At 58.1% G+C, this 57,164-nt stretch carries 55 protein-coding genes (2 of these 55 cut by a window edge); 31 read left to right on the top strand and 24 right to left on the bottom strand.

What is annotated here, in order from left to right; all coding sequences use genetic code 11:
• Both cysK and AC0L8N_RS11920 read left to right on the top strand, forming a co-directional pair.
• A protein-coding gene (gene cysK, locus AC0L8N_RS11915) for a cysteine synthase A (RefSeq protein ID WP_473667912.1) crosses the window boundary here: on the top strand, positions 1-4 show its final stretch. The gene continues 953 nt to the left of window position 1, outside the view; 4 of the gene's 957 nt are visible here — the last part of the coding sequence; the start codon falls outside the window, past its left edge; its stop codon occupies positions 2-4.
• A 204-nt stretch (positions 5-208) separates the two neighbouring features.
• The gene (locus AC0L8N_RS11920; RefSeq protein WP_473667913.1) at positions 209-2,425 is read left to right on the top strand and encodes a putative bifunctional diguanylate cyclase/phosphodiesterase; all 2,217 of its coding nucleotides are present in this window, start codon (positions 209-211) and stop codon (positions 2,423-2,425) included.
• A 14-nt stretch (positions 2,426-2,439) separates the two neighbouring features.
• Here the strand turns inward: AC0L8N_RS11920 and AC0L8N_RS11925 are convergent, their stop codons facing one another.
• Positions 2,440-2,910, bottom strand: a complete 471-nt coding sequence (locus tag AC0L8N_RS11925) for a flavodoxin family protein (protein WP_473667914.1) — start codon at positions 2,908-2,910, stop codon at positions 2,440-2,442.
• A 168-nt stretch (positions 2,911-3,078) separates the two neighbouring features.
• Between AC0L8N_RS11925 and glnE the strand changes: the two genes are divergently transcribed.
• The 4 genes from glnE to waaF all read left to right on the top strand — a co-directional run bounded on the left by glnE (position 3,079) and on the right by waaF (position 8,277).
• Positions 3,079-5,973, top strand: coding sequence for a bifunctional [glutamate--ammonia ligase]-adenylyl-L-tyrosine phosphorylase/[glutamate--ammonia-ligase] adenylyltransferase (gene glnE, locus AC0L8N_RS11930; RefSeq protein WP_473667915.1), 2,895 nt, complete (start codon positions 3,079-3,081; stop codon positions 5,971-5,973).
• Between the two features lie 80 nt (positions 5,974-6,053).
• Positions 6,054-6,269: a zinc-finger domain-containing protein gene (locus AC0L8N_RS11935; protein WP_473667916.1), complete on the top strand. Its 216-nt coding sequence runs from the start codon at positions 6,054-6,056 to the stop codon at positions 6,267-6,269.
• Positions 6,270-6,318: 49 nt separating this feature from the next.
• Positions 6,319-7,263: an ADP-glyceromanno-heptose 6-epimerase gene (rfaD, locus tag AC0L8N_RS11940; RefSeq protein ID WP_473667917.1), complete on the top strand. Its 945-nt coding sequence runs from the start codon at positions 6,319-6,321 to the stop codon at positions 7,261-7,263.
• Positions 7,264-7,275: 12 nt separating this feature from the next.
• The gene (gene waaF / locus AC0L8N_RS11945; RefSeq protein WP_473667918.1) at positions 7,276-8,277 is read left to right on the top strand and encodes a lipopolysaccharide heptosyltransferase II; all 1,002 of its coding nucleotides are present in this window, start codon (positions 7,276-7,278) and stop codon (positions 8,275-8,277) included.
• A gap of 388 nt (positions 8,278-8,665) precedes the next feature.
• On the opposite strand, the gene AC0L8N_RS11950 is transcribed toward waaF, so the two are convergent.
• Complete coding sequence (locus tag AC0L8N_RS11950; protein ID WP_473667919.1) at positions 8,666-9,730, bottom strand: glycosyltransferase family 9 protein; 1,065 nt, start codon at positions 9,728-9,730, stop codon at positions 8,666-8,668.
• A 29-nt stretch (positions 9,731-9,759) separates the two neighbouring features.
• Between AC0L8N_RS11950 and AC0L8N_RS11955 the strand changes: the two genes are divergently transcribed.
• The gene (locus tag AC0L8N_RS11955) at positions 9,760-10,491 is read left to right on the top strand and encodes a 3-deoxy-D-manno-octulosonic acid kinase (RefSeq protein ID WP_473667920.1); all 732 of its coding nucleotides are present in this window, start codon (positions 9,760-9,762) and stop codon (positions 10,489-10,491) included.
• On the opposite strand, the gene AC0L8N_RS11960 is transcribed toward AC0L8N_RS11955, so the two are convergent.
• The gene (locus AC0L8N_RS11960) at positions 10,464-11,465 is read right to left on the bottom strand and encodes an LpxL/LpxP family acyltransferase (RefSeq protein WP_473670137.1); all 1,002 of its coding nucleotides are present in this window, start codon (positions 11,463-11,465) and stop codon (positions 10,464-10,466) included. The two genes, AC0L8N_RS11955 and AC0L8N_RS11960, sit on opposite strands and share 28 nt — an antisense overlap.
• A gap of 23 nt (positions 11,466-11,488) precedes the next feature.
• Complete coding sequence (locus AC0L8N_RS11965) at positions 11,489-12,838, bottom strand: succinylglutamate desuccinylase/aspartoacylase family protein (protein ID WP_473667921.1); 1,350 nt, start codon at positions 12,836-12,838, stop codon at positions 11,489-11,491.
• Between the two features lie 242 nt (positions 12,839-13,080).
• On the opposite strand from AC0L8N_RS11965, the gene AC0L8N_RS11970 reads away from it, so the two are divergent.
• The 8 genes from AC0L8N_RS11970 to htpG all read left to right on the top strand — a co-directional run bounded on the left by AC0L8N_RS11970 (position 13,081) and on the right by htpG (position 20,785).
• Positions 13,081-14,952 carry a LysM peptidoglycan-binding domain-containing protein gene (locus AC0L8N_RS11970; RefSeq protein ID WP_473667922.1) on the top strand — a complete coding sequence of 624 codons (1,872 nt, stop codon included), beginning with the start codon at positions 13,081-13,083 and terminating at the stop codon, positions 14,950-14,952.
• 10 nt (positions 14,953-14,962) lie between these two features.
• Positions 14,963-15,355, top strand: a complete 393-nt coding sequence (locus tag AC0L8N_RS11975; RefSeq protein WP_473667923.1) for a hypothetical protein — start codon at positions 14,963-14,965, stop codon at positions 15,353-15,355.
• A gap of 63 nt (positions 15,356-15,418) precedes the next feature.
• Positions 15,419-15,931 (top strand): L,D-transpeptidase family protein, encoded by a 513-nt coding sequence (locus AC0L8N_RS11980; protein ID WP_473667924.1) that lies wholly within the window; start codon positions 15,419-15,421, stop codon positions 15,929-15,931.
• A 176-nt stretch (positions 15,932-16,107) separates the two neighbouring features.
• A complete protein-coding gene (gene ppnN, locus AC0L8N_RS11985; protein WP_473670139.1) occupies positions 16,108-17,487 on the top strand; it encodes a nucleotide 5'-monophosphate nucleosidase PpnN in 1,380 nt (459 codons plus the stop codon).
• 186 nt (positions 17,488-17,673) lie between these two features.
• The gene (locus tag AC0L8N_RS11990; protein ID WP_473667925.1) at positions 17,674-17,934 is read left to right on the top strand and encodes a hypothetical protein; all 261 of its coding nucleotides are present in this window, start codon (positions 17,674-17,676) and stop codon (positions 17,932-17,934) included.
• A 361-nt stretch (positions 17,935-18,295) separates the two neighbouring features.
• Positions 18,296-18,472: a hypothetical protein gene (locus AC0L8N_RS11995; protein WP_473667926.1), complete on the top strand. Its 177-nt coding sequence runs from the start codon at positions 18,296-18,298 to the stop codon at positions 18,470-18,472.
• A 63-nt stretch (positions 18,473-18,535) separates the two neighbouring features.
• Positions 18,536-18,784 (top strand): hypothetical protein, encoded by a 249-nt coding sequence (locus AC0L8N_RS12000; RefSeq protein WP_473667927.1) that lies wholly within the window; start codon positions 18,536-18,538, stop codon positions 18,782-18,784.
• A gap of 117 nt (positions 18,785-18,901) precedes the next feature.
• Positions 18,902-20,785 carry a molecular chaperone HtpG gene (gene htpG, locus AC0L8N_RS12005; RefSeq protein WP_473667928.1) on the top strand — a complete coding sequence of 628 codons (1,884 nt, stop codon included), beginning with the start codon at positions 18,902-18,904 and terminating at the stop codon, positions 20,783-20,785.
• 3 nt (positions 20,786-20,788) lie between these two features.
• On the opposite strand, the gene AC0L8N_RS12010 is transcribed toward htpG, so the two are convergent.
• Positions 20,789-22,273: a glycine betaine ABC transporter substrate-binding protein gene (locus tag AC0L8N_RS12010; protein ID WP_473667929.1), complete on the bottom strand. Its 1,485-nt coding sequence runs from the start codon at positions 22,271-22,273 to the stop codon at positions 20,789-20,791.
• Positions 22,273-23,031, bottom strand: a complete 759-nt coding sequence (locus AC0L8N_RS12015; protein WP_473667930.1) for an ABC transporter ATP-binding protein — start codon at positions 23,029-23,031, stop codon at positions 22,273-22,275. Before AC0L8N_RS12015 ends, AC0L8N_RS12010 begins: the two co-directional genes overlap by 1 nt.
• 107 nt (positions 23,032-23,138) lie before the next feature.
• Here AC0L8N_RS12015 and msrB point away from each other — a divergent pair, with 107 nt between their 5' ends.
• A complete protein-coding gene (gene msrB, locus AC0L8N_RS12020; protein WP_473667931.1) occupies positions 23,139-23,540 on the top strand; it encodes a peptide-methionine (R)-S-oxide reductase MsrB in 402 nt (133 codons plus the stop codon).
• A gap of 29 nt (positions 23,541-23,569) precedes the next feature.
• A complete protein-coding gene (locus AC0L8N_RS12025) occupies positions 23,570-24,052 on the top strand; it encodes an FKBP-type peptidyl-prolyl cis-trans isomerase (RefSeq protein WP_473667932.1) in 483 nt (160 codons plus the stop codon).
• 6 nt (positions 24,053-24,058) lie between these two features.
• Here AC0L8N_RS12025 and AC0L8N_RS12030 read toward each other — a convergent pair whose 3' ends face one another.
• The gene (locus tag AC0L8N_RS12030; protein WP_473667933.1) at positions 24,059-24,892 is read right to left on the bottom strand and encodes an OmpA family protein; all 834 of its coding nucleotides are present in this window, start codon (positions 24,890-24,892) and stop codon (positions 24,059-24,061) included.
• Positions 24,889-25,806 carry a hypothetical protein gene (locus AC0L8N_RS12035; RefSeq protein ID WP_473667934.1) on the bottom strand — a complete coding sequence of 306 codons (918 nt, stop codon included), beginning with the start codon at positions 25,804-25,806 and terminating at the stop codon, positions 24,889-24,891. Before AC0L8N_RS12035 ends, AC0L8N_RS12030 begins: the two co-directional genes overlap by 4 nt.
• A 276-nt stretch (positions 25,807-26,082) precedes the next feature.
• On the opposite strand from AC0L8N_RS12035, the gene AC0L8N_RS12040 reads away from it, so the two are divergent.
• On the top strand, positions 26,083-27,921 hold the full coding sequence (locus AC0L8N_RS12040; RefSeq protein WP_473667935.1) for a cation:proton antiporter: 1,839 nt from the start codon (positions 26,083-26,085) through the stop codon (positions 27,919-27,921).
• Entirely contained in the window at positions 27,899-28,540 is a 642-nt protein-coding gene (locus tag AC0L8N_RS12045) for an alpha/beta hydrolase (RefSeq protein WP_473667936.1), read from the top strand. Before AC0L8N_RS12040 ends, AC0L8N_RS12045 begins: the two co-directional genes overlap by 23 nt.
• Positions 28,541-28,775: 235 nt before the next feature.
• Here the strand turns inward: AC0L8N_RS12045 and AC0L8N_RS12050 are convergent, their stop codons facing one another.
• The 6 genes from AC0L8N_RS12050 to AC0L8N_RS12075 all read right to left on the bottom strand — a co-directional run bounded on the left by AC0L8N_RS12050 (position 28,776) and on the right by AC0L8N_RS12075 (position 32,237).
• Entirely contained in the window at positions 28,776-29,114 is a 339-nt protein-coding gene (locus tag AC0L8N_RS12050) for an HU family DNA-binding protein (RefSeq protein WP_068612737.1), read from the bottom strand.
• Between the two features lie 153 nt (positions 29,115-29,267).
• Positions 29,268-29,741, bottom strand: coding sequence for a DUF4426 domain-containing protein (locus tag AC0L8N_RS12055; RefSeq protein WP_473667937.1), 474 nt, complete (start codon positions 29,739-29,741; stop codon positions 29,268-29,270).
• Positions 29,742-29,851: 110 nt separating this feature from the next.
• Positions 29,852-30,127 (bottom strand): DUF167 domain-containing protein, encoded by a 276-nt coding sequence (locus AC0L8N_RS12060; protein ID WP_473667938.1) that lies wholly within the window; start codon positions 30,125-30,127, stop codon positions 29,852-29,854.
• A 4-nt stretch (positions 30,128-30,131) separates the two neighbouring features.
• Positions 30,132-30,680 (bottom strand): YggT family protein, encoded by a 549-nt coding sequence (locus AC0L8N_RS12065; protein WP_473667939.1) that lies wholly within the window; start codon positions 30,678-30,680, stop codon positions 30,132-30,134.
• Positions 30,677-31,522, bottom strand: coding sequence for a pyrroline-5-carboxylate reductase (gene proC, locus AC0L8N_RS12070; protein ID WP_473667940.1), 846 nt, complete (start codon positions 31,520-31,522; stop codon positions 30,677-30,679). Before proC ends, AC0L8N_RS12065 begins: the two co-directional genes overlap by 4 nt.
• Positions 31,523-31,550: 28 nt before the next feature.
• Positions 31,551-32,237, bottom strand: coding sequence for a YggS family pyridoxal phosphate-dependent enzyme (locus AC0L8N_RS12075; RefSeq protein ID WP_473667941.1), 687 nt, complete (start codon positions 32,235-32,237; stop codon positions 31,551-31,553).
• A gap of 87 nt (positions 32,238-32,324) precedes the next feature.
• On the opposite strand from AC0L8N_RS12075, the gene AC0L8N_RS12080 reads away from it, so the two are divergent.
• Genes AC0L8N_RS12080 through AC0L8N_RS12090 form a run of 3 tightly spaced genes read left to right on the top strand, consistent with a single transcriptional unit; the run spans position 32,325 to position 35,655 of the window.
• Positions 32,325-33,365: a type IV pilus twitching motility protein PilT gene (locus AC0L8N_RS12080; protein ID WP_473667942.1), complete on the top strand. Its 1,041-nt coding sequence runs from the start codon at positions 32,325-32,327 to the stop codon at positions 33,363-33,365.
• Positions 33,366-33,405: 40 nt separating this feature from the next.
• Complete coding sequence (locus AC0L8N_RS12085) at positions 33,406-34,563, top strand: PilT/PilU family type 4a pilus ATPase (protein WP_473667943.1); 1,158 nt, start codon at positions 33,406-33,408, stop codon at positions 34,561-34,563.
• A gap of 36 nt (positions 34,564-34,599) precedes the next feature.
• A complete protein-coding gene (locus tag AC0L8N_RS12090) occupies positions 34,600-35,655 on the top strand; it encodes a PilT/PilU family type 4a pilus ATPase (protein ID WP_473667944.1) in 1,056 nt (351 codons plus the stop codon).
• A gap of 28 nt (positions 35,656-35,683) precedes the next feature.
• On the opposite strand, the gene AC0L8N_RS12095 is transcribed toward AC0L8N_RS12090, so the two are convergent.
• From AC0L8N_RS12095 to gshB, 7 genes are read right to left on the bottom strand one after another with little or no spacing between them, the layout of a single operon-like run.
• A complete protein-coding gene (locus AC0L8N_RS12095) occupies positions 35,684-36,568 on the bottom strand; it encodes a dihydroorotate dehydrogenase electron transfer subunit (protein ID WP_473667945.1) in 885 nt (294 codons plus the stop codon).
• A complete protein-coding gene (locus AC0L8N_RS12100; RefSeq protein ID WP_473667946.1) occupies positions 36,565-37,563 on the bottom strand; it encodes an aspartate carbamoyltransferase catalytic subunit in 999 nt (332 codons plus the stop codon). Before AC0L8N_RS12100 ends, AC0L8N_RS12095 begins: the two co-directional genes overlap by 4 nt.
• 43 nt (positions 37,564-37,606) lie before the next feature.
• On the bottom strand, positions 37,607-38,056 hold the full coding sequence (gene ruvX, locus AC0L8N_RS12105; protein ID WP_473667947.1) for a Holliday junction resolvase RuvX: 450 nt from the start codon (positions 38,054-38,056) through the stop codon (positions 37,607-37,609).
• Positions 38,040-38,603 (bottom strand): YqgE/AlgH family protein, encoded by a 564-nt coding sequence (locus AC0L8N_RS12110; protein ID WP_473667948.1) that lies wholly within the window; start codon positions 38,601-38,603, stop codon positions 38,040-38,042. Before AC0L8N_RS12110 ends, ruvX begins: the two co-directional genes overlap by 17 nt.
• Before the next feature lie 42 nt (positions 38,604-38,645).
• Positions 38,646-39,563, bottom strand: coding sequence for a cell envelope integrity TolA family protein (locus AC0L8N_RS12115; RefSeq protein WP_473667949.1), 918 nt, complete (start codon positions 39,561-39,563; stop codon positions 38,646-38,648).
• 44 nt (positions 39,564-39,607) lie between these two features.
• Entirely contained in the window at positions 39,608-40,675 is a 1,068-nt protein-coding gene (locus AC0L8N_RS12120; protein ID WP_473667950.1) for an FAD:protein FMN transferase, read from the bottom strand.
• Positions 40,650-41,597: a glutathione synthase gene (gene gshB, locus AC0L8N_RS12125; RefSeq protein ID WP_473670141.1), complete on the bottom strand. Its 948-nt coding sequence runs from the start codon at positions 41,595-41,597 to the stop codon at positions 40,650-40,652. Before gshB ends, AC0L8N_RS12120 begins: the two co-directional genes overlap by 26 nt.
• A gap of 427 nt (positions 41,598-42,024) precedes the next feature.
• On the opposite strand from gshB, the gene pilG reads away from it, so the two are divergent.
• Genes pilG through AC0L8N_RS12155 form a run of 6 tightly spaced genes read left to right on the top strand, consistent with a single transcriptional unit; the run spans position 42,025 to position 51,616 of the window.
• Positions 42,025-42,417, top strand: a complete 393-nt coding sequence (gene pilG / locus AC0L8N_RS12130) for a twitching motility response regulator PilG (RefSeq protein WP_068612782.1) — start codon at positions 42,025-42,027, stop codon at positions 42,415-42,417.
• A 29-nt stretch (positions 42,418-42,446) separates the two neighbouring features.
• The gene (locus AC0L8N_RS12135) at positions 42,447-42,812 is read left to right on the top strand and encodes a response regulator transcription factor (protein WP_473667951.1); all 366 of its coding nucleotides are present in this window, start codon (positions 42,447-42,449) and stop codon (positions 42,810-42,812) included.
• A complete protein-coding gene (locus AC0L8N_RS12140; RefSeq protein ID WP_473667952.1) occupies positions 42,813-43,376 on the top strand; it encodes a chemotaxis protein CheW in 564 nt (187 codons plus the stop codon).
• A 21-nt stretch (positions 43,377-43,397) separates the two neighbouring features.
• Positions 43,398-45,398, top strand: a complete 2,001-nt coding sequence (locus AC0L8N_RS12145; RefSeq protein ID WP_473667953.1) for a methyl-accepting chemotaxis protein — start codon at positions 43,398-43,400, stop codon at positions 45,396-45,398.
• An 18-nt stretch (positions 45,399-45,416) separates the two neighbouring features.
• Positions 45,417-51,149: a hybrid sensor histidine kinase/response regulator gene (locus AC0L8N_RS12150; RefSeq protein WP_473667954.1), complete on the top strand. Its 5,733-nt coding sequence runs from the start codon at positions 45,417-45,419 to the stop codon at positions 51,147-51,149.
• Entirely contained in the window at positions 51,146-51,616 is a 471-nt protein-coding gene (locus AC0L8N_RS12155; protein ID WP_473667955.1) for a chemotaxis protein CheW, read from the top strand. The genes AC0L8N_RS12150 and AC0L8N_RS12155 overlap by 4 nt, the downstream gene beginning before the upstream one ends.
• A 12-nt stretch (positions 51,617-51,628) precedes the next feature.
• On the opposite strand, the gene AC0L8N_RS12160 is transcribed toward AC0L8N_RS12155, so the two are convergent.
• The gene (locus AC0L8N_RS12160; protein WP_473667956.1) at positions 51,629-52,363 is read right to left on the bottom strand and encodes a 16S rRNA (uracil(1498)-N(3))-methyltransferase; all 735 of its coding nucleotides are present in this window, start codon (positions 52,361-52,363) and stop codon (positions 51,629-51,631) included.
• A gap of 108 nt (positions 52,364-52,471) precedes the next feature.
• Here AC0L8N_RS12160 and ampD point away from each other — a divergent pair, with 108 nt between their 5' ends.
• From ampD to AC0L8N_RS12175, 3 genes are read left to right on the top strand one after another with little or no spacing between them, the layout of a single operon-like run.
• The gene (gene ampD / locus AC0L8N_RS12165) at positions 52,472-53,059 is read left to right on the top strand and encodes a 1,6-anhydro-N-acetylmuramyl-L-alanine amidase AmpD (protein WP_473667957.1); all 588 of its coding nucleotides are present in this window, start codon (positions 52,472-52,474) and stop codon (positions 53,057-53,059) included.
• The gene (gene ampE, locus AC0L8N_RS12170; protein ID WP_473667958.1) at positions 53,056-53,988 is read left to right on the top strand and encodes a regulatory signaling modulator protein AmpE; all 933 of its coding nucleotides are present in this window, start codon (positions 53,056-53,058) and stop codon (positions 53,986-53,988) included. Before ampD ends, ampE begins: the two co-directional genes overlap by 4 nt.
• 5 nt (positions 53,989-53,993) lie before the next feature.
• Positions 53,994-54,857, top strand: a complete 864-nt coding sequence (locus AC0L8N_RS12175) for a helical backbone metal receptor (protein ID WP_473667959.1) — start codon at positions 53,994-53,996, stop codon at positions 54,855-54,857.
• A 112-nt stretch (positions 54,858-54,969) separates the two neighbouring features.
• Here the strand turns inward: AC0L8N_RS12175 and AC0L8N_RS12180 are convergent, their stop codons facing one another.
• Both AC0L8N_RS12180 and AC0L8N_RS12185 read right to left on the bottom strand, forming a co-directional pair.
• On the bottom strand, positions 54,970-55,518 hold the full coding sequence (locus AC0L8N_RS12180) for a cob(I)yrinic acid a,c-diamide adenosyltransferase (RefSeq protein ID WP_473667960.1): 549 nt from the start codon (positions 55,516-55,518) through the stop codon (positions 54,970-54,972).
• Between the two features lie 5 nt (positions 55,519-55,523).
• A protein-coding gene (locus AC0L8N_RS12185; RefSeq protein ID WP_473667961.1) for a TonB-dependent receptor domain-containing protein crosses the window boundary here: on the bottom strand, positions 55,524-57,164 show its 3' portion. 117 nt of this gene lie beyond the right edge of the window; only the last 1,641 of its 1,758 coding nucleotides appear in the window; its start codon lies beyond the right edge, outside the window — the gene reads right to left on this strand; the stop codon is at positions 55,524-55,526.

Genomic DNA, 57,164 nt, shown 5'->3' on the forward strand with positions numbered 1-57,164 from the left:
CTAAGTAGGTCCGGTCAGCCGTGAGCGCTCACGGCTGACCGATTGGCCGTGCACAGGCCACATTATCGGCTAAAACCCCTTAAGAACGCGTGAAATTGAAGTTTGCCTGAGACGCTGGTCACAGCGGCTCGGTCATCGTGCATGGCAATATTTGTCGAATTCGCGCTGGCCGCTCCGGTCGGTTAGCGACTTCGGAGCGCCAACGACAATGACCGCAGAAGTGCACCGTATCGCCAATCGGCGGAGCATAGGCAATGTAAAGGGCCTGTTGCACTCATTGGTGCCGCGCGCTACCTGCTTCGCGTTCTACAGCGTATCCCGTACCTGCACCTGGAGCAGCGACGGTGCAGACGACTACGAGCTGGATAACTTTGTAACGGATCTGCCAGAGGAAATACTGCACGGGCGTGAGCCGGACAGCACCTTCTTGCGCCGTACATTGGCATCCGGTCGAACCATTCTGCTATTGACAGTGTCTGGCGAAGGGGCCGATGCGCTCGGCGTGCTGATCGCGGTCTTCTCGCGAAATGCCGGCAAATCATCGTGGTTCAATCCGAATTTGATACGCGAGATCCTGCTGCCGGTCGTCGATGTTATTCGTGAGAATTTGTACCTTGGGACCCGCCTGAGTATCTCGGAGCAGCGTGCCACGGCTGTCGAGAAAGAGCTCAGACTCGTCTATACGCTGGATGAGAAGGTACACGGAACGTCGCGCAGCCACAGCGGCCTCGCACAGTTGGTCGGTCAAAGCGGTCGTTACCTGGGTGTCGCGTACAGTGTCCTGTTGTTACCTGCCAAGCGCATTCGAATCAGTGCTACGCATTCAAGCTGGAAGCACGTAAATCGCAAGTCGTTGGATAAATACCTTATCGACGTGCTGTTTCCCAAACTGGTAGGTGAGGACGAGCCGGTCGTGTTCGCCGTGCCGCCATCGTCGAATCATGAGAGCCCGGCGGACCAGGGTTTTCAGGTAATGCTGAGTCCATTGCATGACGCCGCTGGCAATGTCGAAGGTGCGGTTGCGCAACTCGGTCGCGTCAACGGTGAATCGTTCACCCCGGATAGCAAGCGGTTTATGTCGCACGTGGTGCGTAAGGTCGAGCATCTGATCAGGCAGTCGTTTGATGTTATGACTGGCCTGATGAATCGCTCGGGTTTCGAGGCGCAGATTCATGAGTCCATGAGCCAGCTTGAGACATCGAAGGATGTGCACCAGATGGTCTACTTCGATCTGGACAATCTGCAGCTGGTCAACGATACGTTTGGTCAGCAAGCCGGCGATGATGTGATCAAGCGCTTTGGTCAATTGATCGAAGAGCAACTGCCGCGAAACGGTATCGCGACCAGGCTGACCGGTGATGATTTCGCTATCCTGTTGACCCACAGCAGCGAAGAAGACGCGATGGCGCTCGCCATGAGCCTGCGCGGCTATAGCGACCAGTTGCGCTACCTGAAGGGTGATAAATCATTGCAGGTAACCGTGAGCGCGGGGATTGCCCCGTTTACGGCGCAAGTCAGTGACGAAGCTGAGGTTCTTAAATCGGCACGCATTGCCTGCGACTCGGCGAAGGACCACGGGCGCGATCGTATCGAGGTCTATGACCAGCAGAACCAGAGCATCATCCGGCGTTTCGACGACATGAATCTGGTGACCGAGATTCAGAGATCGCTGGATGCGGACGAGCTTGAATTGCATGCTCAGCCGATCGTCAGTCTGTCACGAAAGGGCGCCGCGCCGCGCTTCGAAGTATTGCTTCGAATGCGTGATACCGACGGCAAGTGCATTTCAACGACAGCCTTTTTCTCAGCGGCAGAGCGTTATCAGCTTATGCCGCAGATCGACCGTTGGGTCGTGTCGACCACTATTTCCAGTCTGCAGCCGCATAGCCGCTTCCTTGTGGAATCCGGGGCAGTTTTCTCTGTGAATCTGTCCGGCCAGTCGCTCGGCGATGATGCAATACGTCGTTTCATCGAAGATGAGATCGACGCGTCCGGCATTCCGGCGGCATCGTTGTGTTTTGAGGTCACCGAGTCCGCGGCGGTAGCCAACCGTCGCAAAGCGCAATCGTTTATTGATTCACTGCGCGAGCGTGGCTGCCGATTCTCGCTGGACGATTTCGGTGCCGGCCTGAGTTCATTCGCTTACCTCAAAAACTTCAAAGTGGATACGCTGAAAATTGATGGCAGTTTTATTCGTGATATTACCGACAACCGGATTTCCGAATCGATGGTTGCGGCTATCACCCAGGTTGCCAAGGTGATGGAGCTTGATACGGTTGCGGAGTACGTGGAGACCAGCAAGACCAAAACACTGCTGCGCAAGCTGGGCGTCGATTATGTGCAAGGCCATCTTACGGGCAAGCCGCGCGAACTGGCGACTGTCCTGCACGAGTTGATCAGTCCGGAAGCCGCGTCGAAAGCCTGATACCACGCGTTGGCCTAGAAGATTTCTGCTTCCAGACCGGCAGCGAGCAGCATGCCAAGTTCTTCGCATTCCTGCAGTTGCTGTTCGTTAAAATCACCGCACATCAACACCGGCTCGTGGACTCGTTTCAGATTGAGACCGGACACTATCCGCTCGACGCTACTGATGGCGCCACTGCCGTCGTTACCCGCGCGAACGAACAACGCGTACGGCAAGCCACTGACCTTGTCCTGGCAAGGGTGGTAAACCTGATCGAGAAAATACTTCAGTGCGCCACTCATGTAGCCGAAGTTCTCCGGGGTCCCCAGAATCAGGCCATCGGCCCACAACAGGTCATCGACGCCAGCAACCAGTGCATCCAGTAGCCGCACTTCTACTTGTGCGATGTCCGGATGTCGCGCGCCGGTTTCGACCGCCCTGGCCATGCGCGACGTTGAGCCTGATTGCGAGTGGTAAACAATCAGCAGATGCTTGCTCTTACTCATTGTACGAATCACCGGTCTTTGGCCGTTCAGGCATGCCTGGTTGCTGCCCGTTCAGTACTTGCTCGCAAAACGCCAGGCCGCTACATGCCTGAACAACATCGGCGGCGCATTTCGGAGTGAGGTACATTGCGCTGAACACTTGCCTGCCATTTGGTTAGACTCACGCGAATGTTACCGCAACCGCAAAATCAGTTTGCTGAAGTGATCGACGACTTGCCTGTCCTGTTGCAGTCACCTGTTCGTTTGTGGCTCGCGCTTATGGATGAGCAGGAACCGGCAGCGATACCGGCGCTATCAAACGCGTCGCTTGGCGTGGCGGACTTGCTGAAATTTGTTGCGACCAGCGAGTATGCCGCGAACACGCTGCGTCGTCATTGGGCCTGGTTTGCCGAGCAAGCGGCCAGTGGTGCGCTGGACGCCGCGCCGCAGCTGGCCTGGGGCGAGCTTTCCCAGGATGCGGATGAGCCATTGTTTGGTCGTCAGTTGCGGAGTCTGCGGAATCGGAGCTTGCTGCATATCCTGTGGCGTGAGTTGCACGGCAAAGCTGACCTGGAAGAAACGTTGACGTCCTTGTCTGCACTGGCCGACAACCTTGTTGCGGCCTGCGAAGGTTATGCCCGCCGACAGTTGCGCGAACGCTTCGGTGATGTGCGGGATGCCGACGGCCAGCCAGTGTCGCTCTGTATTCTCGCCATGGGCAAACTCGGTGGCCGTGAGCTCAATTTCTCGTCGGATATCGATGTCATCTTTTTATACCCGCACGATGGCGACAGCGACGGTGCCCGTGTGTTGTCGGCGCAGGAGTATTTCACGCGCCTGGCCAGACGGATTGTGTCCTTGCTGGAGGAGTCGACGGCCGACGGTTTCGTGTATCGGGTTGATACCCGCTTGCGGCCGTTCGGCGACAGCGGCCCACCGGTTGTCAGCTTTGCCGCGCTTGAGTCGTACTTGCTGAACCATGGCCGGACCTGGGAGCGTTACGCGTACATCAAGTCACGTGTGATTGTCCCGGCGACCAGCGATGTCGAGGTCGTCGCGTTGCACAAGGAACTGATTGAACCGTTCGTGTATCGCCGCTATCTGGACTTCGGTATTTTTGAGTCACTTCGCGATATGAAGGCGATGATCAGTGCCGAAGTGCAGCGTCGCGAGATGGCTCGCAACGTCAAGCTTGGCCCAGGCGGCATCCGCGAAGTTGAATTCATTGCGCAGTCTTTGCAGCTGGTCCGAGGTGGTCAGGTTCGCGGATTGCGCTGTCGTGAATTGCAGCAGGCATTGCGTCAGCTTGCGGATACAGAAGATCTGTTGCGCAGTGAAGTCAACGGTCTGCTGGAGTCGTACGCTTTCCTGCGGAGAGTCGAGAACTTCATACAGGCAATGCGTGACCAGCAAACGCACGATTTGCCAGACAACGAAGTGGATCAGGCACGGATCGCGTTGGCTATGGATTGCCCGGACTGGCGGGCGCTCGAAGTCGACATTGAGCGGCACCGCCAGTTCGTCAGTGAGCGCTTTACGGCTGTCGCGTTTCGCGGCGCTCATGAGACCGTGGAATCGGAGTTGCGCGCCGGTTTCGCGACTTATTGTGAGTCTGTGCTTGATCCAGAGAGTTGGGAGCAGCAGTTCCTGCAGCACGGCTATGACGAGCCGGAAGTGCTGGCGGCTGAAATGTGCCGTTTCCTGCAGGACCGGGCGACCTTGCAGGCGGATGCCACGGCACGCCGGCGCCTTAACCAGCTGTTGCCCGAAATGCTGGACCTGTTACACGGCCGTGCGCAGGCGGCACAAACCTTGCGGCGCTTGTTGAATATCGTTGCCCGGGTTCTTCGGCGCAGCGCCTACGTGGCGTTGTTGATTGAAAACAAGGCAGCCCTGCGAAGGCTCATTGAGTTGTGTGAAAAAAGCGCGTACCTCGCCGAGGAGATCGCGCGATTCCCCATGCTGCTTGATGAGATGCTGGATCCGCGTCTGTACTCCGCCGACTACAACGCGGCAGCATTGCGAGAAAATCTGGCAGAGCGCCTGACCAGCCTCGGTGAAGTGGATAGCGAGCGGCGCGTCGAGGTGCTCGGTCAGTTTCAGCGGGCAGCACTGTTTCGCATCGCTGCAGCGGATTTCACCGGCAATTTGCCCATCATGAAGGTCAGCGACCAATTAACCGATCTTGCGGAGATCGTTCTTGCCGAGGCATTGAACGTTGCTTGGCGGGATGTCGTTGAGCGTTTCGGCGAGCCGCGATTTGTGGAGGGTGGTCAGAACCGTGCAGCGGGACTCGGCGTGATTGCGTACGGCAAGCTGGGAGGGTTCGAGCTGTCCTACGGCTCGGACCTGGACCTCGTGTTCCTGCACAACTCGCGCGGCAGCGAACAACACACGAACGGGGCCAAGGCCGTCGAGAACAGCATGTTTTTTGTGCGTCTCGCACGTCGGCTTGTGCATTTCCTGACCATTCAAACGGGTTCGGGTGCGCTCTACGATGTGGACACGCGGCTACGACCCAGCGGTCGGGCGGGACTGCTGGTCACCAGTGTGGAAGCGTTCGAGCGCTACCAAAGCGAGAACGCCTGGACCTGGGAGCATCAGGCGCTGCTACGGGCCCGTCCTGTCGCAGGGCATGCCGGGGTTGCGCGGGAGTTTGAGCGCATTCGTGCCGACACGCTGATAGGTCGGGTCAATCGAGACAGCTTGCGAGACGATGTTCGCGCCATGCGTGAAAAGATGCGTGCGCAACTGGATAGCGCAACCGACGGCGGATTCGATCTAAAGCAGGGAAAAGGTGGGATCGGTGATATTGAATTCATCGTGCAGTACCTGGTTCTGGCCAACGCTGCTCACGAACCGGCGATCATCCACTACCCGGACAATATCCGGCAACTCGGTACATTGGGCGCTGCGGGCTGTTTACCGCGGGAAACGGTGACCAGGCTGCAGGACGGCTACCGGGCCTACCGGCTCCGGCTGCACACCCTGGTTCTCGATGGCAAGCCGCCAGTCGTGGCGGGAGACGCGTTTCCGACTGAACGAGCATTTGTTTCGGCCCTGTGGGATCAGTTGCTGGCTTGATTCCTGCGACAGGTGTTAGCCGCGCGGTCAATGGCGTTGCTATAATCGCCGTCTCTTCCAGCACGACACAGGTGATACAGGTGGCAGCCAAAGCAGGGACGGTCGATCAGAATCTGATTCCGGCCAATTCAGAACATCGCTATGAAGTCAGTCGCAAGGATTTGCCGCTGTCCTGTCCCATGCCGGGCATGTATTTGTGGAACTCTCACCCGAAGGTTTACCTGCCAGTGGCAGTAACGGGTGAAGCCAAGTGTCCGTACTGCGGTGCGCAGTACGTTCTGACTGATCCCCGATGAGAGCAGTGCGGGCACGTCAGGCAGCGCCAGGCCGGGGAGTAAATCGCTAGTGCACGTCGTGACAGGTGGCGCGGGCTTCGTAGGCAGCAACCTCGCACGGTTGTTAACGGCGCAAGGCGCTGACGACGTGCTGATCGTTGATGATCTCCGTGACGGGCACAAATTCCGCAATATTGCCGATCTGCCGATCGTCGATTACATGGACCGCGCCGAATTCCTGCAGCGCGTTGAGAGTGACGCCGACTTTGTGCGGAACTTGACCGCAATACTGCATCAGGGTGCTTGTTCGACCACGACCGAGTGGGATGGCAAGTACATGATGGAAAATAATTACAGTTATTCCAAGACTCTCCTGCACCGTTGCCTCGAGTTTGACGTGCCGCTGATCTACGCCTCATCCGCAGCGGTTTACGGTGACGCTACTGCGTTCGTGGAGTCGCCGGAGAACGAACGGCCGCTGAATGTCTACGGTTATTCCAAGCTGTTGTTCGATCAGTACGTACGACGTTTGTCGCTGACGGACCAGCAGCAGGTTGTTGGCCTGCGCTATTTCAACGTCTATGGTCCGCGCGAACAGCACAAAGCCTCCATGGCAAGCGTCGCTTACCATTTCAATCAGCAGTTGCAGGATGATCACGAAGTTCGTTTGTTCGAGGGCTGCGATGGCTATGAGGATGGCGAGCAGCAGCGCGATTTCGTCTACGTTGATGATATTGCCGCGGTAAATTTGTGGTTTTTGCAGCAGCGGAACGTGTCCGGTGTGTTCAATGCTGGCACGGGGCGCGCGCAAAGTTTCAATGACGTCGCCAAGGCAGTCATCAAGTGGCACGGGCGTGGCCGCATTCGCTATGTCGCCTTTCCGGAGCATCTGAAAGGCGCTTACCAGAGTTACACGCAGGCAGACCTGACCGCCTTGCGTGCCGCCGGCTGCGATGTTGAGTTTCGCGATGTCGCGCACGGTGTGAGTGACTATCTGGACGCGTTGGCGACCTGATTTGGCGGCACGTTGAGCCAGACACGCATCCTCGTCGTTGGCCCGTCCTGGGTAGGCGACATGATCATGGCGCAGTCGTTGTTCAAGTGGCTGAAGTCCCGCGATCCCGATTGCCTCATTGATTTGCTGGCGCCTGAGTGGTCATTACCGGTCATTGCCCGCATGCCCGAAGTGCGTAAGGGCGTAGTACTGCCATTTGCTCACGGCGAGCTGGCGTTCAGCAAACGCTGGCAGCTTGGGCAGTGGCTACGGCCGACCGTTTACCACCGCGCGATCGTCTTGCCCCGGTCGATGAAGGCTGCACTGGTGCCGTATTTTGCGGGCATACCCCGCCGCACGGGCTTCCGCGGCGAGATGCGTTACGGCGTCATTAACGATCGTCGTCCTTTTGACAAGAGTGTGCTTGATCAAACCGTGAAACGCTTTTTGGCGCTCGGGCTAGACGCTGATGAGCCGTTGCCGGATATTCCTCAGCCGCAATTGCGGGTCGATGCGGATAATCAGCAGCAACTGTATGCCGAGCTGGGGCTGGAACTGGACAGGCCGGTAGTCGCGATGATGCCCGGCGCCGAATACGGCCCTTCGAAATGCTGGCCACTGGAGTCATTTACCGCGTTGGCAGCAAGCCTCGACAATGCGGGCTACAACGTCTGGGTGCTGGGTTCCGCCAAGGAGCAACCGCTGGGTGAGGCCATCGCCAGCGGCAGCAGGGCGCACAATCTTTGCGGGCGCACCAAGCTTGTTGATGTTGTTGACCTGTTGGCGGCCAGCGCGGCGGCGGTCAGCAACGATTCCGGTCTCATGCACGTAGCGGCCGCTGTCGGCACACACGTCGTTGGTATTTACGGATCGACGTCCCCGCATTTCACCCCGCCGCTAACCGCGCGAAAGACGCTGCATTACCTCGGCCTGGACTGCAGCCCCTGTTTCGAGCGCGAGTGCCCGCTCGGGCACCTGCGTTGTTTGCGTGAAATCACTCCTGAGCAGGTTCTGCACGGAATTGTCGCTAAATAGTAGAAAACAGCGGCTATCGTCGGGTTTTCGACTTTGGGGTGGGCGGTTCTGTCTCTGGCATAGTACAGTGTCAGCTCCATGCTGCGAACAGGCGCGATACGGTGGCAAATATCGTTTAACGTCTGCAATTGTGTAGCCAAGGTCGAGAAACGCCGGAAATTCAATAATCCGCGGCAAAGCAGCGCGGACGGGGTTTCATTGCTGACGCAATTGCTTAGAGAAAGCGAGTAAAACCCCATAAAAAGTCGTTAATATCGCTAAACGTCCGGTATATTACTGAAAATGGGTCGACGGTCATTTGGACCTGTTGACGGCGAAATAGGCGACCGTCCATTCAGCGAAAATAGGAAAAAAATAGCAAAATACGGTGTCAACAGTGGCAAAGTTCTTAAAACGTGCTGCTTTTAAGAAATAGCACGTCCAGTTTTTCTTTGACCTGTGCCAGCCGGATCAGGCCCATTGCGCCGGGATCCCGAACCCGTTGTCCCCAGCGCAAGTCATCAACCGCCTTGCCGAGGTATTTCTGGGCAGCTTCCGGGTAGGCGTTGACGCACAGTTCGCGGCTGCAATAGGGGCCGGTGCGTTCGGGATTCGACGTCGCGTAAAGGCCGATAACGGGCGTGCCGACCGTGGTTGCCATGTGTGCCGGTCCTGAATCCGGGCACAACACGCCGTTTGCAATCTCGATCAGCGCCAGCAATTGCTTCAGGTTGGTCTTGCCCACGAGATCGACGACATCGTCGCCGGCCAAACGGCGGATGGTTGCAGCGTATTCCTGTTCCAGGTCCGAGTGGCCGCCAGTGAGGACTATCCGGCAATTGAATTTTTGCTGTGCATGACGGGCGGCGGCGGCGTAGTTCTCGGCGCTCCAGTTGCGGAAATTGCGCGCGCGTTGGCTGCTGCAGGGGCTGATGACGAGCATCGGTCGTTCAGCATCGCGGTACTGAGCGGCGAATTCCCGCTGGGGTTCAGACAGCGGTATATCCCAGCGCAAGGGTTTTTCCGGTACGCCGATCGCGCGGGCGAACGACAGCATGGCATCCTGTGCGTGTTGTCTTTGCTCCGGTGAAATACGCCGATTGGTGAACAGCCATTGAAAATCTTTGGCGCGTGCGAAGTCGTAACCAATTCGGAATCGTGTACGCAACGAGCGGTAAATGAAATTTGCGCGCATGGACGCGTGCATGCACAACGCAGCATCAAATGACTGGTTGCGAAGCTGGCGGCGCAGATCACGGTAGGCGCCCCTGCCTTTCGATTTATCGAAAATGATAAACTCGATGCCCGGAATATCGGCGAGCAAGCTGGCTTCTGTTTTGCCGATGATCCATGAGATCCGCGTTTCTGGCCAAGTGTCCTGTATGCTGCGGACGACGGCCAGCGCATGACAGGTGTCGCCAATCGCCGAGAGACGAACCACGCAAATACTGTCCGGCGGCGCGTGCTGAAACATGTAGATCAACCAGTAAAGGACGGCAGGACTTGAGCGACACCGTCGAGAAGACCAAGAACGGCGCCATCCTATACGATACCGCCATCCTCAACCACGTTTCCGACGAGCAATTCCATGCGCGCGGATGGCGTGAGTCACGACCAGTTGCAGGTAATCTGCGCTCGGCAGGTCGCGGTCAGACTATGTTCGTTAGTGACGGCAAAGCAGAGTTCGTGCTGCGCCACTTTGTGCGTGGCGGCCTGATCGGTCGAGCCGTGCGTGATGTCTATGTCTGGGCAGGCGAGGAGCGAACCCGTCCTTTCATGGAGTGGCGAATCCTGTACAAGATGCGGGCGATGGGGTTGCCTGTGCCGCAACCGGTCGCCGCACGCTATCGGCGCGCGGGGACTTTTTACTCCGCCGATTTGCTGACGGTGCGCGAGCCGGGAATTGAGCCACTGTCTCAGCGCTTGAAAGGCGGTGACCTTGGTCCACAGTTCTGGCAGAAACTGGGCGCGGAGCTGCAGCGTTTTCACCACCATGGAATTTGTCACGCTGATCTGAATGCTTACAACGTACAGATCAATGCTGAAGACGGACTGTTTCTGCTGGACTTTGATCGCGGAACGATCAGAAAACCGGGCACCTGGCAGGCCAAAAATCTAGCGAGGTTGCATCGTAGTTTGCGAAAAATCCGTGGTCTGGACCCGTCGATCAACTGGACCGAAAATGACTGGCGACAATTGCTGGACGGCTACTTCCAGGCGTCCAGGTCCGCATAGTAGTCCGGCATGTCGGCAGGCAGGTTCTTGTACTTGCGGTGAATCCAGTAGTACTGCTCCGGACAAAGCCGGATTCGCTCTTCAAGTACCTGTACGTAGCGGAGCGTGTCTGCAGCAGCGTCGTCACTCGGAAAGTTGTCCAGCGGCGGCAAGACGCAAAGTTCGTAACGACCATTGGCGAGACGCCGGGGGAAATACGGCAGTACACGGGCTTTGCCTAATCTGGCCAAAGTGCTGGTTGCCGTGTTGGTCATCGACGGTACACCGAAGAACGGCAGCATCGCTGATTGCTTCAGGTTGTAGCTCTGATCCGGCGCGTACCAGACCGGACGCCCGTCGCGCAGACTCCGCACCATGGTCTTGATATCGTTTTTCTCGATGGTGCTGCGTGCCGATCGTTCGCGCCCGGTGCGCAGAATTTCAGTAAGGAACTGGCTGCGGTGTTTACGGTATACCGCATCGAAAGGCTGACAATTCAGACTCAGCACGCGTCCGCTGACTTCAAGCGTCGTGAAGTGAGCACTCAGCAAAATGATGCCAACACCGTCGTCAGCGGCCTGCTGCAGATGTTCGGTGCCATGGATGTCGGTCAGTGCCACCAGTTCGCGGTCAGATGTCCAGCGGCCCATTCCCAGTTCGATCAGGGATATCCCCTGCGCTTCCATGTGTTCGCGTGCCAGTTTGTTGCGGGCCGATTCGTCCAGTTCGGGGAATGCCAGGGAAATATTGCGCCGAATGATGGCCCGACGGCGACCGGCAATGCGGTGCAAGAACCGACCCAGGCCACGACCCACCGCGAGCCTCGCGCTATGTGGCAACAGGCATACGATCCGCAACAGCAGCAACCCCAGCCATGCCGGCCAGTAGTTGGGTGTCCAGAATTGATAAAGCGGCTTACGCCCGGCTTGGCTGATCGTTCTCGTCGGTTCGGAGTTGCGACGCGAGTGTAACGATTGCAGGACCGTGCGGGCAATTCGGGTGTTCGCGGACGGCGGATCTACTCTGAAATTCCGTCCGTATAGCCGTCGTCAGCACCGGCCTCGTCATGGGCGGCAGGATCAGCCGTGTTTTCATTCAGTGGCGCCGCCTGTTCAGTAGCGATACCAACGTGAAACGCGGCGAAGCCCGGCATGACAACCTGGTTCTTGGCCATGCCGATGACGCGCCCGGAGAAAGGCGAGTACAGGTTGGTTGTAGCATTGTTCATCGGGTCGGTGATGCTGCCGAGCAAGTCACCACGGCGAACGCTGCTACCGAGGCTGACATCTGCCAGCAGGATGCCGCCGCGGTTGGCGCGTACCCAGGACGAGCGGTAATAGACCGGTTCCGGGTCACCCCAAAGACGTGATCGTTTCACCATGCCAAGGGTATGCAGCAATGTTTCCACACCCTTTACGCCGTGCTTGACCTCTTTGAGCTCGAGTTCTGACGGCCCGCCAGCTTCTAGAGTAACGGTGGGCACGCCGGCGGCCGTTGCCGCATAACGCAAGGTGCCGCGCGCCGGGGTACTGTGGAGGATGACCGTTGCGCCGAAGCCCTGGGTGATAGTCACGACATCCGGGTTGCGTAAGTCAGCGCGTAGTTGCGGCAGGTTGGTGCGCTCGAAAGATCCCGTGTGCAAGTCAATCAAGGCATCGCATTGCAGCACGATCTCAGTGAAGAACGAATGCGCGATGCGCGATGCAGCGCTGCCGTTGCGGTTGCCCGGAAAATAGCGATTGAGATCGCGGCGATCCGGCAAATAGCGTGAACCGCGGCGAAATCCCTGCAAATTGACGATAGGTACACCAATAACGGCACCGGAAAGTTTGTCCGGGTTGAGTTCGTGCATGACGCGCCGAACCATTTCTATACCGTTGAGTTCGTCACCGTGTACCGCTGCGGTTAAGCACACGGTTGGTCCGGCAAACTGGCCGTTGACGACCAGAACCGGTGTGGACACCGGCAAGCCTTCGAACAATTCCGTTGCCGACCACGCGAGGCGGCGGTAACTGCCAGGCGGTACTGTGTCGCCGAGCAAGCGCAGCGTTTCGGCGGCGTGTTCGACGGTGGTGACTGCGTTGGCGAGCGGCACCACAGGGACAATACGGTCACTGGCATCGACGACGGGACTTGGTAAGCTCAGGTCCGGTGTTGCATTGTTGTCAGCGTCAACATCCGCGCTGACGATAATCTCGCTGTCTGCTTCGGTCTCCGAACGAGCTTCGCTGCCATCGGTCTCATCCATCATGGCGAGCTGAACCGGTGCGGCCTCGGGTTCGTCCGCCGCAGGCAAAACCGGCGCAATGGCGAGCAGCGCAACAGCCAGCAGCAACGTTTTATGCAAGGAGAGTATTTGTGAGTTCATTGAGAGATGGCCATATGGCCTCAGACAGCGAATCCGGATTGCCGGTTCCAACAGCGTGGAAAATGCCTCATAAATCCCGCGAGTTCTGTGAACTGTGCGGTAATCCTGCGCACAGCCCCCTGTTGATCGTGTAGTTATTACTGATGATAAGGTCATTTTGCAAACCGCGTCTCATTACTCTTCTTTGTTGCGTTCTCTTATCGGTCACGGGTTTTGCCCGGGCTGACGATGAACTATTCCCATTGCCGGCAGAGTTGAATCGCGATGTCGACTTCTGGCTGGCAGTATTCACCGACTATACAAGCGACGAAGGACTGCTACACGATAACCGCAATCTTGCCGTTGTTTATGAGCGAGTCAGCATGCCGGCGAGCGTTTCACGGCGTGAGCGACAACGACGGGTCGGTGTACGCCGCAATCACTACAAGGCTATTTTGCAGAGTCTGGGCAGCGGCAAGCGCACCAATCTGAGCGAGGACGAGCAGCGTGTGCTGGCCTTGTGGCCAGCCGATGTCAGCAACAATGAGTTGAAAAGTGCGGCAAACCAGATTCGTTATCAGCAGGGCTTGTCTGACCGCTTTCGCGAAGGATTGCAACGGGCCGGACGCTGGCGCGCGCACGTGCATGAGTCGTTCACCCGGCTGGGTGTGCCGCTGGAGCTCTCCGCCTTGCCGCACGTCGAGTCCTCGTACAACCCGGGCGCACGCTCGCACGTGGGTGCATCAGGCATCTGGCAGTTCACGCGCGGGACGGGTCGGCGCTTCATGCGTATCGATCACGTGCTGGATGAACGCAATGACCCGTACGCCGCTACCGTGGCTGCCGGCGAGCTGTTGGCCTACAACTATTCCATCGTGGGCAACTGGCCCATGGCGATCACGGCGTACAACCACGGTCTGGCCGGCGCGCGACGTGCCATGCGGGAGTTCGGCGATACCAACTACGTGCAAATAATGCGCGAATACAAAGGGCGCACGTTTGGTTTCGCGTCGCGCAACTTTTACGTCGCGTTTCTCGCCGCTCTTAGAGTTGATAAGGATCCACAGAAGTATTTCCCCGGCGTTACCGCTGAGCCTGCATTGGTTTACGACACGGTCGAATTATCGGCTTACCTGCCAGCGGACGCACTCGCGGCGGCTACGGGTCTCAGCGAGCGGGAACTGGCGCAACACAACCCGGCGACTCAGGCCACTATTTGGCAAGGCAGTAAGCACCTGCCCAAAGGCTTCCATTTGCGGGTGCCGGGTGGTCGCTTGCAGACGCCCTTGGCTGACCTGCTGGCTAACCTCGACGAGTCTGTCTGGCAAAACGAGCAGTTGCCGGATCTGATCCATATCGTCGCCCGTGGTGACACGCTGTCCGAAATTGCCGAGGCTTACAAGACCCGTGTATCCACGCTGGTGGCACTGAATAACCTTGGCAGTGGCAATCGAATCCGCATTGGTCAGCAGATACGTTTGCCGGCGGCAGGCCCGGCCCCGGTAACGGTGGCCGCCGCGCCGCCCCCTCCGGCACCCGCACCGGAACCGATGCCCGAACCTGACCCGGTGGACGAGGTGGAGCCAACCGCTGTGTTGGCCGCGGATGATGAGCAGGTAATCGAAGGTTCTGGCGCGTTGCCCGATGACGTCGACGACGGCGACGGCACTTCGATCAGTACGGCGCGTACTGCGTTATTGTCCGATCCCAGCGATTACACGGTCGCAGCCGACTCGACAATCGAGGTTCACCCGCTGGAGACGCTGGGTCACTACGCTGACTGGTTGGGCATTCGTACTCAGCGGTTGCGCGATATCAATGGCCTCGCATTCCGCTCACCGGTATCGATCGGCAATCGCCTGAAACTTGATCTTGGCAATGTGAATGCCAGCGACTTCGAAACGAAGCGAGTGGATTATCACCGTGCCCAGCAGGACGCGTTCTTCCGCAGCACCACGATTCGTGGTGTCAGCGAACACGCCGTCAAGCGAGGCGAGTCCGTCTGGGTACTCGCGTTACGCCAGTACAAAGTGCCACTGTGGCTGTTTCGGCAGTACAACCCGGAACTGGACATGCACAATGTCCGTCCGGGAACAGTCATTCAGCTTCCGGTACTCGTGAGCGTCGCGGAGTGAGTTGCACGGGATGCTGAGCGCCGTTGTCCGGTTCCTGCCCGTACTGTTTGTGACGCTGGCTGCAATAGCGTACGTGGTCTATGTCGAAGGTGCGGACGCCTATGCATTGCGCAACACCGTGCCGATGCTGGTGCTGCTCTTGCTGGCCGCGCTGACCTTGCAGCGCGGTGGCGGTCGTTGGCGTGGCGCCGACTGGCGCTGGTTGCTGGGCACGTTGGGGTTCGCCGTTCCCGCGCTCGGTCTGTCATTGTATCTGCACTACGGCTACCACACAGACCTTGGCGATATTCGCAGCAGCGCGCTGTACCCGCTGGAACTATTCCGCTATTTGCCCGCTTATACACTGGTCGCGGGCGTGATTGGTTTCGCCATAGGCTGGATCGTTGGTCGCAATGTGCGCTAGCGATCGATTCCAGCTCGCGGCAGACTCTGGTAAGTTTTCAATCCGGATTCTGGGGAGCAAAGGATGAAGAGAGCGAGTCGCCGGGCATTTATCGCGTCAGTTGCCCACTGTTTGCCTGCACTGGTGCTGGCGGACAGTAGCAGCGAGTTTCCTGTGGCCGATGAAGTCATTGTGGAAAAGGCCGCTCGCAAACTGCACCTGCTCCGCAATGGCGAGGCCTTCCGTACCTTCGATATCGCCCTCGGGATCGCGCCGGTGGGCCACAAAGAGTACGAGGGCGATGCGAAAACCCCGGAAGGCCGTTACCTGCTCGATATCCGCAATCCGAACAGCGATTTCTTTCTTTCGATACACGTCTCCTACCCCAGTCTGGATGACCGCGAACGTGCCCGCCAGAAAGGCCTCGATCCTGGCGGCCAGATCATGATTCACGGCCAGCCGAACGAACCGACCTATTCGGCGGCGTACTACCGCTCCGCAGACTGGACGAACGGCTGCATCGCCGTGTCCAATTCAGACATGATCGACATCTGGTTGATGACTCCGGACGGCACGCCGATAGACATCCGGCCGTAATCAGGGCTTGCGCCCGAACGATTGTCACAACGGCAGGCGATGCTCGAGGCAAGAAAAACGGGATTCATCGCGTGGACGGCAGGACTGCAATCCACTACCGTCATCCGGACAGCCGTTCAATCACAGCCAAGCAGGTAACTCCCTTGCAACAAAGTCATACCGTTTCCAGTAGCGTAATTCGCGCGGACAGCGACAGAACCGTTGATGCCGAAGTGTGGCCAGAGGGCAGTCTCGAAGTCCTCTCGCAACACGAGGCCGATCAACTGCGCAATGTCGGTCAGGGCGATCTCTACACCTTGCTGCGGCGCTGCTTGCTGGCCGTTCTCAACTCAGGCGGCAATTCAGATGATGCCCGCGAAGTGTTGGGGCGGCACAAAAACTTTGCTGTGCGCTTTGAGCAGCAGGACCGTGGCCTGAAGGTTATCTTGAAAGGCGCACCGGCATCGGCTTTCGTTGATGGCGAAATGATCAGGGGTATCCGCGAGCAGTTGTTCGCTGTACTGCGTGACATTGTTTACACGAGCAATGAAATCCAGGCGAGCGGTCGCTTCGATCTTCAATCCTCCGACAATATTACCAACGCAGTATTCCATATCCTGCGCAATGCCCGGGTATTCCACCTGCCTGCGACGGCCGATCTCGTTGTGTGCTGGGGCGGGCATGCGATCAGTCGTGAAGAATACGACTACACGAAGAAGGTCGGTTACGAGCTGGGCCTGCGACGCCTGAACGTCTGCACGGGTTGTGGCCCTGGCGCGATGAAGGGGCCTATGAAGGGCGCAACAATCGGTCATGCGAAGCAGCGCATCGGTAACGGACGCTACATAGGTATCACCGAGCCGGGCATAATCGCGGCCGAATCGCCCAATCCAATCGTCAATTCGCTCATCATCATGCCCGACATGGAAAAGCGACTCGAGGCCTTCGTGCGGGTTGGCCACGGCATCATTGTCTTCCCGGGCGGCGTCGGCACTGCTGAAGAAATCCTCTACCTGCTCGGGATACTGATGCACCCCGACAACGAGGACATGCCGATGCCGCTGATCCTCACCGGGCCTGCGGACCGCGCGGATTACTTCAAACAAATTGACGAATTCATTGGCGCGACACTGGGCCCCCGAGCTCAGGCCCGCTACAAGATCATCGTCGATGATCCGGAGGAAGTTGCCCGGCAAATGTTACAGGGACTGGTTTCGGTGCGGGAATTCAGACGGCTGCAAGGTGATGCGTTCTACTTCAACTGGCGCCTTGCTATCGATCACGATTTCCAAAAGCCGTTTCGCGCAACCCACGAATCAATGCGTGAGTTACAGATCACTCGCGATCTTCCGACCCATACGCTGGCGGCCAATTTGCGCCGTGCTTTCTCCGGGCTGGTGTCCGGTAACGTGCGTGAAGACACCATGGCAGCGATTGAGAAGCAGGGCCCGTTCGAGATCTCCGGCTCCGCAGAAATCATGGGATTGCTGGACGATCTGTTAGCCGGCTTTGTCGCCGATGGCCGCATGAAGCTCGAGAGCGAGAGCTACAAGCCCTGCTATGTTGTACAGGTGTGAATGTCGTGCGAGGTGACCGTGACCTGCCTCGCGGTTTGACTGGGCGGGTCGCTTTATTAAGTAAAACCACTGCTTAAGCTAATGATTTTAAAAAAGAAAATGCCGGTCTGCATTGTGAAGCAGTTCCTGTGAAATGAGCCTCTGTCGACGTAGTATTTCGCTACAGGATGTCAAGAGCAGACGGCTATGCAAGACAGCAAAAACATCAATTGGCGTAACGACTTCAGTGATGAGGACGAAGCCAAAGAGGCGCACCAGAACGTTGCTGAACCGGCAAACGACAGTGACGGCGCTGATGGCTGGCAGCAATACCGCCGCTGGATTTCCAAAGCCCCTGCACCGAGTTCGCGTCGCAGCAGTATCGATCCGGCCTTGTACACGTGGAAGGGCTATCGCACCTGGACCGAACAGGTAAAGCGTAAGTGGGAAGACAATCAGTCCGACTGAGGTCGGAAGATTCGTGAGCTTAAGCTGATAAACCGCGAGCAGCTCCGACAATCAGCAAAGGCCGCGCCCTGCAGACGCGGCCTTTTTTGTTTCTGCAATCAAGAATTCTCTCGTCACGGCAGCGGTCACAGAGTGCTCAAAAGTGGGTGACGAAACGATACGAAGTTCTGGCAGATGCGTTCTCGACAATGCCGTGTAATTGACAAAATATTGGTAACAAGTCTCCTTTCAGAAAATTGCTTCACAATTGCGACAAACACGAAAAAAGCTGTGACATATCTCACGGCACTATCGCGCTGCGCGGTCTATATTTCGCAGCACATGGAAACTATGCGAACGGCAACCAATGTCGAATAACATTATGAAGCAAGAATCCCGTACGGAAACACTGAAGAACGAAGCTACTCGCCAACGTTGGGAGCTCTTTCACCAGGCCATCGCACACGCCAAACAGTCCAATGTCTCGTCGCTGGAACAGGACGATGAGGTGGCAACAGCAGATAGTCGGCCAGTGCCGTTGTACCCGGCGGCATCTTAACGCAAACTTCGCGGCCGTCGCGGTATGCGACCGCTGCTTAACATCGACAATCGGAGACATGCAATGGAATGTGTTTTGCTTTGGCTTGACGACCTGGATGATCTGGTGTCATCAGCCCGAATGCTCGCTGAGCGAGCGCGAAACACAATCATCGCCTTGCTCGCCCTGGCCGGTACGCTTTCGGCGGCAGGGCTGGGCGCAGCGCTTGCCATGAGCAGTCCACCGCTGGCACTGACGCTGGTATGCCTGCTCACCGTAACCTTTCTCTACCGTGGCACAGTCGGTCAGCAGGCCACTCTCGCCCGCAATTGATCGATTCTCGCGCCGGCGGTCGCCGGCTGCGCTCTTGAAATAATCCCAATCGGCACTATGGTGTGATGCCCGGTGGCCAACCGGTGGCCATCCGTTCAGATATTGGGAGAGTTATTCGTGACCGAGACAGCAAGCCGGGAAACCCTCGGTTTCCAGACCGAAGTTCGGCAGCTGTTACAGCTGATGATCCATTCGCTGTACAGCAACAAGGAAATTTTCCTGCGGGAGCTGGTATCCAATGCTTCCGACGCAGCGGACAAGCTCCGTTTCGAGGCCCTCGAACAGCCTGATCTGCTGGGAGACGATGCCGAACTGCAGATTCGTATTGAATTCGACACCAAGGCTCGAACCTTGTCGATTATTGACAACGGCATCGGCATGTCGCGCGACGAGCTGATTCAGAATCTCGGCACCATTGCACGCTCCGGTACCTCGGAATTTCTTCAGCAGATGTCGGGCGATGCGCGTAAAGACGCCCACCTCATCGGTCAGTTTGGCGTCGGTTTCTATTCTGCCTTCATCGTTGCTGACAAAGTAACGGTCGAATCGCGTCGGGCAGGCTTGCCGGCGACTGACGCCGTACGCTGGGAGTCTGACGGCAATGGCGAGTTTACGATTGAGCCCATTGAGCTGGAATCGCGTGGAACGCAGGTTACGCTGCACCTGAAGGACGAAGACAAAGAGTTCGCTGAGTCTCTGCGCATTGAGACACTGATCCGCAAATATTCCGACCACATCGCGTTCCCTGTACTACTGTCCGGCGCTGACGACGAAGAACCGCGCACGGTCAATTCCGCAACCGCGCTGTGGACGCGTGGACGTACGGAGGTCAAGGACGAAGAATACCGTGAGTTCTATAAGCACCTGTCGCACGACTTCGCAGACCCGTTGTGCTGGAGTCACAACAAGGTTGAGGGCAAACGCGAGTACACAAGCTTGCTGTACATCCCTGCCAATGCACCGTTCGACTTGTGGAACCGGGAAGTACCGCGTGGCCTGAAGCTGTACGTGCAGCGTGTTTTCATCATGGACGATGCTGAGCAGTTCTTGCCGTTGTACCTGCGATTTGTAAAGGGCGTGGTCGATTCGTCGGATCTGCCGCTGAACGTGTCGCGCGAACTTTTGCAGAAGAGCCCGGGCCTCGACGCGATGAAGACCGCGTTGACGCGCCGCGTGCTCGACATGCTGAACAAAATGGCGAGCAACGACAGCGAAGACTACGCGAAGTTCTGGAGTCAATTCGGCCAGGTTATGAAAGAAGGCCTGGTGGAAGATCACGAGAACAAGGACAAACTGGCGAAACTGTTGCGCTTTACCAGCACCCACAGTGAGGGTGACGCGCAGGACCAGTCACTGGACGACTACATTGCCCGGGCGGCCGACGGTCAGGACAAGATCTACTACATCCTGGGTGAGAACTACGAGACAGTGAAGTCCAGCCCGCACCTGGAAAAACTTCGCAAGCAGGGTATCGAAGTGTTCCTGCTTTACGATCGCATTGATCCCTGGATGGTTGATCATCTCGGCGAATACGAAGGCAAGACATTGCACGATGTGAGTCGTGGCAGTCTGGATTTGCCCGCCAATGGCGAAGACACTCCCGACGAAAATGCAGACGATGAGCACAAGCCGTTGCTTGAGCGCATTGCTGAGGTTCTGAAAGAACGCGTTGAAACCGTCGTCGTTAGTCGTCGACTGGTTGATTCACCGGCTTGCGTAGTGGCGTTGGAGCAGGACTTGTCGCCGCAGTTGCGACGTATGCTGGAGGCGTCCGGGCAAGCGCTGCCGGACAGCAAGCCGCAACTGGAAATCAACATTGGCCATCCGCTGGTGCAGCGCCTCGCGGATGAGGCTGACGAGCAACGCTTCGGCGCATTGTCGAATATCGTGCTGGACCACGCGTTGCTTGCGGAAGGCAGCCAGTTGGAAAATCCAGCGGCTTACGTGAAGCGCATGAACGAGTTCATGCTCGATTTGCAAAAGGCCAGCGACGCCGCGTGAATGTTATTGGGGCTGGCTCATGTTCCGCATGTGCGGTACGACGAGCCAGCGCTCAATCATGCCGAAGAACAGTTCTGTCAGTATCGCGAGCCCCGCAGCAGGAATTGCACCCTGCAATATCAAACGGCTGTCATTAAGGGCGAGGCCAGTCACTATCGGGTCACCAAGTCCGCCGGCGCCGATGAATGCGGCAAGCGTGGCTGTACCGATGCAGATGACGGCCGCCGTGCGTATGCCGGCCAGCACGTGCGGCATGGCCAGCGGCAACAACACGTAACGTAATTCCTGAGTGCGGGTCATGGCCATTGCAGCGGCCACCTGGCGGTAGGCAGGCGGGATCGCGTGCATGGCCGTGATGGTGCTGCGGGCGATTGGCAGCAAGGAATACAAAAATAACGCGATGATCGCGGGTTTCTGTCCAACGCCCGCAAGCGGAATCATCAATGCCAGCAGGGCGATGGACGGCACAGTTTGCAGCAAGCCGGTAACGTACAGAAAAGCGTTCGACAGGCCCCGATGGCGATGGACGCTGACGGCGATGCCCACACCAAACACGATGGCCAGCAGCAAGGCGGAGGCAGTGAGTTTCAGATGCCGCTGCGTATTGCGTACGAGCTGCGGCAGGAACGTTGCTGACTGGTAGTCCGCCGTGACCAGTCCTTCCTCTCGCAGAAAGCCGGCGGCGACATCGGCAATGCTGACGTCAGGGTCCAGTACCTGCAGGTTCAGGGCTTGCATTCGGGTGTTGTCAATGCGCCCGGCGAGGGATTCCAGCACCACAGTGGCGTCGGCCGACAGCCGGTCATTGGCCAGATACGCAGCCAGGTACCGCGGAAAATAATTCAGGTCGTCGTCCAGTAGGACGAGCCCGGAACGCAGTACTTCCCCGTCGGTTGAATACGCAGCTGTAAGGTCAATTTCCCCACCGTTGATCGCGTCATAAGACAGGCCGTGTTCGATACCGCGCGTGGTTTGCTGCAGGCCGTAACGTTGTTTCAGCCCTGGCCAGCCGTCGGCACGATTCAGAAATTCGTGTGCCATGGCGGCGCGCAGGTTCGGTGTCGTACGCAAGTCCGATATGCGATGGACATCGTTGTTACGCGAGAATGACTTGGTCACCGCGAGTGCGTAGGTATTGTTGAAGCCCAGCGGTGTCAGAAAACGCAGCTTGCGATCGGCGAGGGCAGCGCGAATATCCTCGATGTCGCTTAGTTCGGGCTGTGCCAGTATCACTTCAGTAATCGTGCCCGAATATTCCGGGTATACAGCGATGGCCCCGTTCAGCAGTGCCTCGTAGCTGATCTTGGTGCCGTTCAGTCCTTGTCGCCGTTCGACGTCAAAGCCCTTCGCTTCCAGTAGCTGCGCCGCGATCTCAGCGAGCAGGTAGTTCTCCGTGAAATTCTTGCTGCCGACGACTATCGTTTGGGCGCTGCTTGCATGACAGAATGCGGCCAACAACAGCAAGGCAATTTGGGTGCAGCGCAGCATCAGTTGGTAACGCCGGGCAGTGCCGTAATCAGGTGGCCGACGTAGTCGTTGACCGGCGCGTTGACGACTTCATCAATAAGCCCATGCTGTTGTACGCGACCTTGTTTCATGACGACGATGTAGTCCGCGAGATTGATCGCCTCCTGCGGGTCATGAGTCACGAGGATCGTTGAAATGGGTTCGGCTTCCTGCAGTTTCAGAAACTGCTCATGAATGCTGATTCGGGTCATCGTGTCGAGGCCTGAGAAGGGCTCATCGAGTAGCAACAGTTCCGGCTGCAATATCATGGCGCGACAAAGCCCCGCGCGCTGTTGTTGACCACCTGACAGTTCGTGCGGCCAGCGATCGAGGACGTCGGCCGGCAGCTGCATGAGTTGGAGCAATTCCTGCAAACGACTGTTGCTGGCTTCGACGTCGCGCTTGTCCAGTCTGGCGGGAAGCAGAATGTTGGCCCGTACCCGCAAATGCGGGAACAGCGCAATGTCCTGGATGGCATAGCCGATACGTTTCCGCAGCGATGACGGATTCTTGTAGTCAATGGCTTGGCCGAGCGAGCGCACCTGCCCGGAGTCCGGTCGCAACAGCCCGATAACCAGTTGAATCAAGCTGGATTTGCCGCTGCCGCTGGCTCCCAGTATCGCCGTCGTCTGGCGGCGCGGCAGCGTAAGATTGAGTTGGTCTAGCGCGAGTACCGTGCCACGCCTCAATGAGACGTCATGGAATTCGACGGCGCTATCCGTTTGCGTCGTGGTCTGCATGGACTCCGGTCTTTCGTTGGCAGCCGCCCTGCTGCAGATTTGCGTGCGCACCTGAACTTGGGCAGAGTCTCCTCCAGCGAACGATTACGCAGCCGAGGAAGTTAAACATGAGCGCCGGAAAACCGACAGTTGCTGAGTTGCGCGCACGGCTCAGTGAAGAACAATATCAGGTCACGCAGAACAAAGGTACGGAGCGGGCCTTTACTGGCAAGTACGTTGATAACAAGGAAGATGGTACTTATCGCTGCATAGTCTGCGAAACACCGCTGTTCAGCTCGGAGCACAAGTTTGATTCGGGTTCGGGCTGGCCAAGTTTCTGGTTGCCATTGGCGGGGGAAAATGTCCGCGTCAATCGCGATACCAGTCATGGCATGATTCGCGAAGAGGTAGTGTGTGCGAATTGCAACGCACACTTAGGTCACGTGTTCGAGGACGGTCCGCAACCGACCGGCCTGCGCTATTGCATTAATTCCGCGTCGTTAAATTTCGACGATGATGCGGCCAAATAGAAACCAAATAACCCGGGATCCAAGCAGTGATGAAAACTTTTAAACTTAGTACGTTCGTAATGTTGTCGATGGTGTTGGCGGCGTGCGGCGGCAATGAACAGGAAGTGGCGAAGGAAGTCACGCCCAGTGCCGGGGCTAGCGAAGAGGTGGCTGGATTGACAGTGCGGGTCTTGCGTGCAGGCGATGGCGCTACCGCAACGGCCGGTCAGATTGCTGTTGTGCACTACACAGGCTGGTTGTACGACCCTGCCGCCACCGACAATCGTGGTGATAAATTTGACAGCTCAGTTGACCGTGGGCAGCACTTTCGCTTTCCGCTCGGAGCGGGCCGGGTTATCCGGGGCTGGGACGCCGGTGTGGTCGGTATGCAAGTGGGTGAGCTGCGCGAGCTGACCATTGAGCCGGAACTGGCCTATGGCGAACGCGGTGCCGGAGATGTGATTCCGCCAGGCTCTACGTTGGTATTTGAAGTTGAGCTTGCAGGGCTTGAAGACCGCGACGGCGCCAACTGAGGCGTTTTACTCTGCGAGCAGCAAGCGGAACTCAACCCTGCGGTTCAGTGCCCTGGCTGCTCGTGTATTTGCGGTGTCCAGTGGTTCTGTGGACCCTGCAGCCGCGGCGTGTAGTCGAGCACTGGCGATGCCGCGAAGCGATATGTAGTCCGTCACTGCCCGCGCGCGTTGCAGACTCAACGCGTTGCTATCTGCTTCTGCCGTACTGCCGTCAGTATGCCCTGTGACAACGAGGCGGCTGTCCGGGCAATCTGCGGTAATTTCGATCAGGGCATCGAGTAACGGCTGTGCCGCCGGGCTAAGGTCGCTGCGTGTTTGTGCAAACTGCACTGAGCGATCACGCAACGCTGCCTGAAACTGTTGTTGGCAAAGTTCGGCAAAGGAAAGGCGGTCATCGAAGACGACAACGTCGTTCTGTAGCCGCATGCCCGGCAACAGCGTTCGTCCGAGTGCGCCGATCGCGACCTGCCAGCTCGCGGGGTCGTCATGAACACCTCGCAGGTACAGTTCATTGTCCGACAGGGTTGCCTCGCCGCTGCGGGTCAGCGCGAGTGTTCGCAAAGTTTGCTCGCTGACCAGCGACCACCCGGGCGGTGTCGTCTGGCCGTCTTGCAGTTGCCATTCGACGTCGGCATCCGGGAACAAGTGGGTAGCGACCGTGTGAAGAATTTCGGCATGGCCAGTCGAACTGACCTCGCCAGCGACAGTGAGCTTGCCTTCGCGCCAGTCGATGCTGAACTCGGCAGACATTACAGGCCTGGTGGCGACAGTCAGCAGCAACAGCGCCATGGCGATGGTTGCGCGAGCCCGCGCAACTGAGCGTGCGTTTGGCATGGTCATGCGGGGTCGCGATTGTTTTCGTATTGCAGCGTGCGCGCCTGACCGATCCAGTCTTCGCGATGAATGCGCGACTTGAAGCCACGCAGTTCGCTTGCGACCCGGTCAATGTCGTACTCGCTCATCGTCGCTATCTGGCTGAAGCGGCTGAAGCCGAGCCCATTCAGCGTCTTCTCAATGGCAGGGCCAATTCCCTTGATACGTTTCAGGTCATCGCCAGGTGCCGCGCTACTTGCATCCAGATTGCCTGTGTCGAGTTCCATGGTGTCGTCGTACTGGTCGTTGGATGCGTTGAGGTCGGTCAATGGTCCATTGCCGATTGGTTCGATCCGGGTTTCCTGAGAACCCGCTGCCGCTTCCAGTAAGCCGATGCGCTCCTGCGCCCGGCTCAGCTCCAGATCCAGCTCCTGCGCTTCAAGGTCGCGCACGCGGTAACGTTCGACCAGCGGTGGAATGCGTTCCTGCCATTTGCCGAGTTCGCGCTTCAGGCGGGCAATTTTTTCGTCTTTTTCACCGAGCGCAGCATCCTGCTGGGCCGCACCTGATTCGAGCCTGCTGTTCAGTTTGTCGCGTTGCGCAACGGCAATGGCGAGATTGCTGCGTGCCTGTTTCAGCTTTCGCTGCAAGTCAGTGCTGTTGCCAAGCGCGATCTTAAGTTGGGTTGTTAGATCGTTGGCGCGTTTTCGGATATCTTTCCCGGACGCCTGATGCTGGCTGACCTGTTCCATCAAACTCGAGTTTTGCTTGGCGATTCGTTCGTGTTCCACGCGTTGCGCATCGACCTGGTGTTGCCAGCCGTCACTGACTGCCAACTTCTCCCTGGCGCAGCGCCGGCTACGCAGGAACCAGCCAAGCAGGGCACCGAGGATTGCCGTGACCAGCAGTGCAGCCACGCTTGCCAGCGACAGGTCCAGCATCAGGCAAGACCGCCGTTGGTCAGAGCGGGCGCTGCTGTCATGGTCGCAACTACGTGCAGTGAATCAGTCATTTGATCTGGGCTCCGCTCATGCCGTGCTGTGACTTGCGGCGGCAGACCGCGATGATTGCCAGCTGAAGGTCAATAATTCTATGCCAATCAATGCCCCACTAGCCAGCGGACCGCCGATGTACTGGCACGGTGCGCCCGGGTTCGCTCATGTATGATCGAGCCCGCACCAGCATTTAGCTGTGAATTGAAGGGGGTGAGCCTGCCGATGGACGAACATCACATAGTTCTCGCGATCGTTACCGTTGTTGGCCTCGGCATCGGTGCGCAATGGTTGGCCTGGCGACTGAAGCTTCCGGCAATCGTACTGCTGGCGGCCGTTGGGCTGATCATGGGTCCCGGTCTTGGCTGGGTAGACCCGGGTGCCGACTTTGGCGCCTACCTGCGGCCCATAGTCAGTCTGTGTGTCGCGATCATCCTGTTCGAAGGCGGTCTCAGTCTGCACCTCAGCGACCTGAAAGAGGCCGCCAGAGGCGTGCGCCGACTGGTGTACCTCGGCGCGCCATTGGCCTGGGTCTGCTCGTCATTGTGCGCTCACTACATCGGCGGTCTCGACTGGCCCGTATCGTTGGTGTTCGGTGCCATCATGGTTGTGACCGGGCCGACCGTCATCATGCCGATGTTGCGCCAGGCGGCACTCAATCGTCGAACCGCGTCTTATTTGAAATGGGAAGGCATCGTCAACGACCCGATCGGTGCGCTGCTGGCCGTGCTCGTATTTCAGTTCTTCATATTCCAGGGCAGTGGCAGTGGCTGGGACGAGGTCTTGCAAGGTATCGGACTTGCCATTGTCTGCAGCGTCATTCTCGGCGGAGCAGGCGGTTGGGCCACAGCGCGCGCATTTCGCGAAGGCTGGGTTCCGGAGTATCTGAAGAGCCCGGTATTGCTCGGCCTGGTACTTATTGTCTACGCGCTGTCAGACATGATTCAGAAAGAAGCCGGCCTGCTCGCCGTTACGATCATGGGCATCGTCGTCGGCAATATGAACTTGCCAGGCATAGGCGACATGAAGCGCTTCAAGGAATACATCACGATCATGCTGGTGTCGGTCGTATTTGTTTCATTGACCGCTGACCTGGATGCGCGTTCGCTGATAGATATCGGCTGGCGCGGAATCGCGCTCGTTGCTGCGATCATGTTCCTGGCGCGGCCTGTCGCGATCATGCTGGCGACGACCGGTGCCGGTATGCAGTTCAACGAACGAGTGCTGCTGAGCTGGATTGCACCTCGCGGAATCGTTGCGGCGGCAACAGCCGGTTTGATGGGGCCGCGTCTCGTAGATGCGGGATACCAGGCAGAGGTCCTGCTGCCGCTGGTGTTCGCGATTATCTTCGCAACAGTGTTCAGTCATGGATTGACGATCAACTGGCTGTCCGCGCGGCTCGGTCTGTCGTCGCGGCATCGCGACGGTGTATTGATCATTGGTGCCTCGCCCTGGACGGTCGCCCTTGCTCAGGTATTGCGTGACATGAAAGTGAATGTGCTGCTGGCGGATTCGTCGTGGCACAACCTGCGCGAAGCCCGCCTGAACGGCATACCGGTGTTTTACGGCGAAATACTGTCCGATTTTGCCGAGGAATCGGTCGAGCTCGCGCACGTCCGCACGGTCCTGGCCGCAACCCGCAATGATGCGTATAACGCGCTGGTCTGCACGGCCTTAGCACCGGAGATCGGTCAACGAAACGTGTTGCAGCTGGCAATGGGCGGTGGCGATTACGAAGAAGATCCGAAGGCGCTGGCACGACCCCGGCGTGGCGGTGTTGCCTTCAGTAACGATGCTGATTTCGAAGTGCTCTGGCGAAATCTTGTGCGCGGCTGGAAGTTTTCCAAGACCCGGATTTCCGAGAACTATACCTACGAGCAGTTCAGTGCTGACCGGCATGCCGATGCAATGGAAATCCTGACCATGAATGACGAAGGTACGATCAGTTTCGTTGCGGCGGGCGACTCGGCGGAGACGGCCAAGGGCGTTACCATAGTTACCTTTACTGCCGAAAAGCCGCAAAAACCGAAGGAGTTGCCCAATGCCGAGCCCGCCGCAATCTGAACGCCTGATTATCGACGGACCTGCCGGCCGCCTTGAAGCCATTCTGGAAACGCCGGCAGATGAACCCGTAGCGGGCTCTGCGCTGGTTTGCCATCCACACCCGCAGCAGGGTGGCACGATGCAAAACAAAGTTGCGCATACCCTGGCTAAGGCGTTCGTGCGCTGCGGTTACCGGGCGCTGCGTTTTAATTTTCGCGGCGTTGGCGAAAGTGAGGGTAGCTACGACGAGGCACGCGGTGAGCTGGACGATGCGCTCGCCGCGTACAGCTACTTGCAACAACAATGGCCAAACGACCCCCTATGGGTCAGTGGCTTTTCGTTTGGCGCGGCAATCGCAATTAGTGCCGCAACCACGCTGAAGCCTGCAGGCCTGGTCAGCATCGCCCCGGCCGTGTATCGATTTGCCAATAACCTCGAAATTCAGCCTCAATGTCCATGGCTGATAGTGCACGGTGATCAGGATGAAGTCGTTCCTGTCGAGGAAACGCTGGAATGGGTCAATCGCATGCAGCCCGGGCCGGTGCTGAGCGTGTTTCCGGATACGGGCCATTTTTTTCACGGCAAACTGCTGGAGCTGCGTGAGTCCGTTGTCACGTTCGTGACGGACACTACCGCCTAGTCCTGGCTAGCCGTCGCCCGCAGTGGCGTAGGTTCCGGTGCCCGGTTTGCTGTCCTGCCGGGCTCGCATGATTCGCAGGCAGAAGTGCGTCTGTCGCCGCGCCGTCAATACTGCATCTGTTGCGTTGCGATCTTTCGGCGCTGGACGCTGCTTCACGGTTCGCGTCAAAGTATTGAGACAAAAAAAAACCGGGCAATGCCCGGTTTTTTCTGTATCGAATCATGGAGACTCGATATCAAACCATGTCTTTCAGGCCTTTCAGTGCCGCAACCTTAACGGTCTTGGACGCTGGCTTCGCCTTAAACATCATTTCTTCACCGGTGAACGGGTTAACGCCCTTACGAGCTTTCGTTGCCGGCTTCTTAACGACGCGCATTTTCAGGAGACCTGGAATGGTGAACAGGCCAGGAGCGGCGCGACCGCCAAGATTCTTTTTGATCTGTGCCGAGAGTGAATCGAACACAGCGCCGACGTCTTTCTTCGTCAGACCGGTGTCTTCCGCGATGCGGGCGTAAATCTCAGACTTTGTCGGCGGCTTCTTGGTGCTATCGCCAGCCTTTTTCTTTGCTGCCATGAAAAAGTGACTCCTGTAAAAATATCAAAACGGGCGCTGCCCGCGACTTAAAACCTGCGCGACGATATCACATGTTTGCAGGGTGGTTAAGCGGAAAAGACAAGAAATACTGCAAAAAATGCGGGGTTTCCTGAGCTTTCAGCTGTCGGGTGCCTAGTTCGTGTAGAACTGGCGTTTGAAACGAACCTCAATAGGCTCATTCGAGTTGTCGGGTGTGATCGTAATATCGAATACCAGCGTCTCGCTGTTGGCTACCGGAATTTCACCGATGTAGTAGACCGCATCCTGTTCCTGAATCTTACGCATGGTAACGGTCTTGAGCTGACCGGTCAGGTTGACAGTCTTCACCTCAACGCTGCCTGTGCCTGATTCACCACTGGCTTCGCTGATGATCGACACATTCAACATGGCACGATTCTTACTGCGCACTATGTTGTACTGGCGGGCGACTTCGGTCGGGAGCTGGTCAGTAGACTGAGCGCTAAAATGGACGCTGTAACCGTTGACGGTTACGGACGATGCTTCTGCTGGTTGCGCCTGAGGCACTGTCGCCGATTCTCCGGGACCGCCGCATCCCGATAAGAACAGCGAAAGACAAGAAGCAAAGAGTATTGTTCTTGGAATCATGGTGTGCTTTCCCCCGCTCCAGCTTGGTCAATTCCGCTGTCACTATAGCTTGTTTTCTGCGTGGGTCCTATGCCCCGCGGAATTTTAGTAGCGACCGCCAATGGATTAATTCATGGCTCGAGGCAGGTCGGGCGCCGGGTAGGCTTGTGAATTGCGAAGTCCTTTACGCGGGATGTCTCGCCACGCAGCAGCACGATGGCCGACTTCGGTACACCAAAGGCTCTTGCCAGTTGCTTGATGACATCCTTGTTCGCGGCGCCATCGGCCGGCGGGGCGGTTGTGCGGATTCGTAGCATGCCATCGACAACGCCCTGCAATTCAGAGCGTGCCGCTCGCGGCGTTACGCGGGTTCGGATACGTAGCGGGTCGCCGTCTGCAGCAAACACGGAATCAGACGTAGAACGGTCGTAGCGACCTTAGAAATATGACGCCAGCCTGCAACAGGATGATGGCGAAGATAGGCGATATGTCGAGGCCACCCAGATTAGGCAGCATGCGCCGGAACGGGCGCAGCACAGGTTCGGCCATAGAATTAACCATGGCGACGACCGGGTGATAGGTCTGCGGCGCGACCCAGCTGAGGATCACGCTGATCAGCACGACAAAAAAGAACATGTTCATGCTGTGCGCGGCCAGTTCGATGACGGCAACAATACCGATTGAAAGCGGGTCGTACATTCGATTGGTCAACAGCAATAGCAGTACGATCGCCAGTATTTGCAAGACCAGCAGTATAAGTACTGTCGCGGTATCAATTCGCCCGACCGGAGGCAGGAGTCGGCGTACCGGTACAACGGCAGGCGAGGTGATGCGCAGGATTCCCTGAGCCAGCGGATTTCGGAAATCGATGTGCAGCAACGGCAACCAAAAGCGCAGCAAAAACAGCAAGAGTACGAGTTGCGTTACCGCGCCGACAATAAAATACAGTGCTTGAGTCATGATTCGTTTCGTTTGTCCGTAGTTACCGCATTGCCTAATTCTGTCGCGCGATCGCGCGCTGCCGTTATTGCTGCGGCAAAGATATCACGAACGCCGGTTGCCTCCAGGTGCTCGAACGCAGCGGTTGTAGTGCCGCCCGGAGAGCGAACCCGGTCAATGAGTACCTTCATCGGTTCCTGTTCTGCCAGCGCCAGTGATGCGGCACCTCTGGCCGTTTCAATGGCCAGTGTGCGCGCCGTGGCCGGGTCTATGCCGAAGCTGATCGCTGATTCGATCATGATGTCGATCAGCAGGTAAAAGTACGCCGGTCCGGTACCGGAGACGGCGGTTACTGCGTCGATGAGCGCTTCCTGCTCCAGCCAAACGACCTGACCGACAGCAGACATGATTTTCTCGGCCTGATTGTGTTGATGCTGGGTGGCTTTGGCATTGCTGATCAGGGCCGAAACGCCCTGGTCGATCAACGCCGGCTGGTTCGGCATCACCCGCACAACACACAGGTTACCGCCGAGCCAGTTTTCGATGTCGTCAATTCGTGGACCGGCCGCAATCGACATGATCAACGGTTTGCGCTTTTGCACAACTTCAGCGAGCTGCGAGCAAACGTCGCGCAGAATCTGCGGCTTAACGGCGAACAGCAGGATATCGACGTCGGCCGCAACCTTGGCGTTGTCGTCAGTGATCAACGTGCCGTAGAACTCCTGGCGCAGGCGTTGGCCTTGCTCGGCCGAGGGTTCGGCAATAAGTATGTCAGTTGCATGCATGCCGCCGCGCAGCAATCCGCCGGCAATGGCGCGCGCCATATTGCCGCCGCCGATGAAGCCAATTTTGTCATTGATCATGGTGTTTCCGTTAGGTCTGCGTGTGAATCTATTCGCCGCGTGCGCCGAACAGGGCTGTGCCAATTCGCACTATTGTCGCACCTTCCTGAACGGCGGCAGCATAGTCGGCTGTCATGCCCATGGACAGCGTGTCGAGTTCCAGGCCGCTCTTGTTGATGTTGTTCAGCAATTGCCGCATCTGCGCGAAGGGCTCGCGTTGTTCCTGCGCTGTGGCCCTGATGGCCGGTATGCACATCAGGCCGCGCAATTTGAGTCGTGGCAACGACGCAACCTCGACAGCCACGGCCGCGACCTCGTCAGGTGCAAGGCCGGACTTGCTGTCTTCGTTATCGATGTTGACCTGCAGGCAGATGTTCAGGTCGCCCATCGAGTCAGGGCGTTGATCGCTCAGACGTTGAGCGATTTTCAGGCGATCAACCGTGTGTACCCACTGATAGTTTTCGGCGACCACCCGGGTCTTGTTACTTTGCAGGTGACCAATGAAATGCCAGACGAGATCGCTGCGTTTGGCTGCGAGCATCTTGTCGATACCCTCTTGGGCAAAGTTTTCGCCGAAATCCCGTTGGCCCGCACTGGCCGCCTCAAGTACTGCTTGCAGGGGCTGACGCTTGCTGACAGCGAGCAGTTGCACGCTGCCTGACGGACGGCCTGCGGACTGTGTCTCAAGCGCCAGCAAATCTTGGATTTTCCGAAGGTTTTCCGTGACTTTTATCACGTTTTGCTCACAGTGCTTCGCTATACTAGGCAGCTCATTCGGCCGGGTTATGGTAAGTGCGGCCGTCAGAATTCCAGAGGGAGAATCATGGCAGTCGATGTCGCTCAGTTGTTGTCGTTCACCGTAAAGAACAATGCGTCTGACTTGCACCTATCCGGTGGTGTACCACCCATGATTCGTGTCGATGGAGATATCAAGCGTATCAACATGCCAGCGTTGACGCACAAAGACGTCAACAGCATGGTGTACGACATCATGAATGACAAGCAGCGCAAGGACTATGAAGAGTTCCTTGAGACTGACTTTTCATTCGAGATTCCAAAGCTTGCGCGCTTCCGCGTCAATGCTTTTAACCAGAACCGCGGTTCAGCCGCCGTCTTCCGAACCATTCCCTCGGAGATATTGTCGCTTGAGGATCTGGGTGCGCCGCCGTTGTTTAAGGACGTATCCATGCATCCGCGTGGAATTGTTCTGGTTACAGGCCCGACGGGTTCCGGCAAGTCAACGACCCTCGCCGCGATGGTCGACTATATTAACGATAACAAACCCGATCACATCCTCACGATTGAGGACCCGATCGAGTTCGTGCACGAGAGCAAGCGTTCGCTGATCAACCAGCGCGAGGTGCATCGCGATACGCTGGGCTTTAACGAGGCGTTGCGCTCCGCACTGCGTGAAGACCCGGACGTTATCCTGGTTGGCGAGCTTCGCGATCTCGAAACAATCCGGCTCGCGCTGACAGCGGCTGAAACGGGTCACCTTGTGTTCGGTACGCTGCATACCAGCTCGGCCGCCAAGACCGTCGACCGTATTGTCGATGTGTTCCCGGCCGCCGAGAAAGAAATGGTGCGGGCGATGTTGTCTGAGTCTCTGCGCGCGGTTATTTCACAGACTTTGCTCAAAAAGATCGGTGGCGGCCGGATTGCGGCCCACGAAATCATGGTCGGTACGCCGGCTATCCGCAACCTGATACGCGAGGGCAAGATTGCGCAGATGTATTCCGCCATTCAAACCGGCCAGGGTTCAGGAATGCAGACTTTGGATCAGAACCTCGCGGAGTTAATGGCCAAAGGTCTGATTACCAAGGAAGAGGCGCGCTTCCGTGCTGTTAGTAAAGAAAACTTTTAAGTGCCAATAAGATTTAGCCAGCTGGTCAGGAGAGACCCGAATGGAACGTGAACAAGCGGTACGACTGACACAAAACCTGCTCAAGAAAATGGTTGAGAAAGGCGGCTCCGACCTGTTCATCACCACCGGCTTCCCTCCGGCCATCAAAGTCGATGGCTCCGTGCATAAGGCGACCGATGCGCCGTTGACGTCAGAACAGGCGTCGATGATGGTGCGCTCGATCATGAACGACAAGCAGATGAAGGAATTCGACTCCACGAAGGAGTGTAACTTCGCCATCAGCCCGCAGGGCATCGGTCGGTTCCGTGTCAGTGCGTTCATTCAGCAAGGTATGGCAGGTGCCGTGCTGCGTACGATTACCACTGAGATTCCGACGCTGACTGAACTCGATTTGCCGCCTATCCTGAAAGACGTGGTCATGAACAAACGTGGCCTGGTTATCGTCGTCGGTGGTACGGGCTCTGGTAAGTCAACGACTCTTGCCGCGATGATAGGTCATCGCAACGAGCACTCGAAAGGGCACATCATTTCGATCGAGGATCCGGTGGAATACGTACACCCGCACCGGGGTTGTGTCATTACCCAGCGTGAAGTGGGCGTGGATACTGAAACCTGGCACGCCGCACTAAAGAACACCCTGCGGCAAGCGCCTGACGTGATACTGATTGGTGAGATTCGCGACAAGGAAACCATGGAATACGGTATCCAGTTCGCAGAAACCGGTCACCTGTGCCTCGCAACCTTGCACGCCAACAGTGCCAACCAGGCACTGGATCGCATCATCAACTTCTTCCCTGAGGAGCGTCGTACTCAGCTCCTGATGGATCTGTCGCTGAATACCAAAGCATTCATCTCGCAACGCCTGATTCCTCGTGAAGGCGGGGTAGGCCGGATTGCGGCGATGGAAATCATGCTGAACTCGCCATTGATTGCGGACCTGATATTCAAAGGTGAGGTCGCGCATATCAAGGAAATTATGGCGAAGTCGACCCGCCTCGGTATGCAGACTTTCGATCAGGCGTTGTTCACACTCTACGAAGACAGTGTTATCTCGTACGAAGAAGCTATGCGTAATGCGGATTCGAAGAACGAGTTGCGGCTGCGTATCAAGCTGGAAAGTAAGCGCGAGTCTACATTGACAGATCAGCAGGCGGAGAGCCTGCGCATCATGGAAGAAGACACCGCTCAGACTTTCTGAGCTTCAAACAGGACGCGCTTCGCGCATTGACTGCCAATGAATGTAAAACCTCTGTTCAAGCTGATGGTGGAGAAAAAGGCATCTGACCTGTTCTTCGCCCCCTTCGCCCCGGCGAAGATCAAGATTGACGGCAAAATCATGCCGGTCAACAAGCTGGAAATGACACCCAAAATGGTCAAGCAGGCGGCTATCGAACTGATGGACGAGAGCTTGCTGGAGCAGTTCACGCGTAACCTCGAAGTGGATTTCGCGATCTCCGAGCCGGGACTAGGTCGGTTCCGGGTCAACGTGTTTCACCAGCGTGGCAACGTTGCGATGGTGCTGCGTTACATTACTGCCGAAATGCCGGTGCTGGATGATCTCGGTATGCCGCCGCAGCTTAAAGAGCTGGTCATGTTGCGCCGTGGATTGATTTTGATGGTCGGCGCGAGCGGTAACGGCAAATCGACGACGCTCGCGGCGATGATCAATCACCGCAATGAAAAAACCTCATCACACATTATTACAATCGAAGACCCGATCGAATTTCTGCACCCGAACAAGCAGTCCATCGTGAATCAACGTGAAGTCGGGCTGGATACCAAGTCTTATGCGGCGGCGATGAAAAGCGCTATGCGCGCGGCGCCCGACGTAATTCAGATTGGCGAGATTCGTGATCGTGAGTCCATGCAGTCAGCCATCGACATGGCGGGCACAGGCCACCTGGTGATGGCCACTTTGCACTCGAACAATGCGCCGGAAACACTCGATCGCATCATCAATATGTTCCCGCAGGAGCAGCATTCGCAGGTGTTCCTGGATCTCGCGCATTATCTGCGCGCTATTATTTCGCAGCGGCTGGTGCGCTCACGCACGGGTAAGCGTGTCGCTGCAATCGAGTTGATGCTCAACACGCCGCACATCAAAGACCTGATCTTGCGTGGCGATATTTCTGAAGTGAAAGAAGCGCTTAAGAACAGTGGCGAGAAAGGCATGAGAAATTTCGACGATGCCTTGCTGGACCTGTACAAGGCCGGGACGATTACGCTCGAAGAGGCGATGTCGCACGCGGATTCGCGGTCCAATCTGGAAGCCAAGATCAACTTCGGTTAAGCGTAACGCTCGCTTGCGCGCGGGCTGCTCAGGCTGATTCGCTAAACACCTTTTGTGCGTCAAATACGGGGCCGTCCACGCAGACGCGTTTCATTGCCGGTCCGTCTTCCTCTTGCACAAGCACCGTGCAGCCGGCACAGCCGCCGACGGCGCAAGCCATGAACTCTTCCAGTGACACCTGGCAGGGCAGCTCGTAACGACGTGCGAGACTGGCTACAGCCTTCAGCATTGGCGTCGGTCCGCAGCTGAAAATTTCGACTTCGGCCAGTTCGGACGGGTGAAGTGTTGCTAGCCAGCGATCCGCCAGTTCGGTGACGTAGCCCTGAAAGCAGCCCTCGTAGCCTGCCAGACTGGCGAGCCGCGACGGGTAGCCGCAGCTCTCTACCAGCGGCATTACGCGGTCAATTTCGCTGTCCAGCCAATCGCACGGGATGCCCGCACGTTGGTCAGCAAACGGGAATGGAATTTCGGAGCCCATCAATACCAGCGGTTGCCATGCGTGAGCGTCGGTGTGCAGGTATTCGGCGAGGAAGACCATCGGCGGGATGCCAACACCGCCACCGATGAGCAAGGTACGAGGCCGTGCGGGAGTCGGTTGAAAGCCGCGGCCGATTGGGCCGATCAGGCTCACCGTATCGCCCTGGCTTCGGTTGCCCAGCATTCCGAGGCCGCCGCCGACCACCTTAAACAAAATTTCTATCCAGCCTTCATCACTGTTGACCCGCATGATCGACAGCGGTCGCCGCATCGGTATCGCGTCGTCGCAGCGGACGTGGACGAAACTGCCCGGCATCGCCCTGGTCGCGCACTCCGGTGCGCGCAGCCGCAGAACGAATTGCTCACCGGGAAACCGCTCGACGGAAACGACCGTTGCGTCCTCAACGTACAGCGTGTCGCGGTGTGCCTGACTCATGCCGTCCCCTTGCCGGTGACGGCGCAAAGTACGGCCATGCGCACGGCCACACCGTTCGTCACCTGGCGGGTAATGGCGGAGCGAGCACTGTCAGCCAGTACTGATTCAATTTCGATACCGCGGTTCATCGGGCCGGGGTGCATGACGATAGCGTCTGGAGCGGCCAGTTTCATGCGCTCGTTGCTGACCCCGTAGCTGGCGAAGTACTCGTCGATACCGGGTATGCCGTCCAGATTGCCGATGCGTTCACGTTGTATACGCAATGCCATAACGATATCGGCGTCGCGCAGCCCGTCATCCAGTGTGTGCAGAATGGTTGCTCCGGGAAACTCTTTCGGCTCGGGCGCAAGTGCAGGTGGTGAAACCAGTGCAAGCTCGCCGACGCCCATGATAGTCAGGCCTTCGGCAGCTGAGCGGGCGACGCGGGAATGCGCGATGTCGCCAACAATAGCAACTTTCAGATTGGCAAAATCCTGCTTGTGCTGGCGTATGGTCAATAAGTCGAGCAAGCCCTGCGTCGGGTGCGAAACCTCGCCTTCTCCGGCGTTCAGTATGTTGACGTGATCATCAACATGCCGGGCAATAAAGGCTGGCACTCCCGCGCCGGCATCGCGCACAACGAACACGTCAACCTGCATCGCCTGCAGTGTGTAAATTGTGTCGAGGATGCTCTCGCCTTTCTTCCGCGAGGAGGTGTTCACGTCGAGATTGAGTACATCGGCACCCAGGCGTTTGCCAGCCAGTTCAAACGATGCCCGGGTACGGGTGCTGGGCTCGAAAAAGAGATTGGCGACTGTCAGGCCGGCAAGCGCATTGGAACGGCTTGGCGGTTCGCCGGCGGGCGTCAGCCAGCCATCGGCCTCATCGAGTAACGCAGTCAATTGGTCGCGACTCAGCCCACGCAGGCTGAGCAAATGCCGCAATCGTCCGTCCGGGTGCAATTGCAGTGCGTGTTCGGCGACCTGTGCGCCGTCGGTAGTCTGGGTAGCGGTCATGGCGGCGGCATTCTACTCTGAAAACACTTGCCGGTGCTTGCCATCAGGCGCCGTTCCGTTGCAGCCAGCGCTCGGCGATGCAAGCCGCGGCGGCGGCATCGAGATCGCCTTTGCCGATTCGACCGCGCCGGCCATCCCGCCGGGCAGCGATCAGCTGCTGATTTGCAGCCTGCGAGGAGTAACGTTCATCGATGGTAGCGACGGGTCGCCCGTATTGGGCCAAATCACTGCAAAATGCCTGTATAGCGTCAAACAGCGCGGGCGGCGAACCGTCGGCGGTTTCCGGCATGCCGACGATGAGCCTTGCAGGCTGCCATTCGTCAATCAGCGCGCTGATGTGCGTCCAATCAGCGCCATTTTCGCCATTGCTGACGGTTGCCAGTGCGCTGGCTGACTGGGTAACCTGCTGCCCCACCGCCACGCCGATCCGGCGCAGGCCGAAATCGAACGCGAGGATGGTTTCGGGGCGACGGGATTCAGGCGTGTCCGGCATCGGGGGATAATCGGCTGACATCGATGCCGAGCAAACGGGTCGCAACGTGCCAGCGATCGGCGTAGGGGACGTCGAAGACGAGTTCCGGCGTTGCCGCCACGTTCAACCAGCTATTGGCCAGAATTTCGGCTTCGAGCTGGCCGGCTTCCCAGCCTGCGTAACCGAGTGCCACGACGTTCTTCTTCGGGCCGTCGCCTTTGGCGATGGCGTCCAGAATATCGCGTGACAGCGTGAGCTGAATGTCAGCGGAAACGGTAACGGAGCTGTCGAACGTGAAGCCGGGGCTGTGTAATACAAAACCTCGATCCTGAGCTACAGGGCCGCCGTGCAATACGGGTGTCTTGATCAGTTGCTGGTCATCGCTCGAAATGGAGACCTGTTCGAACAAGCCTCCGAGTTGCAGATTCAAGGGTCGGTTAATAATGATGCCGAGCGCGCCTTCTTCATTGTGTTCGCAAATGAGAGTGACGGTGGCATTGAAATTTGGATCAGCCATGCCAGGCATGGCGATCAGTAGCTGGTTGTTCAGCAGACTTGAAATCTCCATGCAGGCAGTATCCGCTCTGCCGCGACAGAGAACAACCGCTGACTAATTGGCGCTTACGGTCGTTGTGGCGTTGCCACCGCTAAAGCGCCATTTATAGAGGAAATTCAGTTGCGGGTAATCGAGCCGTACGGTTTCCGGGAATGGATCAAACGGTGCAGCGCGGCGAAGTATGTTCAGTGCCGCCTGATCAAGTGCGCGCGACCCTGAGGATTGCACAATGATAACTTCCGCTAGCTGGCCGGATGCGTCGATAGTGACTTCCAGTGTCGGGCTGCCGGTCAGGCCGTTCAGGCCGGCTTGCTCCGGTATGTATTTGCTACCCACCAGTTCGATTTTCCGTTTCCAGCGATCAACGTAGCCAGCGATGCTGGATTCGCGGGTATCCGCGCTGAGAATCACCCGTTCCCGGTTCTGGTCACGCACCAGAAAACTGGCTTCCTGTTCCTGTGGCAGCGGCAAGGTGGTTTCGACGCCAGCTTCCAGATAGGCGGCCCGTGCGTCGTCGGCCTGGGGATCGTCGCGAGGTTTATCCGAGACCTGGCGCTGCTGCCTGGAGTTGCTGGTCAGTAGTTGATCCGATGATTCCTGGTGCCGGGTTGTGTCCCGCAGGTTGCGGCCATCGAGATCGCCAATATTGTCCACTGGCACATTGCTCTTGGCAGGAGCGGCGGGGCGGCTGGACTCATCGGTGTTGCCGCCGCCTTCCTGGCTCGCCTGCGCAAGGTAGGCCGCATTGTCGTCGCGGTCGAAGCTACGATCGGGATCGGCAACGATGGTGACTTCGAGCGAAACTGACTCCGACGGCGGGTTCTCGAAGACGGCATTGAACGTGATGCCGATGATGAGTATGCCGTGCACGAGCGCGGCCAGAAACAGCATGGGCGGCAGGCGGTCGGGTTTGGGACCGAAATCGAGATTGATCTCGTTCAGTTCTCCAGGATCGGCGGTACTGTTGCTCACGGTTTCAGCCATGGTCAGGGTGTGTGCGGCGTATCAGGCGGCGGCTATTGTGACACATCGCGGCTGCTGCCTCGCCGGGCGTCATCGTCATTCAGCCAGTGTACGCGGGCCTGCAGCGCAGGGGTGAGACGCAGGTCACCGGACGCCGTAATCAGCAGGGCCTGGTCAACACCGAGCGCTGCGCACAGCGCGTCGAAGCCGTCTGGGCCCGCAACCAGCAGTGCCGTGGCGGCCGCGTCGGCCAGCACGGGATCGGTATGAGCAACAGTCACCGAGGCGCTGTCGGCAACCGGATAGCCGGTGCGCGGGTCCAGCACGTGGTTGTAGCGTATGCCATCGAACTCGAAATAGCGTTCGTAGTTACCCGAGGTCACGATGCTTTCGCCAGGCGTTGCCGCCAGCCAGCCGATGGCCGATTCTTTGCCTGGCGAACGAATACCGATACGCGCGGCGCGCTGTCCTGCGTTGCCTCGCACCAGCAGGTCACCGCCGATGTCCACGATTGCATTGTCGATACTGAGATCGCTGAGGATCCGCTCGGCGGTCGCGAGTATGGCGCCTTTCGCTATACCGCCCGGGTCCAGCACGGTGTGTCGATCGTCGCTGCGCACGGCTTGTCCAGACCACTGCAAATGCCGGCTGCTTGGTTCATGCTGCATTAGCTCGGCAATAGCGGCGGACGTTGGGGGTTGCCAGTCATCCTGCAACAGATCATCAAAACCCCACAGTTCGCTCAGGGCACCGAGTGCGGGATTGAACAGGCCGGCGGAACGCCGTTCGAGGTCGGCGGCGCGCTGCAGCAGCTCGGCAAGCGGTTTGCTGACGGGTGTCGTCTTACCCGTTGCGAGCGCCTCGTTAATCCGCTGTAACTCGCCATTGCCCCACGGGTACCAGTCGTTCTCGACAGACCGGAAGTACCCCTCCAGTGCCCGTGTCGCCGCTGCGGCTTGCGCTTCTGAGACGCCGTAATAACGGAGCGTAATCAGTGTGCCGAAAGCAGCGATGCGGTCACTGAATTCCTGCGGTGCCGGCTGGCAAGCGACGAGCTGCAGCGCGATCAGCACGCTGCATGCCAGCCAACGGCTGTTACGCGAGTTTGGCTTCGATAGCATCGAACATCAGGCCGGCAATATTCAGGTCGTACTGCCGGTCAAGTTCCCGAATACCCGTCGGGCTGGTGACATTAATTTCGGTCAGGTAATCACCAATGACATCGAGACCGGCAAACAATACGCCCTTGTCGCGCAGCACCGGGCCTACCCGCGAGCAAATAAAGCGGTCGCGCTCGGTCAGTTCGCGGCCTTCGCCGGTTGCACCCATGACCAGATTGCCGCGATTGTCATCGGCGGATGGAATTCGCGCCAATGCGTACGGCACCGGTTCCCCGTCGATCAGCAAGATGCGCTTGTCACCTTGCTTGATTTCCGGGATGTACACCTGTGCCATGGCGTAACGCTTCTCGTAGTCGGTCAAGGTCTCGAAAATGACGTTGGCGTTGTTGTCGCCTTTCTTGACCACGAAGATCGAGCGACCGCCCATGCCATCCAGCGGTTTTACGACGATTTGCTCGTGCTCTCGCAGAAATTGTTTGAGGTCCGACATCGATCGCGTAACCAGCGTGACCGGGGCGCAGTCTGCGAACCAGGCGGTGTACGCCTTCTCGTTCATGTCGCGCAAACTCTGTGGTCGGTTGACGATCAACGCGCCCGCCTCGGCAGCCCGTTCAAGGATGTAACTGCTGTAGATGTATTCCATGTCGAATGGCGGGTCTTTACGCATCAATATGACGTCCAGATCGCCCAGTGCTATTTCCGCCCGCTCGCCGAGCGTGAACCAGTCGCTGTTGTCGTCACGCACCCGCAGCCGGGCCGCCGTTCCCAGTGCCCGACCTTCGAGCAGGCGCAGGTCATCCTGCAACAGGTAGTGGATTTCAGCACCGCGGCGCTCCGCCTCAAGCAGCATTGCCAGCGTGCTGTCCTTTTTCGGGGTGATCGACTCGATCGGGTCCATGACGACCCCGAGCCGCATTGGCATATCGGGCATTGGCTGTTGGTCCTTGCTTTGTGGGTCCGTAATACGCTGCCGAGCAGCGTCGCCAACTATACAGGGTGCGAGCCTTGCCCTGTACCGCGGCAAGCGTCTACAGGCTTTGTTGGACAAGGTTTTTTGCGGCCAGAGTCCGTTCGATGGACGAGTCAGATCTGTTCACTGCGTGGCCTGTCGTAGCGACCCTTGGGGCAATGTGGTACAAGTCGCTTGGCAGGCAGTCATTATGGAAAGTCGGGCGCGACTTGCCGCGAAAACCAATGGGGGGCTTGGCTGGAGAGTTGGTCATTGGACCGCCGTTGCTGTGCGTCATTGTTTGATCGAACTGCGCGGTGCGTCCGGATTTCAGGCGGCTGTACCAGCACAATATTAGTGATGCGGTCGTGCCCGGACCGCAATTGGGCGAGGAATTCCGGTGTCAAATAGTGCAACTCAAGGTCTGAACGGGCTGAAAATCCTGGTTATAGACGACAGCAAGACCATACGCCGCACAGCAGAAACCCTGCTGTCCAAGGAAGGTTGCCAGGTATTCACGGCCGTGGACGGTTTCGACGCTTTGTCGAAAATCGCTGATCATCAGCCGGATCTAATTTTCGTGGACATCATGATGCCGAGGCTCGACGGTTATCAGACTTGCTCGCTGATCAAACACAACAAAGTATTCAAAGATACGCCGGTCATCATGTTGTCCAGTAAGGACGGACTGTTCGACAGAGCGCGCGGCCGTATCGTGGGTTCGGAACAATACCTGACCAAGCCATTTACGCGTGACGAATTGCTGGGCGCAATTTCGACGCAGATGGCTTGACGGACCAGGAACAACTCAAGGAAGTATTGATGGCAACGGTTCTTATTGTTGATGACTCACCGACCGAGCTGCATCTATTTCAGAAGATGCTCGAAAAGCACGGCTTCGTGACGATGATTGCTGACAGTGGGGAAGACGGTATCCGCCAGGCGAAAGCCGGGGCACCCGACTGTATCCTTATGGATGTGGTCATGCCGGGTATCAACGGCTTTCAGGCCACTCGCAAACTGACCCAGGACCCGGCGACGGCGAAAATCCCCGTCATCATGGTTACGACCAAAGATCAGGAAACCGACAAAATCTGGGGCATGCGCCAGGGTGCCGTTGAGTATTTGGTCAAGCCGGTTCTGGAAAAGGACCTGGTCGCGAAAATCAACGAAGTCATGGCCGGCTGAATGAGCTCAGCCACTGATTTAACGGCGCTCATTGAGCAACCTTTTGATCTGCTGCAGGAGCTTGAACGTCGCAGTCGCGTCGCAATTGCGGGCCGCGGTACCGGCGATTTGCCGGAGGAGTGGGTTGGTATCGGTTTTCGAATTGGCGATGAACGATTCGTCGCCAGCCGAGATGAAGTGCGGGAAGTGCTGATGCTGCCCGACAGTATCACCCGGGTGCCGGGCTCGAAACGCTGGGTGCTGGGCATTGCCAATCTGCGTGGCCATTTGTTGCCGCTGGTTGATCTGAAACTGTTTCTGGGCAGCGGCCGTACGCCTTTGCGCCGGGTCAGCAGGGTTATTTCCGTCAATCACCGTGACGTGCCTGCAGGACTGGTGGTGGATGAAGTGGTGGGTTTCCGCCGCTTCCTGGACAGCGAGTACTCTGAGGAGTGGCCGGAAACGGTGGTTCGCTGCGACCGATTTATCCGTGGCGCCTACCGGCGTGGCCAGGATGTCTGGCCGGTATTCGGGCTTTACGAATTGCTGGAGAGCAGTTCATTTCTGCAAGCCGCTGCCGATTAACGCGGCGGCAACTTTCATTGATTGAGTAACAACAGAATCATGGCTGACAATTCGCAAAAATCATCGACGTTCCGGTCGCTCGCTTTGGTAGTGGTTCTGTTACTGCTATCGGCGGCCGGCCTCAGCTGGAAGCAGGGCCAGAAGGCGGGCGCCAGCGATCCCGGTGTCGCGCAACTGGCAGCGCTGTCCCAGGCAATACCGTTGTACGCGGTTCGCGTGCAGAACGGCGATCCGGCGGCTGTTGATGCGCTGCAGAACGCAGTCCGCGAACTCGAGACAGCGCGCGCAGGCGTGACCGCGCCGGGTCCCCGGGCTAGCTGGGACTCGCTCTCCGGCCAGGCCGCGTCTATCGTGGCCCGGAGCGACGCGTTGCAGTCTATATCGGCCGCGGCTGCAACCATTCGTGAGCGTACGCCGGATTTGCAGGCCGCAGCCGAAGACGTGCTGGGCGTGTCCGGAGCGACAGCCGAGATTCAGGATTTTCAGCGCCGCGCCGCCTCAATGGCGGACCGCGTAGCGCAATTGACCCGCTCGCCGAATGCGGCACAAGCGGCAGATGCGATCACAGCCGATGTTGCCGCGTTACGGCAACTGGCAGATGCCCTGGCAGGCGCTGAGACGCCACTTGACGTTAGTGCTTTGTCGGCTGCCGATCGCGACAATGTGCTCGCGCCGCTGAACGCTGTGCTGACCGATATCGAGACCAGTGCTGCACGCGCAACGGCGAATGCTTCGGCTGTAGCGGGTCTTAACAACGACGTGCGGTCATTGGTCACTACCGCCGAGACGCTTGGCGCGGCGGTGGCAGCGACGGGCGGCTCGAATCAAAAAGGTATGTTCGACCACCCTTGGCTGATTCCCGGATTGTTGCTCGCGGCATTGTTGCTGGTCATTGTGCTTGCCGTGTTACACGGTCGCAGCGCCGTGTTCGAACGTGCGGCGAAAGTGCAGGCCGAGCAGAACGAGCGCAATCAGCAGGCCATTCTGCGTCTGCTTGATGAGCTAGGCAGTCTCGCCGACGGTGATCTGTCAGTCGAGGCGACAGTAACCGAAGATATTACCGGTGCAATTGCCGACTCGATCAATTACGCGATTGAGAAGCTGCGCGAACTGGTTGCGACCATCAATGAGACGGCAATCATGGTGGATTCAGCGGCGAAGCAAACGGAGAACACCGCCGTGCACATGGCGCGTGCAACCGAAAATCAGAACCGCGAAATTGCCGCCGCTACCGAATCGGTCGTTTCGATGGCGTCGTCCATTGAGGAAGTGTCCGGTAATGCCGAGCGTTCATCGGACGTGGCCCGGCATTCCGTGGACGTTGCGCACAAGGGTGGCGAAGCGGTGCGCCGAACTATCGACGGCATGAACACGATTCGTGAAACCATTCAGGATACGTCGAAGCGGATCAAGCGCCTTGGTGAAAGTTCCCAGGAGATCGGCAACATTATCGAGCTGATCAACGACATCGCCGAGCAAACCAACATTCTGGCACTCAACGCGTCTATCCAGGCATCGATGGCCGGTGAGGCGGGTCGAGGTTTTGCGGTCGTTGCCGATGAAGTGCAACGACTCGCCGAACGGTCAACCAACGCAACCAAACAGATCGAGGTTCTGGTGCGGACCATTCAGGCTGATACCAACGAAGCTGTCGTCTCGATGGAACGCAGTACGACGGACGTCGTCGGCGGCGCCTTGCTGGCCGAAAATGCCGGCGCAGCGCTGGATGAAATCGAACAGGTGTCAAACCAGATCGCCAGCCTGGTGCAGAATATTTCAGGCTCGGCCCGGCAACAGGCCAGCAGCGCAGCAGACGTAACCCGCCGTACCACCCGGCTCAAGGAAATCAGTACTCAGACCGGAAAGGCCACGACGGCGACAGCCGCGGCTATTTCCAAGTTGTCCGAGCTTGCGTCGCAGCTGCGCAAGACCGTGGCGGGTTTCACTCTGCCGGGCGCCGCTCTTGAATCGAGCAGGCTGGCCGGTAACGAAACAAGCTCCGGAGACCGGGCGGCAGACTAGGCCGCAGAGACGGGAACAATGAGCGGGCAAACCGAAATCGAAAAACAAGTCAGCAGCGGCGCTACGACGACGGCTCGCTCGCTTGCGCTCGTTAGTCACGAGTTGATGGAAACGATCCGTGGAGCGCACCTCGCACTCGAGGAGTGCGTTGACGGTCGCGGCGGGAATTCGGCGCTGGTACGTGCCAGCACGTTGCTGCACCAGGTTCGCGGCGCTTTGCGGATGACCGAATCCTACGGTGCGGCATTGCTCACCGAAGAGATGGAAGGTGTTTGTACCCACCTCGTTAAACTCGCCGGCGGCCCTGGGCGCGACGAGGGTATGGATGCACTTACCCGTGCCATGGTGCAGTTGCCGGCGTATATCGAGCGATTGCTCGGTGGCGGCCGCGATATCGCGCTCGTGCTGTTGCCCTTGCTGAACGATCTGCGCGCCGTGCGCGGTCAGCCGCTGCTGTCCGAAGGTACGTTGCTACTGCTGAATTTGTCGCCATCGTCCGGCAGCAAAGAGCAGGCAAAGCGCGAAGTCAGCGGCGAAGACCCGGCAACACTGGCGGCTCGTTTGCGGCCGCGCTTTCAGCTGGCGTTGCTGGGCCTGATCAAAGGTGGCGATGCCAAAAAGCACCTGAAGACGCTCTCCGATGTGGCCGCGAAACTCGAATCGGCCGCAACCCGGGACGACATGCACCAGCTGTGGTGGATCCTTGGTGGAGTGCTGGAGTCACTGGGTAACGGCGGACTCGACGTATCCGTCGCGGTGAAACGTCTGCTCGGCCAGGCCGATCGGCAGATGAAGCGGCTGATCGATGAAGGTCCGCAGATTTTCCAGGATCAGGCAGTTACGGATCTGCAGAACAATTTGCTTTACTACGTGGCGCGTTCCGGCAACGCCGGGCCACGAATCAGCGAGATTCGCGCTGCATTCAATTTGGCGGAATTGTTGCCCGGCGACGAGCAGGTGGCGCACGCACGCGAAAGTTTGTCAGCGCCGAGCGTCAAGCTAATGCAGACGGTTGGCGCGGCGATCAAAGAAGATCTTGGGCGCGTAAAAGACGTGCTCGATATCTATGTTCGCACCGGCATGCAGAAATCCTCCGAGCTTGTGCCACAGCTTGATCTGTTGAAGAAGATCAGCGACACGCTTGGTGTGCTCGGACTGGGTGAACTACGCGGCAACATAGAATCTGAAGTCGACAGGCTCAAGTCGGTCGTGCGCGAAAGCGGCAATGCCAGCGAAGCTACCGTTTTGGAAATTGCATCAACGCTATTGCGCGTTGAAGACCGACTGGATCAACAACTGATTCGCCTTATAGCTCCGCAGGGACAGCACCCGGACGAAAGGGACAGTGACGGGTCTGACGGTAATCGCAGTGAAGACAGCGACTACAAGCAGGTTGCGGAAGCTGTAATGCGCGAGAGCATTATCAACCTTGCTCGAATTAAAGAAACGTTCAGTCAGAGCATGGCGGGCGATGGCGATTCACACGGCGTAGACAGCGTGCCGGCATTGTTGCGCGGCATCAAAGCTGGTTTGCTGATGCTGAACAAGACGCGTGCGATGAGCGTGTTCGAACGCATCGCCGACCTGATCAGCCTGGCATTGTCCGGCGACGGTCCGCAACGTCTTGGGCAAAAAGAAACGGATCGCCTTGCTGACGCGATCGTCAGCATTGAGTACTACATGGAAACGGTGAAGGCCGGCCGCAAGGATCCTTGGTACATGCTCGACAATGCCGAGACTTGTCTGGCGGTGCTGGACGGCATGGAACAGCGCTTGCGGTCGAACAGTCCCGTGACCTCAGAATCGGGTGTAGCCCCTGCGGGACGAGCAACGCCGGATGCGGCGCGTCACATGTCCACGTCGGTAATCGAAGAAGCGCCTGTCGTGGCCGGCGATGCCGAGCATCTCGATCCGGAATTGCTCGAACTGTTCATCGAAGAGGCTAAAGAAGAGGTTGCGACGATCAAGCGCAATCTGCCGCACTGGGTCGAGCACCCGGAAGACATGGAAACGCTGATTACTGTCAGGCGATCGTTCCATACGCTCAAGGGCAGTGGTCGCATGGTAGGGGCGGAACGCATCGGCGAGTATTGCTGGAGCATCGAGAATCTGCTGAACCGTTTGATCAACAGAACACTGGCACGTACTCCGCCCATGACGAACTTTATTGCGTCAGCCGCGGATATCGTGCCCGAACTTGTTGAGCAACTCGAAGTGGGGATTGAGCCTGCGTCCGATATTGCGCTGATGATGGCGCGTGCGAATGCGTTTGCGGACGGTGATCCGAATGCGGCCGTCCTGACTATCGCGCCGACCGAAGCGAAACCAGCGAAAGAAGCGGATGCACTGGAAATGGACCCGGTCCTGCTGGATATTTTTTCCAAGGAAACGGCAGGGCACCTGCAAGCCATCCGCGAGTTCATCGCTTCGTGCGACGGACACCGGCCACCGTTCCAGGTCACCGACAAATTACACCGTTCCTGCCATACCCTGCACGGCAGTGCGAACATGGCGAACGTGGATCGCGGAGTGGCCGTTGCGGGCGCACTCAATCGATTCGTACGCCGGATTTACGATTATCAGGTAGGCATCGACAATACGGGCCTTGCGGTGCTGGAACAGGCGGCCGTCGCTATCGAGACGATCGTTGCCGATATCAATCAGACCGGCCGTGAACGCAAGGACTACGCTGACCTGATCGAGCAACTGGTTGCACTGACCGTGCAGGTCGAGCCAGCGGAAGAAGCTGAAGCCGGCGCGGACGAGGCTACGGCAGATGAATCGCCCGCCTCTGAGACCAGCGATGCGGTCGTGCCGAGCCTCGTACCGGACGAACCAGCGGAGCCGCCGGCAGCGGAGTCGGACGACAGCGACTACGACGCGGAAATTGCAGCCATTTTCTCTGAAGAAGCGGCGGAATTACTGGAGGCCGCGGATCGTGCGCTGGCTTCCTGGAGCAAGGATCGCAGCGCCCGCCAGCAGGTGGAAGAGCTCAAGCGGCATTTGCACACGTTGAAAGGCGGCGCGCGTATGGCCGGTATCAGCGCCATGGGCAATCTGAGTCACGAGCTCGAAACCCTGTTGATCGGCATTGACGATGGCCGGGTGCAACCGACAGAAGATATCGACGGCTTGTTGCAGCAAAGCATCGATGAACTGCATCGCATGCGGGACAATGTTATTGCCGGGCTTACGGTGAAATCGGCCCGAACGCTCGAAGGACGTATTCGGGCTGTGACTCTGGGTGGCGACAGCGCCATCATCGACCTTTCTGACGACGGCCTGGATACAGGCAGCACGGCGCCTTCCGAGTTCTCGACGGAGCCAGGCGAGAACATCAGCATGACGATAGTCGGCGACCCCGACGCGTCAGCAGAATTGCCTGCACTAACGGATGACGGCATTACCGGGCTCGACGACTTTGCCGAGGTCGGTTCGTCGTCCGATGAAGAATTCCCGCCGTTCGACCAGTTGGCGGGCGGTCCACTGGAGTCGGTCGACATTACGATCGAGCCCGAATGGGCGGACATGGAGGCTGCGGAACCCGAAGACCAGGTGGCCCAGCCGTTCGACGCCAGCGGCGCGACCGACGGTACGGCGTCCAATCAGACGCAACCGGAAGAGCCGCCAGCACCTGTCGAGCCGGAAGAACCAGTTGAGTCAATCGAACCGGAAGAACCAGTTGAGTCTTCAGAACAGCCAATAGTCGACGAGCCTTCGGCACCGACTACCGAACACGACGCGCCACCAGCAACGGAAGCAGGCGACGAAGCGGCGTTGTTGGATGACGTTGAAACTGCGGCTGATCGTGAAGCAGCGGACGCGGCCGACGAACCGGGCACGGTCACCGACGAGCTGAGTGCGCGTCGAATGATGCGTGTCGAGCCGATCGACGAGACCAGTAGCCGCCGGGCCGGTGGTCGCGGTGAGCAGCGTCAGGAAACGGCGCGTATCGACGCTGAATTGCTGGAGGATCTGCTTAACGCCGCCGGTGAAATCAGTATCTACCATTCGCGTCTGAGTCAGCAGATCAACACCATTGAGTTCCACGTCGAGGAGCTCGAGCAAACCGTCACACGACTGCGCGAACAGCTGCGCAACCTGGAAATCGAAACCGAAGCCCAGATCATGCATCGTCATCAGGACACGCTGGTGGCGAAAGATTTCGATCCGCTGGAAATGGATCGTTATTCCAATATCCAGCAGCTGTCCCGAGCTCTCGCCGAATCCGCGAGTGACATGGCCAGCCTCAAAGACCTGTTGCAAAACCAGACATCAGAAGCGGAGACGTTGCTCGTTCAGCAATCGCGGGTAACCGCTGAATTGCAGGACGGTTTGATGCGCACCCGCATGGTGCCGTTCGAACGCCACGTACCACGATTAACACGTCTCGTTCGCCAGGCGGCAACCGAAGTGGGCAAGCGTGCGGAACTGGCCGTGGAGGGAGCATCCGGCGAACTGGATCGTCAGGTGCTGGAAAAAATGCTGCCGCCGTTCGAACACATGATGCGCAATGCGGTTATTCACGGTATTGAGTCACCGGAACAACGTCAGGCGGCAGGTAAGCCTGCCAACGGCCGGATCACCATCCGTCTGCACCGCGAAGGTGCGGAAATGGTGATTGATGTCTCTGACGACGGCGCGGGCCTGAACGTCGATGCGATACGACGCAAGGCGTTCGAGCGCGAGTTGTTGCGTGCCGACAGCAAAGTGTCTGACGCAGAGATCATGCAACTTATTCTGACGCCGGGGTTCAGTACTGCCAGCGCGGTGACTCAGTCTGCCGGTCGCGGCGTCGGTATGGACGTGGTGGCCAACGAGGTCAAACAGCTCGGCGGCTCGCTACAAATTTCCTCGGTGATCGGACAGGGCACAAACTTTACGATACGCCTGCCGTTTACGCTGGCCATTACCCAGGCGTTGGTGGTGCGCACAGGGGATGAGGTTTACGCGTTACCTCTGCCGACGGTAGAAGGTGTTGCCCGGATCGGCCGTTCGCAACTGCAAGCGATGCTGAACCAGCCAGAGCCGGTGTACGAGTACGGCGAACAAAGCTACCACTTCCGCCATCTGGGCATGTTCCTCGGCGGTCAGGCCGCGTCGCTTCCCGAGGATGACAGCTTTGTGCCGGTCATCCTGGTGCGTTCCGGCGATCAGGCTGTCGCGTTATTGACAGACCAGATGCTGGCGAGCCAGGAAATTGTCGTCAAGTCGCTCGGTCCGCAGCTATCCAGTGTGCGTGGCATTTCCGGTGCGACCATTCTTGGCGATGGTCGTATTGTTCTGATCCTTGATATCAATGCGCTGGTCCGCACGGGCATGCCAATTGTCGAGGTCAAGAGTGCGTCACCGTTACCGGCAGACGAACGGCCATTGGCGCTGGTTGTTGATGACTCAATTACCGTGCGCCGGGTCATGGAGCGGTTCCTGACCCGCAACGGATTGCGGGTGATCACCGCAAAAGACGGCATGGATGCGATCAGTGTATTGCGTGACGCGACGCCGAACATCATTCTGCTCGACATAGAAATGCCGCGTATGGATGGCTACGAATTTGCGACCCACGTGCGCAACGATGAACGGGTATCCGATGTGCCGATAATCATGATTACGTCCCGCTCGGGCGACAAGCATCGCGCCCGCGCGATAGAAATTGGCGTCAATGATTATCTGAGCAAGCCCTATCAGGATGCTCAGTTGCTGGATGCCATAGCGCGGCTGCTCGACGAACGCGGGATGAGTTTCCGATGAGTGCGGCAACCGAAGAGCTGTACAGCTTGCTCGTGCCGTTGACTGAGGACCGTCTGATTGTGCCGCGTGCTTGTGTCGCTGAAGTCGTGCGCTATTCAGAACCGGATCACTTGCCTGGCAGCGAATCGTGGTTACTCGGTACCGTCAACTGGAGTGGCCGCGCGTTGCCGGTAGTGTCTTTTGAAGGTGCGATTGGCAGGGAATTACCAGCGGTTACCGGGCGCACGCGAATAGTGGTTTTCTATGCCAGCACGGGTCGATTGCGTGCCGGCTACTTCGGTATTCTGACGCAGGGTTTTCCGCAGCTGGTGCGGGTCAATCGCGAAGTCCTGAAGCTCGATAAGTCGGACGACTGGACCAGCGACGCGCCGGTGTTATGCCGCGTCAAAATGATTAACGAGTACCCGTTGATCCCGCACCTGGAACAGCTGGAACTCATGATTTGTCAGGATCAGCCTGACGCCTGAGCACCTGCCTGTTCAGGCAAGGTCGCCCCAGCGAGATTGCACGAGCGCAATCGCCGCGATAGCGGCGGTTTCAGTACGCATGATGCGCGGCCCCATCGACACGGCGAGGTATCCCGCATCGAGTGCACGTTCCTGTTCGATTGCGCTTAAGCCGCCTTCAGGACCAATCAGCAGTTCGACAGCCGTCGGCTGCATTGTCAGTGCATGCAGGCTTTGTTTAGCGTCCGGTAACAGGACCAGTCGCGTTACCGTCGCGTCGTTTTCCGCAACTAAAGTGTCGATGCGGCATGGCGGGTCTATTTGTGGTGGCCGGTTGCGGCCGCATTGTTCACAGGCGCTGCGGGTAACGGCTTCCCAGTGACGAGTGCGTTTGTCGGCGCGCTCCGCGTCAAGACGTACAACCGAAAACTCTGTCAGCAACGGCGAGATACGTTGCACACCGAGTTCGGTGGCCTTTTGCACGACTGTGTCCATGCGGTCCCCGCGCGACACCCCCTGAATCAGCCGTACAGGCAAAGGTGACTCCCGGTCATCGTTTGCGAACCGCAGGACCGTGACGTGCACCTGGGTCTTGCTGATGGCCTCGATGCGCGCAGGGTATTCGCCACCATTGCCATTGAACAGGGTCACTTCGTCGCCGGGTCGTGCTCGCAACACCCGGCCGACATAACGCGCCTGATCGCCAGTGATGTTCAGTTGTGCATCGATGGCTAGCGGTAATTCCACGAAAAGGCGCGGCGAGGACATGCAGGTAACTCCGGCTACTGGCGGCGTTATTAGGCCGCCAGCCGTATTCGATGTCAAAGACCCGAGTACTGGTTATGATGACGGCTTGTTCGCTCCAATAGATTCGCGATGACTATCCGTTACACCGTCAATCCTGTTGAAGGAATCATTCAGCCTGCTGCGCTGTGCCTTTCCCCCAATCAGGATGCGCGTCCAGCCGGCGTCGAGCCGGAGCTGTTGGTCCTGCACGGCATCAGTCTGCCGCCCGGCCAGTATGGCGGACCGTACATCGAACAACTGTTCATGAACTGCCTGAATCCGCGCGAGCACGACTACTTTGCAGAGGTGCATGAATTGCATGTATCTGCACACCTGCTGTTGCGGCGGGACGGTACGCTCATGCAGTTCGTGCCCTTCACGCGTCGGGCCTGGCATGCGGGATTGTCGTCATTCCGGGGCCGCGAACGCTGCAATGATTATTCCATTGGTATCGAGCTGGAGGGTTGTGATGACGAGCCGTACAGCGACCAGCAGTACGCGCATTTGGCGCCGATAATCAGCGCCTTGCGTGAGGTTTACCCGGCACTGGATGCGCGCTCGATTGCAGGTCATTGCGACATTGCACCGGGCAGAAAAGAAGACCCGGGCCCTGCTTTCGACTGGCTGCGATTGTATGATGCGCTTAGCCAGAATCGCGTAACGCCCGGAATGTCATGAAACTGATTGCACTGCTTATCGGCCTGATGGTCGAACGACTCGCGACCCAGCTCTTTCACCTCCGTGAATTGCGCTGGCTCGATCGGGTTATTGACAGTGGGTATGCCCAGGTTGAACGGTTTGGCACCTGGCCCGCGATCATTCCGGTAATGCTCCTGGCCGTGCTGCTGATGTTGCCCGTCGTCCTCTGCACGTATTTGCTCGGTGACACTTTATTCGGCTTTCCGTATTTGTTGCTCGCGGTTGTCGTCTTGTTTTTTTCCTTAGGCCCGAAAGATATTGGCGAAGAGGTCGACGACTACTGTTCAGCTATTGAGTCTGGCGATGCTGAACAAGTGCGAACTACCGCCAAAGCCCTGTTGGAGAAAGACGTCCCCGAGGACAGTTGGGTGCGTGTGGAAAAAGTCGAGGAAGCCGTATTTGTACAGGCCAATAATCGCTTGTTTGCTGTCATCTTCTGGTTCGTGTTGCTGGGTCCGGCAGGTGCCTGGGGCTACCGTGTAACCGATTTGATTCGTCGCCGCGCGGTCTTCAATGCCAATCGCGCCGCGATGCCGGATGCCGAAGACGATCAGGACAACGATGCGCCGCAGGCGGTTGCCGCTGCCGCAACTACCCTACACAGTTGGCTCGCGTTTATTCCGGCGCGACTGACCGCATTGGGTTACGCCCTTGCCGGCAGCTTCGACGGCGCGCTGAACGCGTGGCGGCAAGCACCGGAGCAAGTGCCAGCCAGCAATGGTGAGCAGAATGAAATGTTACTGGCGCGTGTCGGTAGGGCGGCGCTGGCGTTGCCTGACAGTGACGACGAGACTGAAGAAGAGCGGGGCATTCGCGGCGCCGCGGCCGCTAACAGTCTGGTTTTCCGCCTGTTGTTCCTGTGGGCGGTTGCCATCGCCGGCATGACCCTTTACGGCGCAATGGTCTGAGGCGCGTGCGCCGGATCATCGCGCTCTGCGTACTCTGGCTCGTCGTCGGATGCAGCAAGCCCGCAATCCCACCTGCTCTCGATAGCGGCACGGCGCGACGCATCGTCACGCTTGCCCCTCATCTTGCCGAACTGGTTTACGCCGTGGGTGCGGGCGAGCAGCTCGTTGGTGTCAGCGCGTACAGCGATTACCCGGCGGCCGTGCAGTCATTACCGGTCGTTGGCGATGCGCTGATGATCGACCTGGAACAGTTGGCGCTGTTGAACCCGGACCTGCTGCTGGCCTGGGAAAGCGGCACACCCACACACGTTATCGACGAGTTTCGCACGCGCGGTTACCGGGTAGCATTGATACGCACGCGCAAGCTGCAAGACGTTGCCAGCGCGTTACGTCGTATCGGAGAACTAACGGGACACGTCGGGGAAGCGGAACGGGTTGCTGACAGCTTTCAGAGTGACTTGCGAACACTCGCGGCGGGCCACGTGGCTGCCAGTGCGATTCGGGTGTTTTACCAGGTGTCGAGTCGACCGTTGTACACCGTCAATGGCAGTCACTATGCAAGCGAACTTATCGAGTTGTGCGGCGGGCGTAATATTTTCCAGGACCTCGGCGAACTCGCACCGATGATCGCCGAAGAAGCTGTACTGGAACGCGATCCGGAAGTGCTGTTGGCTGCCGATGTTGATGGCAACGATGCCTTCTCCGTATGGGCGCGCTGGCCCTCGATGAGTGCCAATCGCTACGGCAATCATTTTCTGCTGCCGGCCGACGAAATCGGTCGCCCGACCACGCGTCTGGTCGCTGCGGGACGTGCGGTTTGCCAGCGATTGCAACAGGGCCGTGAGCAGCGCGCAGCGTCGCAGCCATAGCCGTTCGAAGCTTACTGCAGTTTGTCGGGCAATTAGACGGTGTGTACCGACGGGCAGGGGGTAACCCGCTTCTGACTGGCTGCAAAAGCATATTGCAATTGCTGGCGGCGATTCAGCGGCTGCGATCCCAGATCACTTCCTGACCGGACTCTTCGCGCGCCAGTCGGCGTGCGATGACAAACAGCAAGTCGGAGAGGCGGTTCAGGTAATGCAGAACTTCTGCGCGAACCGTTTCTTCACGTTGCAAGCTGCGTACGCGCCGCTCGGCACGACGCACTACTGTGCGTGCAAGGTGACACGCTGCCGCTGCAGGACCACCGCCGGGGAGTATGAAATCCTTAAGGCGCGGCAGGTCTGCATTGAAAGTGTCCAGCTGAGTCTCAAGTCGTTCGATGAACGAGGTCTCAATGGCGCTGTGACCTGGGATGCAGAGTTCGCCGCCGAGGTCGAAGAGGTCGTGCTGCACTTCCAGCAGGCACGACCTTATCGATTCCGGGACGCTGGCGTGGGCGAGTACCACACCGATTGTACAATTCGCTTCGTCGACAGTGCCGTAAGCTTCAACCCGCAAACTGTCTTTCTCGACCCGGCTGCCGTCGCCCAAACCGGTGCTGCCATCGTCTCCCGTGCGCGTGTAAATCTTGCTGAGACGATGACCCATGGTAGCTACTTCCAGCGATACTTCAGTTCAACGAAAGCGCCACGTTCGCTCATGCGATAAGGCGCGGCGGTCTGGTATTGCTTGTCGAGCAGGTTCTCAATTTTGAGATTCGCCTGCCAGTTCTGACTGATTGTAAACTGTCCGGTGGCGTTCAGCAGCATATAGCCGGGCAGCGTCGACGAAATGTCTTCGCGATCACCGCTGGCCAGCAACGACAAACCGAGGGCGTGCTCGCCGATGCGACGGCGCAGGTTGATGGTCATATTGCGTTCGGGTCGTCGCAATAGCCGACTGCCATCGACCGCGTTCTCGGCGGTTTGCGAGATGAGGTCGACGCGCGCATCAAACTGTTCGCCCGTGTAAGCCCAACCAAGTTGGGCGCCGCGCAATTCCGCTTTGTTGATGTTCTGCAAAGTGAACGACGTGAAGTCAAATTCAATCAGGTCTTCGATATCGTTCTGGTACAGATCGAGGTGCAACGAGTGTCGTTCGCTGACGGCGAGTCGCGCGCTGAGCTGCACTTCGTCTGCGACTTCCGGGCGCAGATCAGCGTTGCCGCCGAAACCGAAACGGTCCGTGGCATCCGGCGCACGAAATGCATGGCCCAGGCCGGCCGTCAGCGTCAGCCTGTCGTTCACATCGAGCGCGTACTCAGCATTCCAGGTGAACTCGTCGCCAAAGGTGTCGTGGTCGGTAAAGCGTCCCGCAAGGAAAACGCGGTGCCGACCAACGTCGATGCTGTCGTGGATGAATATGGCACGGGTGTCCGTGTCCATGTCGAAACCGCTGCCGAAGGACAGGCTTTCGGCCGATTCATTCGTCGCATACAAACCGGCTGCCAGGTTGTGGTTGGCGACGACCGTCGAGACCTGCCAGTCGACACCCAGCCGTTTTGAGACAACGAAATCAGGAGACTGATTTTGCGCAATGTCGTCCACCATGTAGCTGACCAGCAGTTTGCTGCTGATGTTTGCTCCCAGAGGGTTTGAGAGTTCCAGCGAGCTGGTTTCGTTGCGGTAGTCCTGATCCAGTGGGGTCAGGAAGAAGTCCAGGTATTCGCTGCTGCCCGTAGCCCGCCAGTGGCGTGCCGTAAGCGTCGCACTGCCGAAGCGATGACTGCCGTAAAAGCTGGCGCTGAGGTTGTCGTAGCCGCGTTCGATCGGACTGTCCGTGCGGATCGCGTAGCCATCGGTGTCCTGCCAGTCGATAGTCGCGCCAAACTCGCCGTTTTGGCCGCTGGCAGCGAAACTGGTGTACGCATTGCGTGTGCCGAAACTGCCACCGCCGGCACCGGCTTCGGCATAGCCGCTGCCTGCGCGTCGGGTGATAACGTTGATAACGCCGCCGATTGCATCGGTACCGTACAACGACGAACGTCCGCCTTTGACTATTTCGACGCGCTGAATAACTTCGGGTGAAATATTCTGAAACGCGCCGCCGCCGATGGTGCCGGGGTTCGCGCGCACGCCGTCGATCAGCAGCAGAGTGTGGTTGCTTTCAGTGCCGCGCAGAAACACCGACGTGGGTTGCCCCGGGCCGCCATTGCGGCCAATGTCGAGGCCGGCTTCAAAACGCAGCAACTCGGCGAGGTCGCTTGCTGCGGATAATTCGATTTGCTGACGATTGATTACGGCAACGGGAACAAT

This window comes from Woeseia sp. D3-10, from assembly GCF_055809415.1.

Bases quoted from the DNA above. Each gene is read 5' to 3' on its own strand.
- AC0L8N_RS12120 (WP_473667950.1), bottom strand. From the start codon at position 40,675: ATGCTATCGAAGCCAAACTCGCGTAACAGCCGTTGGCTGGCATGCAGC.
- AC0L8N_RS11925 (WP_473667914.1), bottom strand. From the start codon at position 2,910: ATGAGTAAGAGCAAGCATCTGCTGATTGTTTACCACTCGCAATCAGGC.
- AC0L8N_RS11995 (WP_473667926.1), top strand. From the start codon at position 18,296: ATGAAGCAAGAATCCCGTACGGAAACACTGAAGAACGAAGCTACTCGC.
- AC0L8N_RS12000 (WP_473667927.1), top strand. From the start codon at position 18,536: ATGGAATGTGTTTTGCTTTGGCTTGACGACCTGGATGATCTGGTGTCA.
- AC0L8N_RS12155 (WP_473667955.1), top strand. From the start codon at position 51,146: ATGAGTGCGGCAACCGAAGAGCTGTACAGCTTGCTCGTGCCGTTGACT.
- AC0L8N_RS12180 (WP_473667960.1), bottom strand. From the start codon at position 55,518: ATGGGTCATCGTCTCAGCAAGATTTACACGCGCACGGGAGACGATGGC.
- AC0L8N_RS12140 (WP_473667952.1), top strand. From the start codon at position 42,813: ATGAGCTCAGCCACTGATTTAACGGCGCTCATTGAGCAACCTTTTGAT.
- AC0L8N_RS11920 (WP_473667913.1), top strand. From the start codon at position 209: ATGACCGCAGAAGTGCACCGTATCGCCAATCGGCGGAGCATAGGCAAT.
- AC0L8N_RS12110 (WP_473667948.1), bottom strand. From the start codon at position 38,603: ATGGAGATTTCAAGTCTGCTGAACAACCAGCTACTGATCGCCATGCCT.
- AC0L8N_RS12065 (WP_473667939.1), bottom strand. From the start codon at position 30,680: ATGACTCAAGCACTGTATTTTATTGTCGGCGCGGTAACGCAACTCGTA.
- AC0L8N_RS12035 (WP_473667934.1), bottom strand. From the start codon at position 25,806: ATGCTGGACCTGTCGCTGGCAAGCGTGGCTGCACTGCTGGTCACGGCA.
- AC0L8N_RS11990 (WP_473667925.1), top strand. From the start codon at position 17,674: ATGCAAGACAGCAAAAACATCAATTGGCGTAACGACTTCAGTGATGAG.
- AC0L8N_RS12090 (WP_473667944.1), top strand. From the start codon at position 34,600: ATGAATGTAAAACCTCTGTTCAAGCTGATGGTGGAGAAAAAGGCATCT.
- ruvX (WP_473667947.1), bottom strand. From the start codon at position 38,056: ATGCCGGACACGCCTGAATCCCGTCGCCCCGAAACCATCCTCGCGTTC.
- ampE (WP_473667958.1), top strand. From the start codon at position 53,056: ATGAAACTGATTGCACTGCTTATCGGCCTGATGGTCGAACGACTCGCG.
- gshB (WP_473670141.1), bottom strand. From the start codon at position 41,597: ATGCCAATGCGGCTCGGGGTCGTCATGGACCCGATCGAGTCGATCACC.
- AC0L8N_RS12025 (WP_473667932.1), top strand. From the start codon at position 23,570: ATGAAAACTTTTAAACTTAGTACGTTCGTAATGTTGTCGATGGTGTTG.
- AC0L8N_RS12055 (WP_473667937.1), bottom strand. From the start codon at position 29,741: ATGATTCCAAGAACAATACTCTTTGCTTCTTGTCTTTCGCTGTTCTTA.
- glnE (WP_473667915.1), top strand. From the start codon at position 3,079: ATGTTACCGCAACCGCAAAATCAGTTTGCTGAAGTGATCGACGACTTG.
- AC0L8N_RS12045 (WP_473667936.1), top strand. From the start codon at position 27,899: ATGCCGAGCCCGCCGCAATCTGAACGCCTGATTATCGACGGACCTGCC.
- AC0L8N_RS11950 (WP_473667919.1), bottom strand. From the start codon at position 9,730: ATGTTTCAGCACGCGCCGCCGGACAGTATTTGCGTGGTTCGTCTCTCG.
- AC0L8N_RS12050 (WP_068612737.1), bottom strand. From the start codon at position 29,114: ATGGCAGCAAAGAAAAAGGCTGGCGATAGCACCAAGAAGCCGCCGACA.
- proC (WP_473667940.1), bottom strand. From the start codon at position 31,522: ATGATCAATGACAAAATTGGCTTCATCGGCGGCGGCAATATGGCGCGC.
- AC0L8N_RS11975 (WP_473667923.1), top strand. From the start codon at position 14,963: ATGCTGAGCGCCGTTGTCCGGTTCCTGCCCGTACTGTTTGTGACGCTG.
- AC0L8N_RS12135 (WP_473667951.1), top strand. From the start codon at position 42,447: ATGGCAACGGTTCTTATTGTTGATGACTCACCGACCGAGCTGCATCTA.
- AC0L8N_RS12100 (WP_473667946.1), bottom strand. From the start codon at position 37,563: ATGACCGCTACCCAGACTACCGACGGCGCACAGGTCGCCGAACACGCA.
- ampD (WP_473667957.1), top strand. From the start codon at position 52,472: ATGACTATCCGTTACACCGTCAATCCTGTTGAAGGAATCATTCAGCCT.
- msrB (WP_473667931.1), top strand. From the start codon at position 23,139: ATGAGCGCCGGAAAACCGACAGTTGCTGAGTTGCGCGCACGGCTCAGT.
- AC0L8N_RS12015 (WP_473667930.1), bottom strand. From the start codon at position 23,031: ATGCAGACCACGACGCAAACGGATAGCGCCGTCGAATTCCATGACGTC.
- AC0L8N_RS12080 (WP_473667942.1), top strand. From the start codon at position 32,325: ATGGCAGTCGATGTCGCTCAGTTGTTGTCGTTCACCGTAAAGAACAAT.
- AC0L8N_RS11965 (WP_473667921.1), bottom strand. From the start codon at position 12,838: ATGAACTCACAAATACTCTCCTTGCATAAAACGTTGCTGCTGGCTGTT.
- AC0L8N_RS12040 (WP_473667935.1), top strand. From the start codon at position 26,083: ATGGACGAACATCACATAGTTCTCGCGATCGTTACCGTTGTTGGCCTC.
- AC0L8N_RS12085 (WP_473667943.1), top strand. From the start codon at position 33,406: ATGGAACGTGAACAAGCGGTACGACTGACACAAAACCTGCTCAAGAAA.
- AC0L8N_RS12010 (WP_473667929.1), bottom strand. From the start codon at position 22,273: ATGCTGCGCTGCACCCAAATTGCCTTGCTGTTGTTGGCCGCATTCTGT.
- AC0L8N_RS12095 (WP_473667945.1), bottom strand. From the start codon at position 36,568: ATGAGTCAGGCACACCGCGACACGCTGTACGTTGAGGACGCAACGGTC.
- AC0L8N_RS12160 (WP_473667956.1), bottom strand. From the start codon at position 52,363: ATGTCCTCGCCGCGCCTTTTCGTGGAATTACCGCTAGCCATCGATGCA.
- AC0L8N_RS11980 (WP_473667924.1), top strand. From the start codon at position 15,419: ATGAAGAGAGCGAGTCGCCGGGCATTTATCGCGTCAGTTGCCCACTGT.
- AC0L8N_RS12150 (WP_473667954.1), top strand. From the start codon at position 45,417: ATGAGCGGGCAAACCGAAATCGAAAAACAAGTCAGCAGCGGCGCTACG.
- AC0L8N_RS12030 (WP_473667933.1), bottom strand. From the start codon at position 24,892: ATGACCATGCCAAACGCACGCTCAGTTGCGCGGGCTCGCGCAACCATC.